This is a genomic window from Pantoea rodasii (assembly GCF_002095465.1).
GTDB classification, from domain to species: Bacteria; Pseudomonadota; Gammaproteobacteria; order Enterobacterales; family Enterobacteriaceae; genus Pantoea; species Pantoea rodasii.
The window spans coordinates 1-54,641 of sequence record NZ_MLFP01000022.1 but is presented as its reverse complement, the minus strand read 5'-3'; the positions used below and the strand labels follow the sequence as shown (position 1 = coordinate 54,641).

At 53.8% G+C, this 54,641-nt stretch carries 36 protein-coding genes and 11 pseudogenes; 18 read left to right on the top strand and 29 right to left on the bottom strand.

The genetic code is table 11. The features are described from left to right. Positions 1-102: 102 nt before the first annotated feature. The 8 genes and pseudogenes from HA45_RS29175 to HA45_RS20715 form a co-directional block, all read right to left on the bottom strand. Positions 103-2,224, bottom strand: a pseudogene (locus tag HA45_RS29175) (tyrosine-type recombinase/integrase). A gap of 80 nt (positions 2,225-2,304) precedes the next feature. Continuing rightward, complete coding sequence (locus tag HA45_RS20745) at positions 2,305-3,000, bottom strand: tyrosine-type recombinase/integrase (protein ID WP_244563490.1); 696 nt, start codon at positions 2,998-3,000, stop codon at positions 2,305-2,307. Positions 3,001-3,280: 280 nt separating this feature from the next. After that, positions 3,281-3,507: pseudogene (locus tag HA45_RS20740) on the bottom strand (Y-family DNA polymerase); the annotation flags it as partial. Between the two features lie 8 nt (positions 3,508-3,515). Beyond that, positions 3,516-3,962 carry a translesion error-prone DNA polymerase V autoproteolytic subunit gene (umuD, locus tag HA45_RS20735; RefSeq protein ID WP_100704215.1) on the bottom strand — a complete coding sequence of 149 codons (447 nt, stop codon included), beginning with the start codon at positions 3,960-3,962 and terminating at the stop codon, positions 3,516-3,518. Between the two features lie 67 nt (positions 3,963-4,029). Then, positions 4,030-4,503: a transcriptional regulator ArgR gene (gene argR, locus HA45_RS20730; protein ID WP_100704209.1), complete on the bottom strand. Its 474-nt coding sequence runs from the start codon at positions 4,501-4,503 to the stop codon at positions 4,030-4,032. A gap of 39 nt (positions 4,504-4,542) precedes the next feature. Then, positions 4,543-6,272: pseudogene (argS, locus tag HA45_RS20725) on the bottom strand (arginine--tRNA ligase). A gap of 100 nt (positions 6,273-6,372) precedes the next feature. Beyond that, positions 6,373-8,600, bottom strand: a pseudogene (gene adiA / locus HA45_RS20720) (arginine decarboxylase). Positions 8,601-9,046: 446 nt separating this feature from the next. Then, positions 9,047-9,328 carry a transposase gene (locus HA45_RS20715; protein ID WP_128599027.1) on the bottom strand — a complete coding sequence of 94 codons (282 nt, stop codon included), beginning with the start codon at positions 9,326-9,328 and terminating at the stop codon, positions 9,047-9,049. Positions 9,329-9,918: 590 nt separating this feature from the next. Here HA45_RS20715 and potE point away from each other — a divergent pair. From potE to lysC, 9 genes and pseudogenes are all read left to right on the top strand, one after another. Continuing rightward, on the top strand, positions 9,919-11,247 hold the full coding sequence (gene potE / locus HA45_RS20710) for a putrescine-ornithine antiporter (RefSeq protein ID WP_100704205.1): 1,329 nt from the start codon (positions 9,919-9,921) through the stop codon (positions 11,245-11,247). A gap of 120 nt (positions 11,248-11,367) precedes the next feature. Next, positions 11,368-12,181: pseudogene (locus tag HA45_RS20705) on the top strand (IS66 family transposase); the annotation flags it as partial. Between the two features lie 467 nt (positions 12,182-12,648). Then, the gene (locus tag HA45_RS28345; RefSeq protein WP_244563489.1) at positions 12,649-12,843 is read left to right on the top strand and encodes a hypothetical protein; all 195 of its coding nucleotides are present in this window, start codon (positions 12,649-12,651) and stop codon (positions 12,841-12,843) included. A gap of 14 nt (positions 12,844-12,857) precedes the next feature. After that, positions 12,858-13,919, top strand: a complete 1,062-nt coding sequence (gene ltrA, locus HA45_RS20700; protein WP_240629309.1) for a group II intron reverse transcriptase/maturase — start codon at positions 12,858-12,860, stop codon at positions 13,917-13,919. 90 nt (positions 13,920-14,009) lie between these two features. Beyond that, positions 14,010-14,813: pseudogene (gene tnpC / locus HA45_RS20695) on the top strand (IS66 family transposase); the annotation flags it as partial. Between the two features lie 383 nt (positions 14,814-15,196). Beyond that, the gene (locus tag HA45_RS20690; protein WP_240629308.1) at positions 15,197-15,547 is read left to right on the top strand and encodes a phage holin family protein; all 351 of its coding nucleotides are present in this window, start codon (positions 15,197-15,199) and stop codon (positions 15,545-15,547) included. Then, positions 15,534-15,983, top strand: coding sequence for a lysozyme (locus HA45_RS20685; protein WP_100704204.1), 450 nt, complete (start codon positions 15,534-15,536; stop codon positions 15,981-15,983). The genes HA45_RS20690 and HA45_RS20685 overlap by 14 nt, the downstream gene beginning before the upstream one ends. A gap of 86 nt (positions 15,984-16,069) precedes the next feature. Further along, complete coding sequence (locus HA45_RS20680; protein WP_240629307.1) at positions 16,070-16,525, top strand: Rz lytic protein; 456 nt, start codon at positions 16,070-16,072, stop codon at positions 16,523-16,525. After that, complete coding sequence (lysC, locus tag HA45_RS29375; protein WP_128599028.1) at positions 16,410-16,673, top strand: Rz1-like lysis system protein LysC; 264 nt, start codon at positions 16,410-16,412, stop codon at positions 16,671-16,673. Before HA45_RS20680 ends, lysC begins: the two co-directional genes overlap by 116 nt. A gap of 613 nt (positions 16,674-17,286) precedes the next feature. On the opposite strand, the gene HA45_RS20670 is transcribed toward lysC, so the two are convergent. Then, a protein-coding gene (locus tag HA45_RS20670; protein WP_100704202.1) for an IS1 family transposase occupies positions 17,287-17,981 on the bottom strand; the annotation gives its coding sequence in 2 pieces (ribosomal slippage) (positions 17,287-17,735 and positions 17,735-17,981; 696 coding nt in all). Between the two features lie 149 nt (positions 17,982-18,130). On the opposite strand from HA45_RS20670, the gene HA45_RS20660 reads away from it, so the two are divergent. The 7 genes and pseudogenes from HA45_RS20660 to HA45_RS20635 all read left to right on the top strand — a co-directional run. Beyond that, positions 18,131-20,287 carry a Tc toxin subunit A gene (locus tag HA45_RS20660; RefSeq protein WP_128599026.1) on the top strand — a complete coding sequence of 719 codons (2,157 nt, stop codon included), beginning with the start codon at positions 18,131-18,133 and terminating at the stop codon, positions 20,285-20,287. A 104-nt stretch (positions 20,288-20,391) separates the two neighbouring features. Further along, positions 20,392-21,942 carry a neuraminidase-like domain-containing protein gene (locus HA45_RS20655; protein WP_128599025.1) on the top strand — a complete coding sequence of 517 codons (1,551 nt, stop codon included), beginning with the start codon at positions 20,392-20,394 and terminating at the stop codon, positions 21,940-21,942. Then, complete coding sequence (locus HA45_RS20650) at positions 21,861-25,727, top strand: Tc toxin subunit A-related protein (protein WP_128599024.1); 3,867 nt, start codon at positions 21,861-21,863, stop codon at positions 25,725-25,727. The genes HA45_RS20655 and HA45_RS20650 overlap by 82 nt, the downstream gene beginning before the upstream one ends. Positions 25,728-25,776: 49 nt before the next feature. After that, positions 25,777-30,066 (top strand): SpvB/TcaC N-terminal domain-containing protein, encoded by a 4,290-nt coding sequence (locus HA45_RS20645; protein ID WP_100704200.1) that lies wholly within the window; start codon positions 25,777-25,779, stop codon positions 30,064-30,066. Positions 30,067-30,137: 71 nt separating this feature from the next. Further along, positions 30,138-32,167: pseudogene (locus HA45_RS20640) on the top strand (RHS repeat-associated core domain-containing protein); the annotation flags it as partial. A gap of 282 nt (positions 32,168-32,449) precedes the next feature. Beyond that, the gene (locus tag HA45_RS28340; RefSeq protein WP_244563492.1) at positions 32,450-33,127 is read left to right on the top strand and encodes a YwqJ-related putative deaminase; all 678 of its coding nucleotides are present in this window, start codon (positions 32,450-32,452) and stop codon (positions 33,125-33,127) included. Between the two features lie 144 nt (positions 33,128-33,271). Beyond that, positions 33,272-33,447, top strand: a pseudogene (locus HA45_RS20635) (IS6 family transposase); the annotation flags it as partial. Between the two features lie 121 nt (positions 33,448-33,568). Here the strand turns inward: HA45_RS20635 and HA45_RS20630 are convergent. After that, positions 33,569-33,670: pseudogene (locus HA45_RS20630) on the bottom strand (IS6 family transposase); the annotation flags it as partial. Positions 33,671-33,766: 96 nt separating this feature from the next. Beyond that, the gene (locus tag HA45_RS20625) at positions 33,767-34,702 is read right to left on the bottom strand and encodes a LysR family transcriptional regulator (protein WP_100704198.1); all 936 of its coding nucleotides are present in this window, start codon (positions 34,700-34,702) and stop codon (positions 33,767-33,769) included. A gap of 70 nt (positions 34,703-34,772) precedes the next feature. Here HA45_RS20625 and HA45_RS20620 point away from each other — a divergent pair, with 70 nt between their 5' ends. Next, positions 34,773-35,696 (top strand): alpha/beta hydrolase fold domain-containing protein, encoded by a 924-nt coding sequence (locus HA45_RS20620; protein ID WP_100704197.1) that lies wholly within the window; start codon positions 34,773-34,775, stop codon positions 35,694-35,696. A gap of 78 nt (positions 35,697-35,774) precedes the next feature. Here the strand turns inward: HA45_RS20620 and HA45_RS20615 are convergent, their stop codons facing one another. After that, positions 35,775-36,353, bottom strand: coding sequence for a recombinase family protein (locus HA45_RS20615; RefSeq protein WP_100704196.1), 579 nt, complete (start codon positions 36,351-36,353; stop codon positions 35,775-35,777). Positions 36,354-36,513: 160 nt separating this feature from the next. Here HA45_RS20615 and HA45_RS20605 point away from each other — a divergent pair, with 160 nt between their 5' ends. Continuing rightward, complete coding sequence (locus tag HA45_RS20605; RefSeq protein ID WP_244563488.1) at positions 36,514-39,555, top strand: Tn3 family transposase; 3,042 nt, start codon at positions 36,514-36,516, stop codon at positions 39,553-39,555. Here the strand turns inward: HA45_RS20605 and HA45_RS20600 are convergent. The 17 genes and pseudogenes from HA45_RS20600 to HA45_RS20520 form a co-directional block, all read right to left on the bottom strand. Beyond that, a pseudogene (locus HA45_RS20600) lies at positions 39,531-39,941 on the bottom strand (IS6 family transposase); the annotation flags it as partial. The gene HA45_RS20605 and the pseudogene HA45_RS20600 overlap by 25 nt on opposite strands. A gap of 48 nt (positions 39,942-39,989) precedes the next feature. Next, positions 39,990-40,131: pseudogene (locus HA45_RS28335) on the bottom strand (IS3 family transposase); the annotation flags it as partial. 97 nt (positions 40,132-40,228) lie between these two features. Then, complete coding sequence (locus HA45_RS20595; RefSeq protein ID WP_100704194.1) at positions 40,229-41,182, bottom strand: Rpn family recombination-promoting nuclease/putative transposase; 954 nt, start codon at positions 41,180-41,182, stop codon at positions 40,229-40,231. Positions 41,183-41,234: 52 nt separating this feature from the next. Then, a complete protein-coding gene (locus HA45_RS28725) occupies positions 41,235-41,399 on the bottom strand; it encodes a helix-turn-helix domain-containing protein (protein ID WP_128599023.1) in 165 nt (54 codons plus the stop codon). Next, a complete protein-coding gene (locus HA45_RS20585; RefSeq protein ID WP_205960986.1) occupies positions 41,386-41,784 on the bottom strand; it encodes a hypothetical protein in 399 nt (132 codons plus the stop codon). The genes HA45_RS28725 and HA45_RS20585 overlap by 14 nt, the downstream gene beginning before the upstream one ends. Positions 41,785-42,683: 899 nt before the next feature. Then, entirely contained in the window at positions 42,684-44,417 is a 1,734-nt protein-coding gene (locus HA45_RS20575; RefSeq protein ID WP_100704193.1) for a polyurethane esterase, read from the bottom strand. Positions 44,418-44,444: 27 nt separating this feature from the next. Beyond that, positions 44,445-44,609, bottom strand: a complete 165-nt coding sequence (locus tag HA45_RS28325) for a hypothetical protein (protein WP_244563487.1) — start codon at positions 44,607-44,609, stop codon at positions 44,445-44,447. Further along, the gene (locus tag HA45_RS20570) at positions 44,606-45,709 is read right to left on the bottom strand and encodes a TolC family outer membrane protein (protein WP_244563486.1); all 1,104 of its coding nucleotides are present in this window, start codon (positions 45,707-45,709) and stop codon (positions 44,606-44,608) included. The genes HA45_RS28325 and HA45_RS20570 overlap by 4 nt, the downstream gene beginning before the upstream one ends. 95 nt (positions 45,710-45,804) lie before the next feature. After that, complete coding sequence (locus HA45_RS29170) at positions 45,805-48,834, bottom strand: type I secretion system permease/ATPase (RefSeq protein ID WP_366557361.1); 3,030 nt, start codon at positions 48,832-48,834, stop codon at positions 45,805-45,807. Between the two features lie 1,058 nt (positions 48,835-49,892). Beyond that, complete coding sequence (gene repA, locus HA45_RS20555) at positions 49,893-50,735, bottom strand: plasmid replication initiator RepA (RefSeq protein WP_436405013.1); 843 nt, start codon at positions 50,733-50,735, stop codon at positions 49,893-49,895. Positions 50,736-50,750: 15 nt separating this feature from the next. Beyond that, positions 50,751-50,822: a RepA leader peptide Tap gene (gene tap / locus HA45_RS29165; RefSeq protein ID WP_100704211.1), complete on the bottom strand. Its 72-nt coding sequence runs from the start codon at positions 50,820-50,822 to the stop codon at positions 50,751-50,753. Positions 50,823-51,051: 229 nt separating this feature from the next. Then, positions 51,052-51,312, bottom strand: a complete 261-nt coding sequence (repA, locus tag HA45_RS20545) for a replication regulatory protein RepA (RefSeq protein WP_100704188.1) — start codon at positions 51,310-51,312, stop codon at positions 51,052-51,054. A 141-nt stretch (positions 51,313-51,453) separates the two neighbouring features. Then, positions 51,454-51,966, bottom strand: coding sequence for a phospholipase D family nuclease (locus HA45_RS20540; RefSeq protein WP_244563485.1), 513 nt, complete (start codon positions 51,964-51,966; stop codon positions 51,454-51,456). Between the two features lie 59 nt (positions 51,967-52,025). After that, positions 52,026-52,472 (bottom strand): hypothetical protein, encoded by a 447-nt coding sequence (locus HA45_RS20535; protein WP_100704186.1) that lies wholly within the window; start codon positions 52,470-52,472, stop codon positions 52,026-52,028. Further along, entirely contained in the window at positions 52,469-52,936 is a 468-nt protein-coding gene (locus HA45_RS20530) for a macro domain-containing protein (RefSeq protein ID WP_100704185.1), read from the bottom strand. Before HA45_RS20530 ends, HA45_RS20535 begins: the two co-directional genes overlap by 4 nt. A 184-nt stretch (positions 52,937-53,120) precedes the next feature. Beyond that, positions 53,121-53,303: a hypothetical protein gene (locus HA45_RS20525; RefSeq protein ID WP_100704184.1), complete on the bottom strand. Its 183-nt coding sequence runs from the start codon at positions 53,301-53,303 to the stop codon at positions 53,121-53,123. A 17-nt stretch (positions 53,304-53,320) separates the two neighbouring features. Next, on the bottom strand, positions 53,321-54,478 hold the full coding sequence (locus HA45_RS20520; protein WP_240629305.1) for a type IV secretory system conjugative DNA transfer family protein: 1,158 nt from the start codon (positions 54,476-54,478) through the stop codon (positions 53,321-53,323). Positions 54,479-54,641: the final 163 nt, after the last annotated feature.

Here is a 54,641-nt window from a genome sequence, read left to right as displayed (position 1 = left end):
TTAAATATACAGGGCCAATATGTAATCTCAAATGTTTTGTCGTATAGGGTTTGAGTTTAAGCTGCATCATAAACTTCCGCTCTTGGCACAATGCGGCCCGTTTTACCGTTCTGGTTTAAGGGGCAATCTTTTAAGTGCCTGTTCAATTTTATCTGCGTCCTGTTCCACGATGGCTCTCTCATCGGGTGTGAGCGGAACCTCCTCAAGGTAACGTCGAACAGAGGCTTTGCTTTCCAGTATCAGTCCGCGTGCACTCTGTTTTAGCAGATTAAAGTCGCAGCCAATGCAGGCCATCCGGTGCTGACAACTGCTCCAGAAGGGATTCGTGCAGTATGAATCGCCCAAATCATAGTATGTCGCAGGTCCGGTCAGGCTGGCGGCTTCCGGATCATGGTCAATCAGCACGCTTATCATGTGAGCGACACGGTCTGCTTTGACGAACGAGGCGGCCAGCTGAGTCGGGCGAATACGCAGATAATGCATGGTGGACTGAGGCGTTGAGTGCCCCGTCCACTGCATCAGTTCATACAATGACATGCCCTGCGGCACGCTGGCCAGCGCGGTCACTGCTGAGGCCCGCCCCCTGTGGCTGGTTATCGTTCCGCCGCTGTCTTCTAAAGGTACCCCTGCTCGTGCGCACAGCATCGGTATCACCGTGCGGTTGAGGATGGTGCCGCCGGCAGGCTTACCACGGTACTGGAACAGAAGCCTGACTTTCTCACCGGTTCGTTCGTCGGCGAGCATCGCCTGTTCTGACGGGCGTTCATCCAGCCAGATGTCGACGTATTTTTTCACCACGCCGCCACCGGTTTCACAAAGGCTTTTGAGGTTTTCCCAGCAGGGATATGCAGGTAGCACAGGGTACCGGCCGGGATGATACTGCCGTCGTCCTTCACGATATCGTCCGCCTGCGCCGCGATGCACCCGGTGATGAGGCGGAGCAGCTCACTCTTCCTCACCCCCGCATGGGTCCAGATGACAGCCATCGCCTGCAGCATGGCAAGCGGGTAATGTATTTCAGTGAGGAGATCTTCCTGACGCAGATTCAGGCTGGCCCAGATGAGCTTCAGCCAGACCGGATCGTCGATTACCCGGGGATTGACGCCGCGACGGAAAAGGGGCGTATCCGGCGTGGAAAGATGGCGGGCAGGGCTGAAGCGCAGGCGCCCCCAGCCCCAGTTTTCGTAATCAATCATAAACCGGCGCAGTGAATAGATAAAATGCGCCCTGGAATGCGGCATCATGGGCTCGCCAGAGCGCACCGATTTCCGCGTGCCCCTTTCCGTGCCCAGCTGAAGCTCATCCACGTTCATCCGGCCTACCGTAGCGATAAAGCTGGCGCAGGTTTCTATGGTCCAGTCTGCCGGTTCCCGCACCTGCGAATGTTCCTTTGTCAGCCAGAGGCCGCAGCGCAGAATAAAGCTGTACTGGTTTTCACGGGTGCGCGGCCTGAGCACCGATGTTTCCCGCCAGCGCCGGCACCAGTGTACCCAGGCCGGATCGATCCCTTCTACCGGCTTCTCGTACCACTTCGTGTAGTTTCGCATCCTCATCGGGGCGCTGATAATACCCAGCGCAGCGAGTGCGTGCGAAACCGCCCGACATAACGGGAAGTCCCAGCCTCCATGCCGGACTGGACCTGCCACAGCAATTCCGGCGTAAACGTCTCCAGCCGGGGATCCCGGTTCATAATCATCAGCGTGGCCAGTATGCCGGATATGTGATTTTTCTGGCTGGCCGGGGCATAACCCAGCGACAGCAGCGTATCCGTCAGGCGGTGCAGCTCCTGGTGATAAAAAGCCTGGCCGAAGATGGCAGAAGCGTAGAGGGCAGGTTTGCGTATATTGGGGAGGCTGAGAGGGTCATGAAAACCGGCAAGATGCCAGGCAAAGGCGGCCATTAAGGGGCGGCCCTCCCTGACTTCCCGGCAGAGCGTCCGCCAGCGTTCCTGTGTCCATCGCCAGCACGGCATGCCTGAGGAATGCATCTCGCGCAGCAGTCCGGCTATCACCAGCCCGGCGATTTTTTTGCTGCATCCGCTGGCGGCGGCAAGATCTTTCAGCGGCCTGATGAGGTCTAGCGCAGGCTTCACCAGCAGCATACCGGAGCGGCTGTGAGCGCTTTCGAGCGCGACGCACTCAGCAGGCGTCAGCGACGCCTCAAGCCGGTATTCAGTGATGTCGAAGGGACGCCAGCTGCTTTCAGTCGGTTTGTGCGGGCTCATGTTATTTCTCCGGGCTGAAAATAAGGTTCGCCATCCTGATATCTGCCGTTTCAATCGCTCCGGCCATCCTGGCGGCAAGGTCACGGGCCGACAGGTGGATAAATCTGTGTTGTGCTCAGGTCGCGGTGTCCTGCATAGGTGGCAAGCTCGTGCAGCTTACAGCCCGCGCGAGCCAGATGCGTCAGCCGCAGGTGCCGGAAGGTATGAGTTGAGATGTCCGGCATCCCGGACTCCAGCGCCCATTTCCGGACCGTTTTGCTCCAGGTCCAGAATGAAAGCGGCGAGCCCTGATTACGATCGGACGCGGAACGGAACAGGGCCCCTCTGACCATTCCGGTCCGCTTCATCTGCATGAGGTGGGTCGCCAGCGCGGGCACGACTGCCGGGCTGTAACAGACAATACGCTCACGCCGGCTCTTGGTAGTTTCTGCCCGGATGCGGATAAGACGGTGCGCGAAATCGAAGTCTTCGATGCTCAGCGAAGTGACTTCAGACCGCCGCAGCGCACCGTAGTAGGTTAATGCCAGCATCAGGCGATCACACAGCGGGGAAGCGGCGGCATGAAAGAGAAAAGCCTGCCACTGCGCACCGTCAGGAATACGCGGCAGTTTTACAACGCGGGGAACCAGTCCACGGCCGGAACTGAGCATGTCAGGCTTACCGGACCGGGGCAGCGGATTGACCGTGCAGAGGTCCAGATACATGAGAAAGTCATACCAGAGGCGGATTGCCGACAGGCGAAGCTGGAGCGTGGCGCTGGCCGAGGGAAAAGGCATGCCGGGCAGCTGAGGGCTGATGTACGCGGCCAGGTCTTCAAACCGGGCCTTTTCAGGTTCAATCCTGTGCTGGCTGCAGAACGCAAAAAATGGCGGAGGGCACTGCGGTAGGCCGCGAGCGTGGCCTGCGCCCGGCCCAGATTTGATAACAGCTTCAGCTCGCGCTCTGCAAGTACAGAGCATGTTCATCCGGTGGAATCAGCATCGTGTTCTCCTCTGACCAGCAATATCGCTGCACAAAGTTTACTCACTCAATGTTGCATTCCACTTAACTTACTTATAGCATATAATTACTGCTGAAGACGTGCACGCGCTCTGCGAAATCCTGCGTCTTTATCTGAAACCACGGCGCGCCCATTTTAATGTCGAGCTTTTGGCGCCGGCGCTGCGAGCGATCACGCAGCCGTCGTTATTGGACAGCACCACAACGGGCTTACCGCGCAGGTCCGGACGAAACAGCGCCTCACAGCTTGCGTAAAACGAGTTAACGTCCGCCAAGCCAAACATCGGCATCGTTACCTCCGGCGCGCGCGCGTGCTGTTGAACCACCAGGTGACCACGCCGAGCAGCTGCAGCTCTTCCGGATAGATAACCGGGTAGGCCGGATTCATGGGCAGCAGCGCGAGCCGGGGCTGCTGCAGGCGTTTAACCGAAAATTCACCTTCCACCTCAGCGATGACAATGTCACCGTGCGACGCCTCCTCGGTCCGGTCAACCACCATGACGTCGCCGTCATAAAGCCCAAGGCCCTCCATGCTGCTGCCGCTGGCGCGCACGAAGAACGTGGAGGCGCGCCGGCGGATGCAGAGCTCGTTCAGGTCCAGCTCTTTTTCGACATAATCGGCAGCGGTTGAGGGGAATCCCGCCGCACACGGTTCGGCATAGAGTGGTACGCGCACGCGCGGTGTGAAAACGGGGAGCCAGAGCAGCGTCAGGCCGGGTGCGTATTCCGCGGGTTTCACGGCTGCGGCCCTCTGCAGAGCGCTGCCGGAACAACTGAAATCAGCATGATGTAACACATAAACGTGGTTAACGCACCTCAATATCCAGCAGATTATTGATATTCATAAACAGGGCATTAACGGTAATATCCAGGCATGGGGCGATAAAAATCGTATCGTCTCCAGCAATGGTTCCCATGATCCCTTCCGCTTTACCAAACGAATCAAGCATCCTGGCCACCAGTGGCGCGGCACCCGGCGAGGTATTAACCACCACTAAAATATTATTATAATTAACACTCTGTATAAAATTATTAATGTTGCTCGAAATTTTCAGTACATTCAGCTCCGTAGGGATAGAGTACACCAGATCCCCTTTTGCATTACGGCGACGAATCGCACCAAATTTCGTTAACATCCGTGACACTTTAGACTGATTGACCTTCTCATATCCTTGTTCAATCAGATAGTTAACGATTTCATTTTGTGATGTAAAGTTCGCCGCCTGCAACAGCTCTCTGAACTTCAGTTTGAGTGTGGATTTTTCCATTTTATGTACCATAAACCATCAATTCCTTATCGACCGCTACACCCGCGTTCATCACATCCGCTCGACAGTCTTAATTCCCAGCATGGTCAGCCCCGTTTGCAAAGTACGGGCTGTCAGCAATGCCAGCTTTAAACGGCTTTGTTGTAGCGCAGGAGAGGCGGCATTCAGGATCGGGCAGCGCTCATAAAAACGAGAGAAAATACTGGCAAGTTCATACAGATAGCTGGTCAACAAATGTGGATAACCATCCTGGGCAACCGTATGGACAACTTCTTCAAAACGCAGCAACTGCTTACATAGCGCGGCTTCATCTTCGGCAATCAGTTGAATATCCGCATCAAGCGCATCGGTTGCCAGTGGGATACGTTTAAGCAGCGACGCAATGCGCGACCAGGCATACTGAAGATAAGGCGCGGTGTTACCTTCAAAAGAGAGCATGCTGTCCCAGTCAAACACGTAGTCGGTCGTCCGTTTTTTGATAGGTCGGCATACTTCACGGCACCAATACCGATAACTTCAGCCAGAGCATCCAGCGCGCTATCATCAAGATCCGGTTGTTTCTCAGCCACCAGAGCACGGGCACGGGTAAAAGCTTCATCCAGCAGCTCCGACAGTTTAATCGTACCACCCTCACGGGTTTTGAACGGTTTACCGTCTTTACCCATCATCATGCCGAACATGTGATGTTCCATCGGCACCGATTCAGGGACATAACCGGCTCTACGCACAATGCGCCAGGCCTGCATCAAGTGCAGATGCTGGCGAGAGTCGATGTAATACAGCATGCGATCAGCATGTAAGACATCGTAGCGATATTTGGCACAGGCAATATCGGTGGTGGAATAAAGGTATCCACCGTCTTTCTTACGAATAATGACGCCCATCGGCTCGCCATTTTTATTTTTATACTCGTCCAGATAAACGACCGTCGCCCCTTCACTCTCGGTGGCAAGACCACGCGCCAACAGATCATTTACTATCTCTGGCAGCATTGGATTATAGGTACTTTCCCCCATCACACTATCTTCGTTCAGGGTTACATTCAGGCGGTCATAATTACGCTGATTTTGCACCATCGTAATGTCCACCAGGCAGCGCCACATTTCCAGACACCAAATATCACCCTGCTGTAACATCACCACGTAGCGGCGTGCACGCTCAGAAAACGCAGGATCTATCTCATACCGTTTCTTCGCTTCACGGTAGAATGCTTCCAGATCGGATAACTCAAGCGGCTGGGTAGCATTTTGTTGGCTATGTTCCAGCCAGGCAATCAACATGCCGAACTGTGTGCCCCAGTCGCCAATATGGTTTGCACGAATGACCTCGTGCCCCAAAAATTCCAGAGTACGCACAACAGCATCACCAATAATGGTCGAACGCAGATGCCCAACGTGCATCTCTTTTGCCACGTTGGGAGCTGAATAATCCACGACGATGCGTTGCGGCGTCACCTTTCCAATGCCAAGACGCGGATCGCGATAAGCCTGTTCAAGCTGCTGCGTGATCCACTCCGGGTTAAGAAAGATATTGATAAACCCCGGTCCAGCAATATCGACGTTGTTAGCAATAGCTTCCAGTTCAAGCGCCCCAACAATTCGCTCTGCCAACTGGCGTGGCGGGCAGCCGACTATTTTTGCCAGTGCCATGACGCCATCGATTTGATAGTCGCCAAATTGGGGCCGTTCAGCATAACGAACCTGTAATTTACCGGCGCCATCCAGCCCCAATGTCGTTAACGCACTGTGCAGTGCCTGAGTAAGTTGCGCTTTGATATTCACGAATGACCTCTTGTTGTACAGTCGTAGAAACCATCTCCCCTTTGGGGTTGGCCATGAAACCTGTGATGTCACAAAGCCCAGGCACAGCCCGGGCTTTGTATTAACGTTTCAAACACATCACATGATAGGTGCCGTCTTCTTTTTCTGTACCCTCCGTTTCATGTTCAAATCCAGGGAAAGTATCGTCCCAACACTGCAACCCGCGCAGATAACCAATCAAAGGACTATTTTCGTCACCGAAATTCTCACCGGACAACACCATCGGAATACCCGGTGGGTAAGGGATAACGGAGTTGGCAGCGGTACGGCTTTCCAGCTCATAGATGGACACCAGCTCAACATTGTTGGCTACCAGCTGTTTAAACGCATCACGTGGCAACATATCGATTTGCGGTAACAACTCATAAGCCTGATTCAGTTTATGGCTAGGGTTATGCTCTTTCAGGAAGGCGATCATTTTGTCTCCCAGGTCGCGTATTCCCAGCTCGCCGTACAGCTCCGGAGCCGCACTGATCAGCTCTGGAATCACATCTTTTAACAGAGCATTCATGTCGTAATGCTTTTTAAATGCCATCAGGCTATTCATCAGCGTGACCCATTTCCCTTTGGTCACCCCCATTGAGAACAGGAACATGATTTGGAAATCGGTGGTACGGGTTGGCACAATTCCGAGGTTAGAGAGGTACGCTGTCACTAGCGCCGCAGGCACACCGCGATCCTTTAATGAACCGTCATCGTTCAGTCCCGGGGTTAACAGACTCACTTTCACCGGATCCAGCATCACCCAGTTTTCATCCAGATCGCTAAATCCATGCCAGCTATCTTTCGGATTGAGGATCCAGCAACTCTGTTCCTGCATCAAAATGGGCTTTGGCGCTTCCGGAAAGGGGTATCTTTCGCCGTTTTTCGGATCAGTAATCACTTCCGGGTTCCACGGCTTGAAGAACCAGTCATTCTCCTTGTATTGCTCATACTTACGAGCAATCGCCTGACGAAAATCAACGGCCTCTTCAATCACTTCATTGGTCAAATTGACGCCTTGTTTACCATCCATCATCGCCGCCGCCACATCATTCGACGCGGCAATAGAGTAAAGCGGTGAAGTAGTGGCATGCATCATGTAAGACTGGTTGAACTGCGCCGGTTCAATGTTGCCGCGCCCTTCACGCATATGAATGTAAGATGCCTGAGACAGCGCATTGAGCAATTTATGCGTAGAGTGAGTAGCGAAAATAGTCGGAGCATCTTTCGCATGCGCTTTTTATCATCTCGCATCGCGTGGAACCCTTTATAAATCGGGTTAAAACGTGAATACCCAAACCAAGCTTCGTCGTAGTGGATACGATCACAGCTTTCGCCCAGCATGTTCTGAATAATATCGCCATTATAAATCAGGCCATCGTAAGTACAGTTAGTGACAATACTGTAAGCTGGGCGTTTTTCTTCCAGCAGTGCGGCAAAGCGGCTTTCTGCAACTTGCCCACGGATATATTCCGCTGACATCTGCTTTTTCGGGATTGGGCCGATAATGCCGTAAGCATTACGAGTCGGCGTCATATACACCGGCGTCGCCCCGGTTAACATCAAACCTTGCTCAATAGATTTATGGCTATTGCGGTCACAAATCGCGATATTTTTATCTGTCAGACAGGCCTGCATAATGGTGCGGTTCGCCCCGGACGTCCCTACTACCAGAGAGTAAGAGCGGTGCGCGCCAAAAACACGAGCAATATATTTTTCGCTCTCACCGAATGCCCCGGTGTGATCCAGCATCGAACCCAGTGACGCACGCTCAATCCCCATATCGGTACGAAAAATATTCTCGCCGTAGAAGTCATAAAACTTACGTCCCACTGCGGTTTTACAAAAACCAACACCTCCCTGGTGACCTGGCGCTGACCAGGAGTACTCTTTTTCTTTGGCATATTCCATCATGGCGGCCATTAACGGCGGCATCATGATTTTTTCGTAGCGATTAACCGCAGCCTGTAAACGCCCAACGATAAAGTCAGTGGTATCGTCCAGCACCATGAAAGTTTCCGTCACACGGTTCATCACTTCCGCATCGACGCTGGCATTATCACCGGCAGATTTAACCATCAGGAAGACCGGCGTTTGATCGTGGCGCAGGCTCAGGCGTTCAACCAATGTACGAATTTGGGCAATATCGTGCGCATTCCACTCCAGCAAAATACAGTCAATCGCCACAGTAGAAACAACATAAGAGGCAGCGTTCTGATAAGAGTATGAATATTGAACTTTTTCGCCTTTGCTTTTTAAGGTTTCCACAATACGAGCAATCGCAGGATTCGGTTGGCGATGAGTCAACTCATTATTACTAACGATTAAATAGTTTTATCACACATAACCTTCTCTCTGATATTTAATATTTTGTAATCACAGACTTAAGATGATTCTTATATTAGAGAATCACTTAGCCAGATCTTTGCAGATTTGTTAGTTAATAACACTTAAAAACAAGGTTATTAACTTTCACTCATCGCAGGCAGTCAATGTGTCGGACAAAAAAGTTAATGATTCGTCGTCAATAACTTTATTGTGGGACGTGCGGTTTTGCTAAAAAATATAGTCGCTCCGATTCGTTTGGCGTTTAGCCACGCGCTCACTGTCGGGCTCATTGGCCGAAGCCTGCCAGCGCCTGTAGCTGCTGCGATGAACTTCAAAAGTCCGGCACAACGCGGAAACCGCGCTCTCAGCCTGTCGACTACCGTGAGCCGTTGAGTGAGTCCGACATTAAGAGAACCGTAGATTTTTTAGGATTTTATTCTCCATTTCAAGACGTTGGATTTTATTCTCCATTTCAAGACGTTGGATTTTTTCTTCATTTCACGCAACTCGAGCTGCTCTGGCGTCAGAGGAAGTTCGGCAGGAGTTTTACCCCGGCGTTCGAGTTTCAGCTTATTAATCCAGCGGGCAATAGCTGAATAGCTGAATAGCTGAATAGCTGAATAGCTGACATTAACCGTCTCAGCGGCCTTACGTAAGTATAGCTTTGCTGCTTCGAGCTTAAATTTTGCCGTGAAATGTTTGGCCATTTGATCACCTGTCGTATTGTTGATATGAACATTTCACCTTCGTTCAGGTGGCCAGTATCAGTGTGCCACTACAATATACCTAATTATTAAAAAGGGAGCCATTGGCTAGTGTGTACATATATTTCGCAACGCGAATAAATTCATAAAAAATCAACTCAACCACGAAATTTTAAATAAATAACTGCATAAAAAATGCAATTATTCATCGATGTATGATGCTACTACCACAGAACAAAACAAAAACGTAAGGTGCCGTTATAAAATGAATAAAAAACAATATATTGATATTGATCAAATTTAAACACCCATTTTATAGCGCGAGAAAAATATGCGCTTACAAACTACATGCGAATAAAAAACACCGTGCTTTTGACTTGCAGATCGAGGTTGTATATCTTTCTCATCGATTCGATATTCTTTTCAAAGCCGGTGTGGCGCGCGCACAAAAAAATGTTTCATTTCTGAATATAAATGCTGCGCTTTATCATTCTCATTGTGTCATACAAAAAAATGGATGTTTTCATAGGATAAAAACAACCCACACCAAGTTATTAAAAATGAATAATTACTTATCTATTAGGAGATGTACCATGGGTACTGAAACAAAAAAAATGGGAGTCCTCGGCCTCACCATTCTTGTTGCCGTGAATATGATGGGATCAGGTATCATTATGTTACCGGCAAGCCTTGCTCAGACTGGGACAATATCTATTTTATCCTGGTTTATTACCGCCATGGGTTCTATGTGTATTGCCTATGCCTTTGCTAAATGTGGTCGCTTTTGTAAGCGTGAAGGTGGCATGTCTGCTTATTCACAAGAAGCGCATGGTAAGTCATCTTTTTTTATCGCGTCTTACACCTATTATATTTGCCTGGTAATAAGCTGTGTTGCTATTGCCGTTTCAGCGGCGGGTTACATTGCGCCGTTCTCTCCCTGGGTAAAATCGACGCCGATCCACACGTTCATGACGGTCGTGGCCATCTTAATTTTAACCACCGTAGCCAATTTTAAAGGGGCCAAGATCACTGAACGAATATCCTCGTTTACCGTATGGGGCATTATTATCCCGGTGGCGGGTCTGTCGGTCATCGGCTGGTTCTGGTTTGACCCAAAAATGTTTATGGATGCCTGGAATCCACAGCATTTGTCCAACGCTAACGCCGTTTCTTCAGGTATTTCGTTAACCTTGTGGGCGTTTTTGGGGATTGAGTCTGCCGGGGCAAACTCCGCCGCGGTAGAGAACCCTGAGAAAAATGTCCCATTAGCTTGCCTGTTCGGTACTGCATTCGCAGCTATCGTTTATATTGCCTCAACCTCTGTCATCCAGGGGATTGTACCGAACGCAGAATTAATGCACTCCGATGCGCCATTCGGCTTGGTCTTCTCTATGATGTTTAACCCGCTGGTTGGTCAAATAATAACCACCCTTGCGGTGATCGCCTGTATTGGTTCGTTACTGGGTTGGCAGTTTACTAATGCCCAGGTTTCCAAATCAGCAGCCGATAGCGAACTGTTCCCTGCTGTCTTTGGCAAAGTGACCAAAGATCAGGCGCCGGTCATGGGTATGCTCATCATGTTAGCCCTTGAATTACTGCTGGCCTGTATGACAATTTCACCTAACTTGTTGAACCAGTTTAATGCCCTGCTTAACCTAGCGGTGTTCATCAACATGGTGCCTTATGTGTTATCGATGACCGGTCTACAGGTGATGCTGCGTAAAAACAAAGTGTCTGATCGCGAATACCGTTTCTCTTCGGTGGTGAGCACTATCGGCGTTATCTATAGCATTTATGGCGTATATGCCTGCGGCAGCAATGCTGTGTTCGGCGGATCCATCATCGTTATGTTCGGCTATATCTTCTATGGCTTCCTAGCCGGACGCGATGTCCAGGAACGTATGATGTCCGGTAAAATGTAACCGTAAACCATCTGCGCGATCTGCTGCCGTGGAAAGTCGATCTCACATCTGCATAAGCGTCAATACGGTCTGGATGTGACGCTTACGTAAAAAGAACATGACCGCATTATAAATGGGGTCATGAATCAGGATTATCTTGCCCGTATCGCCGCGCTGGAAGACGCGCTCCGCCATAAAGACAATCAACTCAGCCTCGTTGCAGAGACTGAGTCGTTCCTGCGTTCGGCGCTGGCCCGCGCCGAAGAGAAACTAGAGAACGAAGAGCGTGATATAGAGCATCTGCGTGCACAGATAGAAAAACTGCGGCGGATGCTGTTCGGTACCCGCTCCGAAAACTTCGCCGACAGGTTGAAGACGCCGAAGCCCTGCTGAAACAGCAGGAGCAGCAAAGCGACCGTTACAGCGGCCGGGATAACGATCAGCAGGTTCCGCGTCAGCTTCGCCAGTCCCGTCATCGTCGTCCTCTGCCTGACCATCTTCCACGCGAAATAAACAGGCTGTCGCCCGCCGAAACCTGCTGTCCGGACTGCGGCAGCGATATGGCATACCTCAGCGAAGTCAGCGCAGAGCAACTGAAGCTGGTCTCCAGTGCCCTGAAAGTGATCCGCACGGTCAGGGTGAAAAAGCCTGCACCCGATGATACTGCATCACTGAAGCGCCTGCGCCATCACGTCCCATCGATCGGGGTATCGCCGGTCCGGGCCTGCTGGCACGTGTGTTAACCGCGAAATACTGCGAACATCTGCCGTTGTATCGTCAGACTGAAATCTTTGCCCGTCAGGGTGTGGATCTGAGCCGGGCTCTGCTCTCCAACTGGGTGGATGCGTGTTGCCGGTTAATGGCCCCGCTGGAAGAGGCTCTTCACCGCTACGTGATGGACTGCCGCAAACTGCATACGGATGACAGTGTGACACGAAGGACGGATCCGGGAAGGTTCCGCCCATGCTGTGTCTGAGATGGAAGATGGCCTTCCGTATTCGCCTTACAGGAGGAGGATACAAACCACCTCAGACTGTTGTGGTAAAGAGCCACAACAGGAAGCGCTGAGGAAAAGGCGGCGAAAAGCCGTCAGGTAGGAGCAGGAAAGATGAACGCGAGTGAACCACTGGACAAGTGCCGTTATGTGTAAGCGTTGTCAGAACCGGGTTCTTGTCGTTCCCCCGGGATAAGGATGGCGGAAACCTGTTTACTGGCTATCCGGCAACCGGTATTGAGGTGGCATGATCTCTGCTCAGGCTCAGATACTGAACGTGTGAACCTGACACGCCGATGCTAAGGGAGAAACTGTGACAGAACACCGCGCAGAAAGAGTACCGATGCGGCGTACAGGGACGGAGTTCCCCGTAGTAGTGACGAAGGCGCTGTAATGGCGGTGGAGCGAAGGGGGAACGTTATTCGGCTTTGTTTAAAGCAACAACTGCTAAAAGGATGATTATTTTGAACAAAGCAAAACCTTATCTGATCGATAAAGCCATTATCTGGAGAGCCTGGCTGGCGGTCAAAGCTAACCGGGGTTCCGCCGGTGCGGATCGGGTGACGATAGAAGCGTTTGAGCATAATCTGGCTCGGAATCTTACAAGATCTGGAACCGGTTAAGTTCTGGCTGTTATATGCCACCGCCGGTGAAGCGGGTGGATATCCCAAAATCAGACGGGAAAACCCGTCCACTTGGTATCCCCACTGTCAGTGATCGGGTGGCGCAGATGGCAGTCAAGATGATACTGGAACCGCAATGGGACCTGTTGTTCAGCGACTCTTCATTAGGTTATCGACCGGGAAAATCGGCGCATGATGCCGTTGCACAGGCAAAAGCGAATTGCTGGAAATACGAATGGGTAATTGATCTGGATATCAAAGGCTTCTTTGATAATCTTGACCATGCCCTGCTGTTGAAGGCAGTGGATCATCTGCATCCGGCCCCATGGGTCAGACTATGCATTGTGCGATGGCTGAAAGCTGAGATCATTTTCCCTGACGGGCATCGTCATTCTCCAGAAAAGGGTACCCCGCAGGGTGGTGTCATCAGTCCTTTGCTGGCGAACCTTTTTCTGCACTACGCACAGGATAAATGGCTGGAGAAACACTATCCAAATAATTCATGGGAAAGGTATGCTGATGACAGCATCATTCACTGTCGAAGCAAAAGGGAAGCGGGTCTGCTTCTCAGCCAACTCAGGGAACGAATGAAAAGCTGCGGGCTAACGTTACATCCGGAGAAAACCCGGATCATGAACTGCCACCCGCTAACCAGACGCAAAAGCGATGGTCATTATTCATTCGATTTTCTGGGTTTTACCTTCCGACGCCGTGCAGCAAGGAAGATTGCAGGTGGTTTGTTCACCGGTTTTCTGCCGGCGATAAGCAAGAAGGCCCAGAAAACCATCGTCCTGACATTCCGGGCATGGAATATTCAGTGGCTGACGAGCCTGTCGGCAGAAGAAATCGCGGAAAGAATTAACCCGCAACTGCGTGGATGGATTAATTATTACGGGAAGTTTTATCCAAGTGAAATGAACAGGTTATGGCGAATACTGGACTGGCGGTTGGTCAAGTGGGTCCGATGCCGTTACAAGCAATACCGGTGGCACCGGAGCCGCGCCAGCGAAGTACTTGAGCGAATCAGGCAGCGTAATAAGTCACTGTTTGCACACTGGAAGTTCATGGTCAGATAAAGTTGAAAACAGGAGCCGTATGAGGTGAGAGCTTCACGTATGGTTCTGTGAGCGGCCGGAGGGGGAGGTTCCCTCTGGTCTACTTGACCGCCGGTGCCGGTACTGGCACCGGGCAGAAAGAAGACGAAAACCGGGCGCATCTGGACGTATGTGCGCGATGACCGGAGCGCGGGATCCCCAGACCCGCCAGCGGCGTGGTTCGCCTTCTCCCCGGATCGACAGGGGAAGCATCCTCAGCAGCATCTTCGCCATTATCATGGCGTACTGCAGGCAGATGCCTTCGCAGGGTACGACAGGTTGTTCAGCGCAGAGCGTGACGGTGACCCGTTAACAGAAGCGGCATGCTGGGCCCACGCTCACCGAAAAATCCAAGACGTCTATATAAGTACTCAGACGGCGACAGCCGGGGAAGCCCTGAAACGTATCGGTGAGCTGTATGCGGTAGAAGAGGAAATACGCGGCCGCCCGGCAACAGAGCGACTTGCAGCCAGGCAGTCCCGGAGTAAGCCGCTGCTGGCATCCCTGCATGACTGGTTGGTGGAGAAAAGCGCGACGCTCTCGAAAAAATCCCGGCTGGGCGAGGCGTTCGCTTATGCCCTTAACCAGTGGGATGCGCTGTGCTACTGCTGCGATGATGGCCTGGCAGAGCCTGATAACAACGTGGCAGAACGCGCGCTACGAGCGGTCTGTCTTGGCAAGAAAAATTATATCTTCTTCGGGAGCGATCACGGTGGTGAGCGTGGTGCACTACTGTACGGTCTGATCGGTACGTGCAGTCTGAACGGTATCGACCCTGAAGCTTATCTTCGCCATATCCTGAGTGTTCTGCCAGAACGGCCATCGAATAAAGTGGCTGAGCTTATGCCCTGGAACGTGAATCTCACCAATAAATAGCCGTCAATACGGCGCTCACTTAAAGTTTACCCATGGAACGTAGAACTCACCAATTAATAATCGTCAATACGGTGCTCACTTAAAGCTTACCTCCATGCCGCTGAAGCGGCATACAGGTTGTTTGAAAACTAACGAGACGACAACATCATGAAATCAAATGAATAAACGATCATTACGGTTCAATCAATTGCCTAAAACTATCATTCATGCCGAAACTGATCGGTAATAACCATTATAAATCAATGGTTATGTGGGGTAGTGTTGCCCTACGGGTAATTTGTGATGAGGCATCGCCATCCGGCCTGAAATCCGGAGCTTCATTCGCCGGTTTAACGATAATTTACTCACTTATCATGCCTGAGAACAGGCCAAGAGCAGGAACCGTGTCTCAGGATAACACCAGCCTCTGGACTACAGTTTTAATGTGGCTTTATGGCAACAGAACCGAATGGGGATATGCCGCAGTCGCGTGCATGTTTTCGCTCCTGCGCGGTGCTTATGCAAAGAACCCGTGGGGCAGGCGGATACTTGATGCCGTTTCCTGCAGTGCGCTGGCCTTCTTTTCCAGCCCTACCTTGGAGGTCACAGGCGCCCTGTTTAACTGGCATGTGCCGGATGCCGCCGCCCAGGTCGCAGCCGTCTTCATCGGCTACGTGGGCAATGACTATATCAGTGTGAAGCTGCACGGCTGGATAAACCGTAAAACAGGAGGTGACAGCAATGCAAATCAGTAATACCGGGCTGAATCTGATTAAAGCTTTTGAAGGGTGCTCACTGACGGCCTATAGGGATTCAGCGGGCGTCTGGACCATTGGCTACGGCTGGACTCAGGCCGTCAACGGCGTGCCAATACACGCAGGCATGACCATCACGCAGGGCAGGGCTGAGGCTCTTCTGCGGGTGGGGCTGGAACAGTATGAAGCTCCGGTTAACGCCAGCGTCACTGTCGGACTGACGCAGTGCCAGTTCGATGCGCTGGTCAGTCTGACCTACAACCTGGGCGCAGGAAGCTTTGAAAAGTCCACCCTACTGAAAAAACTGAATGCCGGGGATATCCAGGGGGCTGCAGACCAGTTTCTGACCTGGTACAAAGCCGGCGGACAGACACTACCAGGACTGGTTCGTAGGCGGGCGTATGAAAGGGACCTTTTCCTGGGTTATTCGTCCTGATGGACCGCCTGACTTACCAGATACTGAAGAGCATCGTTCCGCGAAGATGTGCCGGGTAACGGTCGGGCCGCAGAATGAGGGTTTTTGTGTTAAACATTTTGAACCTTTTCAGAAACGTCTTGCCTCTGTTTGTCATCGCCCTTATCTGCGTTGAGCTGGGCCTGATTATTGACAGTAATTCGCGGCTTAAAACAACCAACCAGCATCTCACCGAAATGCTGGGCAGCAAGGAGGCGCAGGTCAGCGCCCTGCGATCTAAAAATGACGCCCTGGCCAACGGCCTGAACGAACTGGTCACCGCCGTCAGGCAGCAGAATGCGGTGATGAAACAGGTCACCACTGAGCGTGTAGTAGCTTCGCAGGAGAACAGGACATTACGCGATGAAATCAGGAAAAACCTCGTGGGTGACAGGTGTGCGGCGTCTCCTGTTCCCGCTGCTGCTGCTGACCGGCTGCGCGACGCCGCCCGCGCAGCCGGTCGAGTACCGGACCGTCAGACTGCCGCAGCTGAGCCTTCCGGCAGAACTGACCGGCCCCGTTGACGCGCCGGTACCACCGGCGAACCTGACCTGGGGCGACACCCTGAGCCTGAATGCGGAACTTTACGGCCTGCTGGGCCGCTGCAACGCCGACCGCGCAGCCATCAGAAGCGTGGAGGCCGCGCAGAGGCAGGTATCAACGGATAACTGAAAAGTCTTTGCGACACGTTTTTATTCAGTTCCGTTTCATACCGTTGCTGAAAATATAAATGGCAGTAAGAACTGATTAATTCTTAGCGGATTGTATATAAGCTTCAGAAATACCAGTCCCGGAGTACTGCCTGTGTTAAAACACCCCCCGTTCAGCTATAGACAAGAGCGGCTGAACGTGAATAAGTGAAAAACCTGAAAACATCACACCATAATAAGCGACAGGAATCAGCAAGGGATGTTAGCGTGCTGAAAAACTCAATGCCGGTGATGATGACGTCTCATCCCGGGCATTTGGGCGTTATATCCATGCCGGCGGTAAAGCGCTGTTCTGCCTAGTTCGCAGAAAGAAGGCAGAACGCGCACTCTTTCTAACGCGCACTCTTTCTGAAGTAAGTAAGACAGTCGGGCGTATTTCTTTATTTATAAGTATGAAAAAACTGGTGTAAATCAGGAGCGGTAGCATGCTTTTCTCTCAGAGAGAAACCGCATTGACTCAATGTTCCTCATGCAAATAACTTAAAGAATTATTTGCGCCCACCATTCATTGTAATAAGAAGGATTAAACTCATGGCTACTACCGCAGACGTAAGCTTCACAGGTGATGCCTCCAATTAGTAGAACATATATTTTTCGATGAAGGCACCGATGACTTTTTCGTGGATCTCAGCTGAGCGTGAGAAGCAGATTGTTTTACGAGCCAACCGCTTAATGCGGGTGCAGAGCGTCAGGTTATTACGCTCAATAAGTTGGGTGAATATCTTGCCGGTTAGATGCTTATCCTTCGGCATCTCCCGGCTGTAGCTACCCCAGTCGTCGCTGATGATCATGCCGATGGCGAAGGGCTCCAGTAACGCCAGCAGTTCCCGGCAGGTTTCATCGGTTCGGGGACCAAAAGTGTAGTCCAGTACACCGCCTGTTTTGGTGTTGTACGCATACCATTGCCAGTGTTGCCGGGCTTTACTGCTAACGAAGCTCCATTGCTCATCAAGTTCATAGATAAGCGCCACATCAGTATGGGCAACGGGCGAAGACGTTATTCGCTCTGGCGCGAGTTTTTTAAAGTCCGGATGACGGTGTTAATACCAATTTTCAGTATTCTGGCAGTATCGCGAACCCCCGCACCATTGAAGGCCATTTCGGTGATCTGCTCTTTAACGCCCGACTTGAAGGCCTCATAAACGTAAGTGAGCTGAAACACGCGGTGGCAGTCACGGCAGCGAAATCTGTCATGGCCTTTAGGGCTCTGACCATGGCGGTAAACCTGAGAAGACTGACAACGGGGACAATGAACGTTAATGCAGGCCATGAGAGAACCTCAAAAGCCCGCATTTTAAATCAGATTCAACTAATTAGAGGCATCACCCGCAGGAGTTGTAACCTCAGCATTACATGCGTGCAGGAAAGAACGATAGTGCCCGCACTTATCCCCCTCCATTCAGTTAATGAGGATTTACCATGTATCTTACCGACGAAATACTTGACAAGCTGAACGCCAGCACTAATACAGGAAACAGCCTGAAGAAGGCCTCTCCGGATGAAAAGGTCACCCTGCCTGACATCATTGTCCGCTCATTTGCCGAAGTAAAAGAGCTCGCAGGTGACGCGCTCACCTGGGGTGAAAAGAACTTTCTGTACCAGCAGGCACAGCAAGAGCTGAAAGAAAACAAAATGGCAGAATCCCGCATTCTCAGCCGGGCCAATCCCCAGCTGGCGAATGCCGTCCGGCTGGGTATCCAGCAGTCGTCCATGCTGCGCAGCTATGACGACCTGTTTCCACAACGCGCCAGCAGCTTCGTGAAGCCCGGTTCCGTGGCATCGATGTTCTCACCGGCAGGGTACCTGACGGAACTGTACCGGGAAGCCCGGAGCCTGCACGAGGACGCATCACAGTATCACCTGGACACCCGTCGCCCGGACCTTGCCTCGCTTTCCCTGTCCCAGACCAATATGGACGACGAACTGTCCACGCTGTCCCTGTCGAACAAGCTGCTGCTGAATAATATCGAAGCGTCTGAAAAACTGGACTATAACGGCGTCATGGAAATGCTCGCGACGTACAGACAGACCGGTGCCACGCCATACAGTCAGCCTTATGAGGCGGTCCGTCAGTGTATTATATTGCAGGACCCTGAGTTTGCGGCGTTCCGCAACAACCCCACCGTCGCGGCGAAAATGGATACCGCCTCACTGCTCAGTATTCAGTCGGACATTTCATCTGAACTGCGGAAAATCCTGATCGAGGAAATCACTGATGACAATGCGGATGAGCTGTTTAAGAAAAATTTCGGGGAGATTGACGTAACCCTTTTCCAGAACGTCGCCTATCTTGCCAGCTGGTACGGGCTTACCTATGATGAGATCGCATTATTTTTAGATACCATGACAGGTAACAATATATGGACCGGGAATGTGCTGGGTTCTTTTTATAAGACAACATATGGAACACTTGAACCTTACAGTATCACCCGGACGCCGGGGTTAAAGTATGATTCCGAGCTGGAATATATGGATTTATTCCGCGTAGAAAACAATCGGTTTTATGTCAATGTGAGATTTAAAAATGACTATGGCCGTGCATCATTAAAACGGATAGCCACTTCCGGAAGTGATTTTTATATTACTCAGATATGTAATGAGGACAAACTTACTTTGGCAGGTGTAACCTATCAGTCTGCCACATTTACTCTTGATGATGACGCTCTGGCTGGTGAGTTTGAGCTTTATCTGTATCGCTATGGCCCGGATGACTGCGATCCCAAAATATCCTCCTACGCTAATTTTAACGTCAGGGACTCAGGTACAGATAACAACCTTAATCTGACCACCATAACCGATTCGCTTTTACTCAAGCTCAACAAGCTTATCCGCCTTTACAAAGCCACCGGCATCTCTCCGTCTGATATCCGCAGCATTATCGAAAGCAGTAACAGCAATCTTGAGATTAATTCTGATGTTCTCAGCCAGTTGTTCCTGGTGAATTATTACATGCAGCACTACGGCATTGATGTGTCAGCCTCCCTGGTACTTGCAGGCGCGGCCGTCGGGCAGGTGACGCGCGGCAATCAGGCCAGCGCTTTTACCCGGCTGTTTAACACGCCCATGCTGAACGGTACCGAGTTTTCTGCCGACGGCACCACCATCAGGCTGGCTCCGGCCGAAGTCACTGACACCTTCCGCACCGGCGTGATAAAGCGCGCCCTTGGCGTCAGTGATACGGAACTGTACACGCTCTGGACGCTGGCGCAGGGAAACAGCGAGCCGGGAGACTTTATCTGTACGGTTGAAAATTTGTCAGCCCTGTACCGCGTCAGCCTGCTGGCCAGCGTCCACGACCTGAGCATCACCGAACTGGCCGCGCTGCTGTCCGTTTCGCCCTATGCTTCAACCGCTGTCGGCAGCCTGTCCGGCGCGGTGCTGTCAATGCTGGTTGGCTTCACTGACCGGTACACGCAGTGGCTGAGGGGGCAGAACTGGACGGTCAGCGACCTGTACCTGATGCTGACCGACCGCTTCAGCACCACACTGTCGCCGGACATTGAAAATCTGATAGCTACGCTGAAAAACGGCCTTGCCAGCCGGGACCTCAGCAGCGCCGGTGAGTCGGCACTATAACCGCTGCGGCGCCCTTTATTGCCGCAGCGGTCCAGCTTGACTCGGCCGAAACGGCCGCCGCTGTCCTTCAGTGGCTGGGCCAGCTGAAGCCGCAGGGGCTGACGGTGGCGGCCTTTCTGACGCTGGCAGACAAAGACGGCCGGACGGACAGTGAGACATCCACTCTGGTCTCATACTGTCAGGTGATGGGGCAGCTGGCGCTGATAGTACAGAATATCAGCCTGAGCGCCGCCGAGCTGTCCTGGGTGGTTGCGCACCCCACCATTATCACCGAAAACGCCACCGTGCTGAACCACGATATCAGCACGCTGTATGACCTGCTGCAGCTGCACGCGTTGCTTGGCCGCTGCGGCACCCTTGCCGCTGAAATACTTACCTCGCTCAGCGGCAAGGTCGGGTCTGAAAAAACCAATCTGGCGATAAAAACCGTGGCGACGGCGCTGAGTCTTGACGAGCAGGCGGTCACCCAGGCGCTGGCGCAGTGTTCTTCGTACGCATATTTTTACAGCTGGATACATCTGCGGGATGCCCTGCAGTGGCTGGACGTTGCCGGCATCTTCGGTATCACGCCGGCCAACGTGGCGACGCTGGTGAAACTCACGCCGGCCTCGCCGTATGCCGACTGGATTGCCGCCAGTCACGCCCTGCAGGCCGGACTGAACCCGCAGCAGACCGCACGGCTGAGCGCCACGCTGGACGGGGCGCTCAGCATGGCCGCCAGCGCGTACGTGATTAAAAATATTGCACCATCATGGGTGACGGACCGTGACAAACTGTACAGCTGGCTGCTGATTGACAACCAGGTGTCGGCGCAGATAAAAACCACCCGGATAGCAGAAGCGATTGCCAGCGTGCAGCTGTACGTCAACCGCGCCCTGAGCGGTCAGGAAGATGGCGTGGTCAGCGCGGTGAAATCGAAAACCTTCTTTGCCAGCGACTGGGACACTTACAACAAACGCTACAGCACCTGGGCGACGGTGTCACAGCTGGTTTACTACCCGGAGAACTACGTTGACCCGACGCTGCGTATCGGGCAGACCGGCATGATGGACGAAATGTTGCAGTCACTCAGCCTGAGCCAGATCACCAGCGACACGGTGGAAAGCGCCTTCAAGACTTACATGACCCGCTTTGAAGAAATTGCCAACCTCAACGTAATCAGCGGCTATCATGACAGCGTCAGCGACCAGAGCGGCATAACATACATTATTGGTCGCTCTGCCATCGGCGATTATTACTGGCGTTCGGCCGATATCGGAAAAATGTCTGACGGCAAACTTCCCTCCAACGCATGGAGCGAGTGGAAGAAGGTCACCGCCGCACTGACGCCCGTCAGCAACCTGGTTCGCCCGGTGATATTTCAGTCACGGCTTTATCTGGTCTGGGTGGAAAGCCAGGATACAGCCACCACGAGCGGGAGTACGACAACAAAAAGCACGGAATACTTGCTGAAGTATGCGCATATCCTGCATGACGGCACCTGGGGCTCTCCCGCATCCGTTATGCTCAATAGTGGGACACTGCCTCTTTCGGGGGGGGTATTGATGACGCAGGCATGCACTGCGCAAAGGATGTGGAGCAGGAAAAGCTTTACGTTTACTTCTATAAAAAAGCGGACAGCTATTCGGCGTTACCGTCAGGCCTGGCAGGGCTGAGCCTGTCCTCTGATGGTCAGGTTGAAAATATCTCCGTCGACACCGCCGCCCAAATGGCGCGCTATATCTATCTGCAGCTGGACACCACCTCTGCGGTCAGGCTGAGCACGCCCTATAACGCTGACAGCAGGAAGGTCAGCGTTATAGCACGTCAGGTTGAATCTCAGTGGGGTGATGGCTATTACACAGTCCTGTCCGGCGGCAGCGTAACAGGCACCTCTGCGTACGTTGATGGAGACGGTGTCGATTTATGTGTTAATGCCGTCGCCCGCGTGGTTTACAGTGGTTCCGCCGGAACGCGCAGCCGTACGCAGGTTGACATGATGAAGGCTGTCGGCGGCGCAGGCAATGTTTTTTACGTGCCAGAGTTAAAGGTGCGGAGCATTATCGCGGAAATTCATGGCAGGAATTTTGAGTGTGTATTTTATGGTGGTGCATCTTCCACCGGGAAGGATAGTATTGCCATTAAGGTTCTGGATAGCATCTCTCCTGTGGCTGGCGATAGAATTCATGCGTTTGAATCTGGCTCAATCAACTGTTTAGACCACTCAGATAAGGGGGGGCTGGGTACTCTTACCCTGAGAAATAACGATAGTAAACTATGGATTGGAAATTTCAATGGTATAAATGCAGAGAATTATATATGCGCCTTCATGTCGCCAGATGACAGAAAATGGAGCTTGCCGATCGAATTCGTGTTCGGCGATTTTAAAAGAATAGATACAACAATGGACCTGAAACAGGTCAATATTACCATCACCGGAGCGGAAGTTTATGAGACTGTGGCATCCAGAAGGTCAAAATATTCTCTGGATGAGTCCCTGTTTAATTTCAGCGATAGAGCTGTCTTCATCCCCTTTAGTGAATTTAACAATAATACCGCTCATCTAACCGTCAAAATGAGCGCCACTGCTCCCGCCGGCGATGATCGCTTTCTGGGTAGTGAAACATTCAGCCTGACCCTGACCCGGGTTGATGAAAGCTCCATGCCGGTTATTTCCCTTAAACGTACGAATGCCTATGCTCAGTATCTGCAGTATGGTGTCCACCGTATCCGCGTGAACACGCTGTTCGCAAAACAACTGGTTGCCCGGGCAAACACAGGACTGAATGCCGTGCTTTCTATGGATACCCAGCAGTTAAAGGAGCCAAAACTGGGTAAGGGGTTCTATGTTAGCTTCGTTCTGCCTCCTTATGATGTTGCGGTTCATGGTAGCAGTCGTAATTTTACGCTCAATCTTAAGCATGTGGTAGATAACAATACCCACGTGGTGCACTCCGGCGTGCTGACTGACTCAGAAATAAGCGTGAGGCTGTTTGTACCCCTTGATGAAAAACCGCTGAATTCTGACTATTGTGCCAGGATTTTCCTGAAAACAGGTAAAATGGGAGACGACACATGGAAGGGGGCACATTTTAAATACACTGGCAACTCTCAGACGCCAATTGAGATTAATACCAGTTCTGATACCAGCATGTTTGTCAGTGTAACCATTCTTGCTGATACCTCAGAGCTGATGGACTTCAGCGGCGCCAACGCCCTCTATTTCTGGGAAATGTTCTACTATGTCCCGATGATGGTCTTTAAGCGCCTGCTCAGCGAAAGTCGTTTTACCGAGGCCACGCAGTGGATTAAATACGTCTGGAGCCCGGGCGGCTATCTGGTAAATGACCAGCCCGCCACATACCAGTGGAACGTGCGCCCACTGGAAGATGAAACCACATGGCATGCAGATCCACTGGATTCGGTAGACCCGGATGCAGTCGCCCAGGCTGACCCGATGCACTACAAGGTCGCCACCTTTATGTCGTACCTTGACCTTCTGATTGCCCGCGGCGACGCGGCCTACCGCCAGCTTGAGCGCGACACCCTTAACGAAGCCAAAATGTGGTACGTGCAGGCGCTGGACATCCTTGGCGATGAGCCGTACCTGAGCCAGAGCACAGGCTGGCCGTCCCCGCAACTGAGAGACGCGGCGACCGGGACGACGAAGAAATCCGTGCAGCAGGCCTTGCTGCACGCACGCCAGCAGGTTGCCTCCGGCGAACTGCGAGCCGCCAACTCCCTGACGGACCTGTTCCTGCCACAGCAGAACGAGAAGCTGGCGGGTTACTGGCAGACGCTGGCCCAGCGCCTGTATAATCTACGCCACAACCTATCCATTGACGGCAGCCCGCTGTCACTGTCTGTTTATGCCACGCCGGCCGACCCGTCCGCGCTGCTCAGCGCGGCCGTGGTGGCTTCGCAGGGCGGCGGCGACCTGCAGGCGGCAGTTATGCCGGCGTACCGCTTCCCGATGATTCTGGAAAGTGCCCGGAGCATGGTGGCGCAGCTGAGTCAGTTCGGCAACACCCTGCTCAGCATCACCGAGCGCCAGGACGCGGAGGCGCTGTCGGAGCTGCTGCAGACTCAGGGAGCCGAGCTGGGTCTGCAGAGCATTGCCATGCAGACAAAAACCATCGGGGAAATCGATGCGGACAAGGTCGCGCTTGAAGCGGGCCTCAGCGGCGCGCAGTCCCGCCTTGACAGCTATACCTCGTTGTATGACGAAGATATTAATACCGGCGAAAGGCAGGCGATGGACCTTGGCCTTTCCGCCTCGGTGTTATATGCCACCGCCGGCGTGCCTTATGTCGTTGCGGCCGGAATGGATGTGGCACCCAATATTTTCGGTATGGCATTTGGCGGTAGTCGATATGGTGCAATTTCACAGGCGATTGGTATGGGCATAGAAATTGCTGCTGCTTCCACCCGCATGGCGGCGGAGCGCCTCAGCCAATCCGAGATATACCGCCGTCGCCGCCAGGAGTGGGAAATTCAGCGTAACGCTGCGCAGTCCGAGGTGGATCAAATCAACGCTCAGCTTGACGCGCTGGCGGTACGGCGCGAAGGCGCGGTGCTGCAGAAAACCAATCTGGAAACCCAGCAGGCCCAGGCGCAGGCGCAGATGACCTTCCTGCAAAACAAGTTCACCAGTAAAGCGCTTTACAACTGGCTGCGCGGTAAGCTGGCGGCCATCTACTACCAGTTCTATGACCTGACCGTTTCCCGCTGCCTGATGGCACAGAAAGCGTACCAGTGGGCGCTGAGTACGGAATCTGTCACTTTTATCCGCCCCGGTGCCTGGCAGGGGACTTACGCCGGCCTGATGGCGGGCGAGACCCTGATGCTGAACCTGGCGCAGATGGAGCAGAGTTACCTGGAGAAAGACCAGCGGGATAAAGAGATGACGCGTACGGTCTGCCTGTCGGAGGTGTATGCCGGGCTGACTGATAAGGACAGCAAAGGCAACAGCCTGTCCTTTAACCTTTCAGACCAGGTGGTCGCGCTGGTGACCGCCGGCAGCGGCAGCAGCGGTACGGGCGCTAACGGCCTCCGCATGACCAGTGACAAACAGCTGCAGGCCATGCTGAAACTTTCTGACCTGAACATCGGTGATGACTATCCGTCTTCACTGGGTAAAACGCGACGCATCAAGCAAATCAGCGTCACCCTGCCCGCGCTGATCGGACCATATCAGGACGTACGGGCGATACTCGCCTACGGCGGCAGCGTGGCGGTGCCACGCGGCTGTGAAGCGCTGGCTGTGTCGCACGGCATGAACGACAGCGGTCAGTTCCAGCTGGACTTTAATGATGCCCGCTGGCTGCCGTTTGAGGGCATCCCGGTGGGAGATACCGGCAGCCTGGTGCTGAGTTTCCCGGGCGCTGACGGTAAGCAGAAAGACCGGCTGCTGAGCCTGACGGACATCATCCTCCATATCCGCTACACCATCGCCAGCTGATTATCAACGGTATCAGGCTCCCCGCGTGGGAGCCTGTGGGGAATTTATTATGCAAAATTCAGACGGTTTAATCCTGGAAGCGCCGTCGCTGCCCAAAGGGGGTGGTGCAATCAACGGCCTGAAGGGCGATATCGCCGGAGCCGGGCCTGACGGGGCCGCCACGCTAAGCATCCCGCTGCCGGTCAGTGCCGGAAGAGGTTACGCCCCCTCCCAGGTGCTCAGCTATCACAGCCGCAGCGGCAACGGCCCATCAGGTATTGGCTGGGGCATTCAACTACCCGCCATCCGTCGCCGTACCCTTAAAGGAATACCATCTTATGATGAAACCGATGAGTTTACCGGCCCGGATGGTGAAGTGCTGGTACCGGTACTGACCGCCAGCGGCGGGCCGGAAACCCGTACAGCCACCACGCTGCTGGGCGTGGATTTAGCAGGGCGTTTTACCGTAGACGCTTATCGTTCCAGAACAGAAACCACCTTCAGCCGGATGGAGTTCTGGATGCCCGAAGGAGATGTCGGGGCGAACTTCTGGGTAATATATGAACCCGACGGTCAGGTACATCTGCTGGGGCGTAATGCACAGGCCCGCATCAGCAACCCGGATGATGCCACACAGACCTCAGTCTGGCTGATTGAATCGTCGGTGTCACTGACCGGCGAGCAGATTTACTGGCAGTATCGTGCTGAAGATGAGGCCGGCTGTGACGCGGTAGAGAAAACGGCACACCCGGATGCTGCGGCGCAGCGCTACCCCGTTGCAGCCTGGTACGGTAACAGAACGGCCGGTCGCGCGCTGCCCGGCCTTGCCGCTCAGCCGGCCGCCACGGACTGGCTGTTCATCCTGGCGATGGATTACGGTGAGCGCGGCACGGACCCGGCCACGGCTCCGTACTGGCTGGCGCCCGGCAGCGGGAGCTGGTTATGCCGGCAGGACTGCTTTTCCGGCTGGGAATATGGTTTTGAGGTGCGCACGCGGCGCCTCTGCCGTCAGGTGCTGATGTTTCACTGCATCACAGCCCTGTCAGGAGAGGAAAAAGAGAACGATGCCCCGCAACTCGTGTCGCGCCTCCTGCTGAATTACAACGAAAACCCTTCCGTCACTACGCTAAAAAGCGTGCAGCAGATGGCATATGAGCCGGATGGCACGGTACGCAGCCTGCCGCCAGTGACGTTTGACTGGCAGGACTTCACGCCACCTGAGTCCGGCACCGGAGACTGGGAGCAGCGTGATGACCTTGAAAAAATGAACATTCTGCAGCCGTACCAGCTGGCTGACCTGAACGGTGAAGGCATTGCGGGTATCCTGTATCAGGATGGCGGCGCATGGTGGTACCGTGCACCGGTGAGGCAGGTGGGGGGTGGCCCCGATGCGGTGACCTGGGGAAAAGCGACGCCCCTGCCCTCCATCCCCGCACTATGGGAGGGAGGCCTGCTGGCCGACCTGAACGGCGATGGCTATCTGGAATGGGTGGTTGCCGCGCCGGGCGTGGCGGGCCGTTATGAGCGCACCCCTGAGAGGGAGTGGCGGCACTTCACACCACTGTCTGCCCTGCCGGTAGAATACGCCCATCCGCGCGCGCAGCTGGCCGATATCACTGGCGCAGGCATGACAGACCTGGCGCTCATCGGCCCGAAAAGCGTACGACTCTACAGCGGGACCGGCGAAGGCTGGGAAAAGGCGCTGACCGTGATGCAGTCTGCCGGTATCACCCTGCCGGTTCCCGGCACGGATGCCCGCGTGATGGTGGCTTTCAGTGACATGGCGGGCAGCGGCCAGCAGCACCTGGTGGAGGTGCGTGCGGCGGGCGTACGCTACTGGCCGAACCTGGGGCACGGGCGCTTCGGTCAGCCGGTGGGCCTGTCCGGCTTCAGCCAGCCGGCCGCCTCGTTCAATCCTGAACAGCTTTATCTGGCCGATGTCGACGGGTCAGGGACCACTGACCTGATTTATGCCCTCAATGACCATCTTCTGGTTTACCGCAATCAGAGTGGTAACAGCTTTGCCGCCCCGTTCAGCGTGAACCTGCCGGACGGCGTGCGCTATGACCGTACCTGCAGCCTGCAGCTGGCGGATATCCAGGGACTGGGCGTGGCCAGTCTGGTGCTGACGGTACCCCATCCGGTGCCGCGCAGCTGGGTGTGCCATCTGTCAGGGAACAAGCCATGGCTGCTGAATGTGATGAACAACAGCATGGGGGCGAGCCATGCCCTGCATTACCGCAGCTCCGCACAGTTCTGGCTGGATGAGAAGGCGGAAGCAGTAGCGGCAGGCAAGTCCGCCCCTGATAGTTACCTGCCGTTCGCGCTGCACACGCTGTGCCGTACGGAAGTCACTGACGAAATCACCGGCAACCGGCTGGTCAGCACTGTACGCTACCGGCACGGTGCCTGGGACGGACGGGAGCGGGAATTCCGCGGGTTTGGTTTTGTGGAAGTGACTGATACTGACACCACGGCCGGCCCGGGGACGTCAGGGGACATCAGCTTCCCCGCGGTCAGCCGCAGCTGGTACGCTACCGGCTGGCCCGCGGTTGATGAATGCCTGCCGGATGAGTACTGGCAGGGAGATGCGGCTGCCTTTACAGGATTCACTCCCCACTTCACCAGGGGCAGCAGAGAGAGTGAGCAGGCATACACCCCGGATGACGCCACTGCTTTCTGGCTGAACCGGGGGCTGAAAGGTGCACTGCTGCGCAATGAGCTGTATGGTGCTGATGAAGGCAGTCAGTCAGGGGTACCTTACACCGTCACGGAAAGCCGGCCACAGGTACGGATGGTTGAGCGCGCAGGAACATATCCGGTCGTCTGGTCGTGCGCTGCAGAAAGCCGGGCGTACTCTTACGAGCGGGTCAGCAGTGACCCGCAGTGCAGCCAGCAGGTGCTTTTGTTCAGTGACGAATATGGCCAACCGCTGAAGCAGGTGAACATCAGCTACCCCCGGCGTAGTCAGGTACAGGACAATCCTTACCCGGACACGCTGCCGGACGGATTGTATGCCGCCAGCTTTGATGAACAGCAGCAGAGCCTGCGTCTGACGCTTCAGCAGAGCCGGTGGCATACCCTGGCGGATGTGGCTGCGGGAGTCTGGCTGCCGGGACTGGCGGATGCCTCGCGCAGCGATGCCATTACCCTTACGGAAAGCGCCGTACCGGCCGGAGGCCTGACGCTGGAATCCCTTCTGGATAACGACGGCCCCGTCGGGACCGGAAAGGCATATACCTTCGCCGGACAGCAGCAAATCCGGTACCTGGACGCTCAGAGCGACGTGACGGACGGGACGCCGGCTTTTCCGCCCCTGCAGGCTTTTACGGAAACCGCCGTGCTGGACAGTGATATCGTCAGCGCGCTGTCAGGTGACATCAGCGCTGACCATCTGGCAGAGGCCGGATATTCTCAGGCTGAATATCTGTTCCCGCGTGAAGGTGAAACGGATAAAAAGCTGTGGAGCGTTCGCCAGGGGTACACGACATATGGCACGGCTGAGCACTTCCTTCTGCCGGTGACGTTCCGTGAAACGCTGCTGACAGGCGCGGTGGCCGTCACCCGGGATGCACATGACTGCGTGATAACCCGACAGGAGGATGCCGCCGGACTGACCACCACCAGGCAGTATGACTGGCGCTTTCTGATCCCGGCCAGCGTGACTGATGCAAACGACAACGTACAGTCCGTCACCTTCGATGCGCTGGGCCGGGTTACGTCACTCCGTTTCAGCGGTATGGAGAGCGGCGAGGCGGCAGGCTACAGCGATACGGCTATTACCATACCGGAAACGACTGACACCGCGCTGGCGATTGTGGCACCGCTGCCCGTGGCGCAGTGTCTGGTGTACGTGGCCGGCAGCTGGATGCAGGAAGGCGTGGACAAAATGCCGCCGCACGTGGTCACGCTGACCACCGACCGATATGACAGCGACCCGCAGCAGCAGGTACGTCAGCAGGTGGCGTTCAGCGACGGTTTTGGCCGGTTGCTGCAGGCCGCGGCCCGCCAGACTGACGGAGAAGCGTGGCAGCGTGCGGAGGATGGTTCGCTGGTTACCGGGACGGACGGGTCACCGGCCGTTGTGGAAGCGACCTTCCGCTGGGCAGTCACCGGCCGAACCGAATATGACAACAAGGGGCAGGCTGTGCGAACGTACCAGCCGTACTTTCTGAACGACTGGAAGTACGTCAGCGACGACAGTGCCCGCCAGGATCTGTATGCCGACACTCACTTTTACGACCCGACCGGCCGTGAGTATCAGGTACAGACGGCCAGGGGCTGGCTGCGCCGCAGCCTGTTCACGCCATGGTTTGTGGTCAGCGAGGATGAGAACGACACGGCGACAGAAACTGACTGAGCGGTATAACACACATACCGGCAGCCTGACTGCCGGTACTTTCACCTGATACATCCTGAGGTAACCCACCCATGAGCTCATCACTTTACAGCAGGACCCCTTCGGTCACGGTCCTTGATAACCGCGGCCTGACCGTGTGCGACATCGCGTACCACCGCCACCCTGATAACCCTGAGGTGACCAGAGAACGCATCACCCGCCATCAGTATGATACCCGCGGCTTTCTGACGCAGAGCGCTGACCCGCGCCTGCACGAGGCCGGGCTGGCGAACTTCAGCTACCGAACCGACCTGACCGGCAACGTTCTGCGTTCACAGGGCGTGGATAACGGCACCACGGTGGCACTGAACGACGCCGCCGGACGTCCTTTTCGTGCGGTCAGCGCGACAGGGATTATCTGCACCTTTCAGTATGAAGGCACCGGGCTGCCGGGTCGCCCGGTGAGCATCACGGAGCAGAACACCGGTGAGGCCGCCCGCATCACGGAGCGTTTCGTCTGGGCCGGTAACTCTGCTGAAGAGAAGGCGCTGAACCTGGCGGGAGCATGCGTCAGCCACTACGACACGGCCGGCCTGACGGAGACCGGCAGCGTGGCGCTTACCGGCGTCCCGCTCTCCGTCACCCGCCGCCTGCTCAGGGACGCGGATAACCCCGATGTTGCAGCCGACTGGCAGGGGACAGACGCCTCTGCCTGGAACGACCTGCACGATGCTGAAACGTACACCACCCTGTCCACGGCTGACGCCACCGGGGCGGTGCTGACCACTACGGATGCGAAGGGAAACCTGCAGCGGGTGGCCTATGACGTGGCGGGTCTGCTGTCGGGCAGCTGGCTGACCCTGAAGGGCGGCACGGAACAGGTTATCGTGCAGTCCCTGACTTACTCTGCCGCCGGACAGAAGCTGCGCGAAGAGCACGGAAACGGTGTGGTGACCACGTACACCTATGAGGCAGAGACGCAGCTCCTCATAGGTCTTAAAACGGAACGTCCTGCAGGACACGCCTCGGGTGCGAAAGTGCTGCAGGACCTGCGATACGAGTATGACCCTGTGGGCAACGTGCTGAAAATCAGTAACGACGCCGAGGAGACCCGCTTCTGGCGCAACCAGAAAGTGGAGCCGGAGAACGCGTACGTTTACGACAGCCTGTACCAGCTGGTCAGCGCCACCGGGCGCGAGATGGCAGGTGCCGGCCAGCAGGGCAGCCGTTCACCGTCCGCCACCGTCCCCCTCCCCACCGACAGCTCTGCGTTTACAGGCTATACCTGTACTTACAGCTACGACAACGCCGGTAACCTGACGCAGATACGCCACAGCGCACCGGCCACAAACAACAGTTACACCACAAAAATAACCGTCTCTGACAAAAGCAACCGGGGCGTGCTGGGCATCCTGACGGAAAACCCCTCCGACGTGGACGCGCTGTTTACGGCGGGCGGACAGCAGAAACAGCTGCAGCCGGGGCAGAGTCTCGTCTGGACGGTGCGCAACGAGCTGCTGAAGGTGACGCCGGTGGTGCGTGACGGTGATATCGGAGACCGGGAGAGCTACCGCTACGACGCGGGCAGCCAGCGGCTTTTGAAGGTCAGCGTACAGAAAACGGGCAACAGCACGCAGGCGCAGCGGGCTCTGTACCTGCCTAACCTGGAGCTGCGGACGACAAAAGCCGGCGATACGCTAACGGAGAGCCTGCAGGTGATAACCGCGGGCGAGGCGGGCCGGGCGCAGGTGCGGGTGCTGCACTGGGAGAGTGAAGTACCGGAGGATATCAGCAACGACCAGCTACGCTACAGCTACGACAACCTCACCGGGAGCTGCGGGCTGGAGCTGGACGGCGACGGGAACGTTGTCAGCATGGAAGAGTACTACCCGTATGGCGGCACGGCGGTCTGGACGGCCCGCAGCGCGGTGGAGGCGAATTACAAAACCGTACGCTACTCGGGCAAGGAGCGCGACCCGACGGGGCTGTACTACTACGGGTACCGGTACTACCAGCCGTGGGCGGGAAGATGGCTGGGCGCGGACCTGCGGGCACGGTGGACGGGCTGAACCTGTTCAGGATGTGCAGGAATAATCCTGTCTCGTTACTGGATCCTGACGGAACCGCCCCCCTGGAATGGCTCAATTTGGCACCCAAAAAGAGCTCATCAGATGTTACCGCTGCAATATATAGTAATCGTAATACGGAATATGGATTGCCGGCTAACGTCGGAGCTTATTACGGAAAATTTAATGCAAAAACCCAAGGCATCCTTCAAATAACAGCAAACAATGAAAGTGAACTTGATAATATTAAACAGGAAGTGATAAGTAAATACTCTAAAGCATCATCAGCTGATGCTGAAAAAAAAGCGCAAACTGCTCATTCAAAAGCAGCGGATAAAATGAAGTTTACCAGATCTAAGTTAAAGAAATATGCGGCACACGCAGGTTATGCCGTCATAAATAATTCAACGAATGAAGAAAGCGGACAGGGGAGTGAAGGAGCACCTACGTATCGGGATTCGTTTTTAAATCTGGAGGGATCACTTGAAAAGAAAAAAACCTTCCCAGGGGTGACATTGATTAACGAAAACATAAAGTCAGGATTTGAAGAGTATTCACCAGATAAACTTAAAAAATTAACCGGCCCAAGAAGATGGAAACCCGAGGCAAGTCTTGGTTATTATGTTGTCACCAATATTGAATCTTTCATATCAGGCATCAGGAAACAATACAGCACAAAAGATTACCCGCTTCACCCAGTAGTTGAAAATAGAATCAGGGAACATGTTTCAGGTAATAATGGCATATTACCCAAAATGGCTGGCATTGCTGGACTGCATGCAGAGGTACAGGCTTTAAATGCTATTCTTTCCTCCTCAAAGGATGGCGCATATTCTCACTCTCTCAGTCACAGTTACATATTCACGCAAAGATTAGTTGGAGCAGGTCAGGAAAACCCGGCAGGAGCAGACTTTCCAGCATGTTTTAACTGTTCAGGAATTCTTTCTGGTCTTGAGCATGTGATGACAGGCAGGGTTGAACATCATTCACGACTGCGCCGCCGAAAGTCATTTTAAGCATGGGTACTTATGTGGCATTTTTGCAAAGGTCGTGGTGATTCAGATGCATCTTATGCTCCATGCCAATCATTGATTTATCTGGTTCTGTCGCATCAAGGCGTAGTCAGGTAACATGCTGTTTTTTTCTAATGTAGCCTGACCATGCCTCTGATCTGAAAGCTTTTGAACACCTGCATTATCCCGTTGATATTATTACTCAGTGCGTCCGCTGGTACTTGGCGTATTCACTCAGCCTGCGTAATCAGGAGGAGATGATGGCAGAGCGTGGCATCACTGTTGACCATTCCACGCTTCACCGCTGGAACATCCGCCTGATGCGTAAGCATCCTGTGAACTAATATTGACAAAACGCTGAGACCTGTATCAGGTTTCATGGGAGGCGTTAGGGTACTGTTGCAACGTTCGCGATAAGGTAGCCTGTAGCTTTATTGAAAGTCCTTATATTTCAAAAACTCTGATCACCAGACGCATTTCGCTCAGGGGATCTCCATAATAAAATGACGAGGTCTGGCCTTTGAGTAGTGCCCGCATCACTTCAAGGGGTCCGCTTGGAAAACGGAAAATATCCTACGTTAAGCCTGTTTTTAAGCAGGCATGACAGGTCAATCATATTCTTAATGCTAAGTATTTTACTTTTTAATGGTTACTCAGGAAATTTTTTAGGCCATCAATGAAAACTCGCACCCGAAGAGATAGGTGTCTGCGGTTGGGGTAAATAGCATGAATAGCAACTTCTTCACCTCGCGTATCTGCCAGCAGTTGCACCAGGCGGCCTGCCAAAATATCCCCGTCAATCATGAACGACGGCAAATAACCGATTCCCAATCCTGCTATGGCGGCTGTGCGTATGGCATCGCCACTGTCAAACCTGACATGATTCCTGCCGTTCAGCGTTATTTGCCTATGATCCTTATCAACTAAAGTCCATGCGGTAGAAGCCGATCCTAAACCAAAAACCAGACGGCGATGATCCTTAAGATCAGCAAGTGAGTCAGGCTTACCCCATTGTTTGTTATATTCCGGTGATACGCAAAGCCGTGTGCATGTTCGGTCGATCACCTGCGTGATATATTGATGACTCGTGGCCCCACTACCTACCCGAAAAGCAAGATCGAATCCTTCTTCAACAAGATCAACAACCCGATCGCTGAAGCTGACTTCGATGCTGATACCCGGTGAGCTCTGTAAAAATACCTGGATATAAGGAAGGATAACCATTTTGCCGTATCCCTCTGACACAGTAAGTCTGAGAATGCCTTTTGGCAGAGGTGAATTCTGCCTGATGCTGGCTTCGGCTTCTTCTAAGTCTTCCAGTAGCCTGCAGCAACGGTGATAGAATTCATGCCCCTCTGTGGTCAGAGATAACCGACGAGTGGTGCGCTGAAAAAGCCGTGTCTCCAGGTAATCTTCTAACCGCGTTAATGCTTTACCCGCAGCAGAACGCGTTAACCCCATTGCCTTACCGCCCGCAACAAAACTCCCTGCTTCTGCAACAGCGACGAAGATCCGCATTGCACTGATGTCCAGGACTGATGCTGCAAGTTTCGTCGAAGCGATTTTCCTACCCGTCATTAGGGAACCTTTTTCGTCAATATGTAATTTAAAGTGCCATTGTAGAATCTCACTTAATAAGGTTACAACGATGTTGTCGGAAAACGCTCAAAAGGTTTTGAATGGATGGATAGCTGCTGCTGGCCCGGTTGTTCAGAAGCTCTATGGTAAGTCTGAAGATGGCTGGCCTGAGGTTCGTAAACACTATATGCAAGGCCTTGAAGAAATCTTCCCTGCTATCGAGGGTGTTTCATATAAGACCCTCCCGTTAGGCAATGCGCCGGCAATGCTCAGCGAGATGCATGAACATGCTGGAAGCAGAGTGGTTCTTTACATTCATGGCGGCGGCTATGTGCATGGCGGTGTAGAAGCGTATCGGGGTTTAACGGGACGTATTGCCACGGCATTAAAAGCCAGAGTCTATACCCCGGACTATCGGCAGGCCCCAGATTTCGCTTTCCCGACGCCAATAGATGATGTCTTTTCAGCTTATCGGGCACTACTTAATAGTGGGATTAATGCCAACAATCTGGTTCTCGTAGGCGATTCTGCAGGTGGTGCAATGGTTGTTACGATGATGCGGAAGGCGCGTGACGTGGGTATCCCGCTGCCAGCAGCGGCAGTGGCTATTTCACCCTGGGCGGATCTCACCCATAGCGGTTTGTCAGCCACCACTCGTGAGGGAATTGATCCCATTTGTAGCGTCGATTTTCTCAACATATTAGCAAGAGAGTTTCTTGCTGGTGAGCTACCAACACATCCTGATGCCTCCCCTGTTTATGCGAATGTTCAGGGACTTGCCCCGACGCTGATACAGATCGGCGAAAATGAGGTCATGCTAAGTGGGGCGATTCAACTCGCTTCAAATTTAGGAGAAGCGCGTGTACGCACAACGCTTGAAGTCTGGCCAGGCATGTTCCATGTATGGCATCTGCTGGCAGGCACTCTGCCAGAAGCCGATCGGGCTTTACGCAACGCGATTCGTTTCATGGAGGATGCTTTAACAGAGGATTGACCTGCTCACCATAAATCAACGCAGCCACAAGAAACGTCCTCTTGTGGCTGTGAATTCAACGGACCGTTCAACTCAGGATTATTGCAGCCCTGCCTTTACCCGGAGTATGGTTTGCCGGGTAGTATTAAATTCCCGTGCAATGGCGCTGATACTGATCCCGGCGTTAATCCGTACAATAACCGTAATTTGCTGTTCTTCATTCAGTACTGAAGGACGTCCAAATCGCTTTCCGGCTGCTTTTGCTCGCGCAATACCAGAGTGCGTACGCTCAAGCAGCAAATCTCTTTCAAATTCCGCCACAGCAGAGATGACCTGCATGGTCATTTTTCCTGCCGGGCTGGTCAGATCAACTCCACCCAAAGCGAGACAGTGAACGCGAATATCTGAAGCAGCTAGTTGTTCCACCGTTTTTCTGATATCCATCGCATTACGCCCCAGTCGGTCTAGTTTGGTAACAATCAGCACATCGCCATTTTCCATACGGTCGAGCAGTTTTGAGAAACCTGGCCGCTCACTGGCGGCAACTGAGCCGCTGATGTGTTCTTCAATCAGTCGCTGAGATTTAACCGCGAAACCGGCCGTCTCAATTTCTCTTCGCTGATTTTCGGTTGTCTGCTCCAGGGTCGAGACACGACAGTAAGCAAAAACACGTGACATAGTGATATTTTATGTACGAAAAGGATGTACGAATTATAGCGTATGTACGATAGTGAATTCACTGACTTTCGGACAGTATTGAGAATAGGTGTACGAAACCGGTCGGTTTCGGTCAGTGTAAAGCAATAACTAAAATAAACTATATGCATAGGAAGCATTTATGCCACGGAGACGAATACTCAGCAGTGAAGAAAAAGAACGCTTGCTGGTTGTACCGGATGATGACGTTCTTCTGACTCGCATGTGTTTTTTGAGTGAACATGACCTCGCTCTCATTAATAAACACCGCAGACCCGCAAACCGTCTGGGTTTTGCTGTTTTACTCTGCTATTTGCGAGGGCCGGGATTTCCTCCCGACAAAAATATGTCCCCTCACGACGGGGTGGTTTCCCGGCTTGCGGCTCATTTGAAGCTTCAGCCTGATTTGTGGGGCGAGTATGCATCAAGAGAGGTCACCCGCTGGGAACATCTGGCTGAACTCTACCGCTATCTGGAATTATCCCCCTTCAACCAGGCACTGCAAAAAACCTGCATTCACCACCTTTACCCCCACGCCATGCGGACAGACAGAGGCTTTTTACTTGCGGAGGAAATGCTCTCCTGGCTCCACAATAATAAGGTCATTTTCCCCTCTGTTGATGTCATCGAGCGAACCCTGGCCGAAGCAACAACGCTTGCAGACAGGGCGGTATTTTCTGCGCTTACCGCGCAGCTTGAACCGGTACATAAAGCGGCTCTGGACAGCCTGCTGATCTCTGAGGGTGAACAACCTTCACGGCTGGCCTGGCTGCTCCAGCCTCCGGGTAAAATTAATGGTAAAAATGTCCTGCAACATATCGATCGGTTAAATGCCATCGAGTCGCTGACATTGCCTGAAGGTATTGCGCTTTCCGTTCACCAGAACCGGCTACTGAAACTGGCACGCGAAGGCAGGAAAATGAGTAGCCGGGACCTGGCTAAATTCACGAATGTCCGCCGTTATGCCTCGCTGGTTTGCATCATATCGGAAGCCAGGGCTACCCTGACTGACGAAGTTATTGATCTGCACGAGCGTATACTGGGTAGTCTGTTCAGCAGGGCAAAACGCACGCAGGCCGAACGGCTTCAGCAAACGGGAAAGCTGATTCAGAACAAGCTGAAGCAGTACGTTACCGTCGGGCAGGCATTACTTCACGCCAGAGAATCCGGTGAAGATCCCTGGGCCGCTATAGAAGACGTCCTTCCCTGGCAGGAATTCATCAACAGCCTGGAGGAAACGCGATTCCTGTCACGTAAGGACAACTTCGACCCACTTCATTTGATCACAGAAAAATACAGTACGCTGCGTAAATATGCCCCCCGGATGCTGTCCGCGTTGCAGTTCAGGGCTGCGCCCGCAGCAATACAGCTCAGTGATGCGCTGGATACCATCCGAGATATGTATCGAAAACAACTCCGAAAAGTCCCGCCTTCCGCGCCAACCGGGTTCATCCCGGAAAGCTGGAGAAAGGTTGTGATCACGCCCTCCGGCATTGATCGTAAATATTACGAATTTTGCGCGCTGAATGAGCTGAAGGGAGCCTTACGTTCTGGTGACATCTGGGTAAAGGGATCTCGCCGCTACAGGAATTTTGATGATTATCTGATCCCGTCTGGTGATTTTGAAAAATCACTCTGGAATAACCAGCTACCTCTTTCTATTCCGACCGATTGCCATGAATACATCGATAACCGTATGACGCTTCTGGCATCGCGTCTGGAAGAAGTGAATGCGATGGCGCTGGCCGGTGATTTGCCCGATGTTGATATATCAGATAAAGGCGTGAAAATTACCCCGCTGGATAACAGCGTCCCTTCAGCAGTATCCCCTTTTGCCGATCTGGTTTACGGCATGCTGCCTCACCCTAAAATTACAGAAATGCTGGATGAAGTGGACGGCTGGACAGGTTTTACCCGCCATTTCACGCATCTCAAAAATCATCACGTCAGACCGAAAGACCGAAAATTGTTACTGACCACCATCCTAGCCGATGGTATCAACTTGGGGCTGACAAAAATGGCCGAATCCTGTCCGGGAACAACAAAATCGTCACTCGAGGGCATTCAGGCCTGGTACATCAGGGATGAAACCTATTCATCAGCACTGGCTGAGCTGGTTAATGCTCAGAAACAGCGGCATCTGGCGGCATTCTGGGGCGATGGCACAACGTCTTCGTCCGACGGGCAGAATTTTCGGGTAGGTAGCCACGGGCGTTATGCGGGTCAGGTCAATCTGAAATACGGTCAGGAGCCAGGCGTGCAGATTTATACGCATATTTCGGATCAATACAGCCCGTTTTATACCAAAGTCATCAGCCGCGTGCGTGACTCCACTCATGTACTTGACGGATTGCTTTATCACGAAAGCGACCTGGAAATCACAGAGCACTACACTGATACTGCTGGTTTTACAGAGCACGTTTTCGCGCTGATGCATTTGCTTGGATTCGCTTTTGCGCCAAGGATCCGGGATCTTCATGACAAGCGGCTTTTTATTCATGGAAAGGCTGAACAGTATCCTGGGCTTCAGTCTGTTATATCCGCAACCCCACTGAATTTTAAAGACATTGAGATGCACTGGAATGAGGTACTGCGCCTCGCAAGCTCGATAAAACAGGGGACAGTTACCGCATCTCTGATGATGAAAAAACTGGCCAGTTACCCTAAACAGAATGGCCTTGCAAAGGCATTGAGGGAAATCGGGCGCATCGAACGGGCACTGTTTATGCTGGACTGGTTTCGCGATCCATCACTGCGCCGACGCGTACAGGCGGGGCTGAATAAAGGTGAGGCCCGCAATGCCCTTGCACGAGCGGTCTTCATGCACCGGCTGGGTGAAATTAGAGATCGTGGACTGGAGAATCAGAGCTATCGTGCCAGCGGTTTGACGTTGCTGACTGCGGCGATCTCACTGTGGAATACGGTATATATAGAAAGAGCCATCGATTCTCTCAGACGAAAAGGGATTCCAATTAATGAGCAACTGATATCTCATCTGTCCCCGCTGGGGTGGGAACACATCAATCTGAGCGGGGATTACGTCTGGCGAACAAACCTCAAGCTGGGACAGGGGAAATACCGTTCATTACGCTCAGTAGATAACAGTCTGTACAAAAACAGGCTTAGCGTAGGATATTTTCCGTTTTCCAAGCGGCCCCCTTCAATATCCTTTATTGTGGCGTAAGCGTCTTCATGGATTTAAATCCCAGCGTGGCACCGATTATCCTTTTCAGCTTGCCGTGATCGCATTCAATGACGTTATTGTGGTACTTAATCTGTCGGTGTTCAACGTCTGACGGACATCGGACATCGGCCTTCGCGTTTGAGCAGGGCAAGCGCACGGCCGTAGGTGGGCGCCTAATCCGTGTTAATAAATGGCGGGTTCTGCCACTTCTTCACGTTGTTGAGGATTTTCCCCAGGAACCGGTATGCAGCTTTACTGTTACGGCGCGGGGAGAGATAAAAATCGACGGTGTGCCCCCTGCTGTCGACGGCCCTGTAAAGATAAGCCCACCGGCCATTCACCTTCACGTACGTTTCGTCAATGTACCACGGGTTCAGATCGGAAGGTTTACAGACGGTCAAACTCCGCCTACGCAAAATACGCTGAGTCCTGAGCAGGGTGTCGGTGCTGCAGCCGGTTTTAGGGGAAAGAGTGGACAGCCGCGTGTTCGGGGCGGTACTCACCGCGCTGGTCCATCAACATTCTGACAGCGCGCTCACGCAATTCAGGGGAAAAACGGTTAGCTGATTTTGAAATCATTTCGGGTCTCCTTTCACTGAGAGTTTAGTCTCCCGAGAACCCGGTACGGTTCAACCTGGCAGCCCCAGGCGTAAGTCGGAGCCAGGAAATGAAATCAGTGGCGGATGTGCGCTAAGTCATCTTCGGTCAGACCGGTCATTTTCAATATGGTGTTGCGGTCAATGCCGTTCTGCAGCATGGTACGGGCAACTTCTAGCTTGCCTTCATTGCGGCCTGCATTGCGGCCTTTTTCAATACCACGCTCTTCACCGAGCTGGATTCCCTGCTGCAGGCCCTTCTCGATGCCCTTCTGTTCAAGCTGCTGTGCGATAGTCATAAGTGCGTCTCCGTGTTGCGGCACACGCTGTGCCAGTTCGCGTACAAAGGCTTCGGCGTCGGCTGTCTCGCCTGCCTGTACAATATAATGTACCAAAGATATCACAAGGGATGAAGACAGGTATTCGGCCAGCAGAATGGGGGCCAGACGGTCGACCAGTTCAGCAAGATCCCGCTGATGGATGTGCTTCTGCAGCAGGGTCAGGGCGGCCATGCTGCGGTGGCTGGCAATGTCATCATCCGGGATAACGGTCACGTCGGCCAGCGGGAATGCGCTGCTGTACAGTCTTCCGGCCAGCGCCGGGACGTCAAACTCATCCAGCCAGCGGGTGGAGTACGGATACGGGCTACGTTTACCGGTATAGAAGAGAACAGGTATCACCAGCGGCAGTTTTTTATGGCCCGCCTCAAGGTGGCGCTGCATGGCGGCCACAGCATAGCGCATCAGTCGAAAGGCCATGTGCCGGTCCGGAGAGGACTGATGCTCGATGAGGACGTGAACATACCCTTCCCCTGCGGTGGTCTTCAGGCTGTAGAGCACGTCGCTGAAATACTGGCGGAGATCATCCTCAACGAATGAGCCGGATTCCAGCTTCAGGGTACTGAGGTCGCAGATGGCTCGCAGCTCTGCTGGAAGGTGAAGCTCCATAAAGTCGCGGGCGACGTCGGGCTGCGTCAGAAACTGCCTGAAGATGGCATCATGGGGCGTCGGTGTACTGTTTTTCTTCTTCATTCGTGCTGACTCTCTAAGTGATCCCGTCATGATATCACAGATGTGGCCGTCTTCAGATGTCAGGGATCATGCCGTTCCGCAGACGCATAATGGTCTGGCGCGACGTACTGAATTCGCGTGCGAACGCGCTGACCGTCACGCCCTCTCCGAGTCGCCGGCGCGCTGCCTTCTGCTGTTCTGAGTTGTGTGACCGTAAGGATTCGTTAATTTGTGGCAAGAAGCCAGAAAGTTATATCTAAATATTTTATATAAGGTGTCTGAAGCCCGATCGTACACAAACGTACGCTGAATACGGATGTGTACGATCGGGCTTCAGACACCAACAAGGCTTCAATCAGCGAGGGCAGCAAAGTACGGCGCTTGTCGACCGCCAGCGATTTGGCGAGCGATACTTTCCGGGCTTTGGTTAGTTCGGCTTCGATTCGCCGCAGAAGGTGCGTTTTCGCCGCCCCCACCAGGCCGGAGACCACGACAAGCCTGCCGGTCTGAATAGCCGAGCAAACCTCGCGAATGAGAGTACGCTGATGTTCGGTCTCGAAGTTGCCCACCCCCTGGAAAGGTCGGTCGAGGTCATAACTGGACTGGACGTCTGAGAGTATCATTCTTCCCGCCTTCGCAACTGGAATCGTTCGCGGATACGGGCCGCGATCGTCTTTTTATCGAGTGTTTCCGCAAGCAGTTCATCAATGAAGGTGCGCTCAACAGTACTCATCGCGCCTATCGGCCGGCCGAGTTGGGCGACAATCGTCCCATGGGCTGCAAGAGCCGCTGGCCAGGCAGTTTCTCGCCCAGTCCAGCCGTGGTTGGGGACGGCGACGGCAATGGACGGTCCCCGCCGGTGACGGCGCCGCTGGGGAGCCCAAGCTGGTCCGCCAACCGCACCACTTTGTCGAGTCGTTCTTCGGTCCGGATCTTCTGATATTTGCGATAGCGAAAAAGAGTAACCGCACCGCGCGAAGGCTGGAACGGCCCGAAGCGTTTACCCGCATGCTCGATGAACAGCTCCTAGTCGAAAAGGACCCAGAGCAGCGTCAACGTCTCTCCTGCAAGCTCGGGCTCCACCTTATAGGCAGCTCCCTCAACTGATAAGGTAGCATCGCCTGCAACCGTTCGTCGTTCGGATTCGCGGGCAAAGGCGCAGAACCGCGCCCATGAGCACATGGCCCGGACGCCGTCATGGGGGCTGGTGTCGCAACCAGTCCTCAATGCGCGCATGAGATTCAGTACGGTGTTCTCCGTTGTTGTAGGTGACCAGTGCGCGTCTTAACCAAAGATTGGCTTCCTCTTCATATTTCGGTTTGTGAAAATGGTAAGGGTTTCATACACTTCCTTGATCGTGCGAAACGGCCGCTCGACCTTGCCTTTCGCCCGCGCCGCTCCATTGTCAGATAAGTCGGGCAGAAATTCCCTATGTTTGCGAGCAGAGGCCATTATGTTGGCAAGCCACGACACCTATTAGGGCCGAAAATTATCCCCACAGGCGATCCCGTGGGGATGGGACTTATGCCACAGCAATATGCATCTGTGAGAGCATATCGCTATTTACACCTACCAGCGTGACGCTGCTGTCAGCATACGTCAGCAGGGCACTATCGCCTTCAAACGAAAGGTGGTTAAGATAACTGTCATTATCGGCAATACTTTCGTTAGCCATGAAGACTAGGCTGTCGGTGGTTGAGAGGTTGTAGACAGTGTCGTGGCCAAAATCACCATAGAAAAGAAGCGTATTGTCGCTGCCGTTCAGGTGAATCGCGTCGTCGGCATAGCCTGAAACCACGTTGTTGTTGTTACCGATAACGCTGATATCGCTGTCATTGTACCCTGTATAGAACCAGCTATCATTGCTGGCGGTAGAAACGGTAAAGCTGTTCTGCATGTCAGCATAATAGCTGTTGGCATAGGCGAGGGAGCCGCTGGTGCCTTCGAACCCGTAATCCGTTACTTCCCATGTCGCGTTCTGATTGAAATCGATGTCAAACAGGCTGAATAAGGTGTAGTCAGCATTAACGTACTGGATATCTTCTGCTCGGGTAATATCCCCGGTAGAATACTTAAAGTACAGCGCTCCCTCAGCGTCGTGGCTGAAGGTAAAATCGGCGACATTACATTCTGTGACGTAGGAATTGCTGCCCGCTCCGCCATAAATGACGTTATATCCACTATGATCTTTAAAGCTATCATCTCCACCGCCACCGCAGAGATAGTCGTTACCTTTACCCCCTTGTAATAAATCGTTTGTTTCGGTGCCTACAATAAAGGTTGATCCAACATGGCTAGTAGATTTATTCAAATCGGACACCCAGGTTGTCGAGCGGTATTCCTCAGAAAGATTGGATACGATGATATTTGAATTCTGATGCGTAAAATCATAGATTTCAGAATTTATTATGCGTAAAGCGCCGTCGGTATACCCCTGGCCGGAATGTCCGGCCCATGCCGCCATATTTGCGATGGAGAAGAACTGTAAATCATCGGTCAGGCCTGCATAATAATCATTGAATGAAACTATATTATTGGTACAGGTCTCAAGCGGGGTGTCATGATTAAACAAGCTGTCCAGCGATAAACTATGGCCTGTTAAAACGCGAAACACCGGGTCGTTCTCGTAGCCGATATTCAGGACTTTATCATCGGCAAGGTTTTGGGTAGGAGAAGCGAAAGCGACGTAGCTCGACTGCTCATAAAAACCGCCCCATTGACCCTGGGCGGAAAGGGTTGCCATACTGTTAACCGCCAGTCCGCCAAGGCTATGACCGGTAATAATTACGTCGTTACCCGTCAGTCCATTCTCTGTCGCAAATGCGGCCACTGAACTCATAAGGTTTTTATAGGCGTTGAGCACATAGTTATCCGCATAGCCGTCGATAACCGCCGATAAGCCATCGCTTACGGTATCCATCACCGTGTTAATCGTATGCAGAATCGACGGGGCGCTTGCATAGGTGCCCGTCCCCCAGAAGCTGATACCAATATTGACAAGCTTACCGTAGGCATCATATTTCCCCACCACGTTGCATTCGGCGCTGGATTCCAGAAGACTTTCGCCATAAAACGCGCCATAGGGGTTAGCACAACCCGAATAGTTGAGCGTTTTACCGTCTAACACTTTCCAGCCATTCTCTACGCTATAGGTATAATCAGGGTACGTCGTCGCACCAAAATTAATACTCTCTATGGTCAGCGTATCCTTAATAAGTTGCGTGTTTTTCTCATCCTGATAACCAAATACAGGCATGGTCTGTCCCTCTTTTTTATTTTACAATTATTGAGCGAAATAGGTGTCAAGTAACATGACGTTGTCATTATTTATTTCGCCCGACTGCGCGAGCAAACTGACCCATGCTTTAATGACAGCATGTTTTTCAGCAGTAAGCTCAACGTTGGTTTTATAGAACGCGTGTTCGGCGTTAAGTAAATCGATATTCATGCGCTGGCCCGCCTGAATACTTTTTTAGTGGCGTCAATTTGCCGCCTCGCGGCCTCCACCGCCGAGGTATAAGCCGCAAAGCGTTCAGGCGCATGCAGGCATTTATTCAAGGATTTTTTAATTTCGCTGTAGGTTTTCAGGCGCTGCGCGTCGTGAAGGTATTTGGCCTGCTCATAGCGTGCAGCAGCCTGCCGGACAGACGCTGACACGCCTCCACCGGAAAACAGATTCACGCTAACGCGCAGACCAACGCTGTCGGTACGGTATTTTTGATTAATGGTGTTGTCATTGCTTGAGTCATTCTCCGAATGCATCGCGTAAAGCTGCACCCGGGGCAGGGCACCCGCTCGGCTACGCTCGATCTCATAGCGTTTTTCCTCAACACTCTGCCCGGCAGAGAGGATCTCGGGATTATGCATGGCAGCCTTTTGCTCCCAGTATTGATAGTGGGTGGATGCCAGAGGTAGCATCAGCGGCTTTTCGCTGAGGGTTGGCAGCGCGGTGGTGTCAGGCAGACTGATGCCCACGATCGCCGAAAGCGCAACGGTGGCTATATCCAGCGCATCGCGCGTTTCAACCTCATCAGCAACCGCCAGACTGAGCGCCGACCGGGTCTCGGTGACGTCGGTTATCGAACCTTGACCGGACTCAAACTGTTGCTGTGTCTGCTTTTGCTGCTCTTCGAGTACCTGACGATGCAACGCCGCAAGCTGCAACCGCTGGGACGCCTCGGCAACATCCAGCCAGGCCGTGATGTAACGGTTTTGCAGATCAACCAGACTGCTTCGGTAGCGTTCGTCAGACTGCATTTTTTTGATGATGCCGATGCGATAGCTGGCATAAGCGTCGTAATCAAATAGCGGCTGAACCAAGGTCAGCGATCCAGAATAGCTATCGTATTGTTGGTGTTGAACCACTTCGGTGCGCTCGCCCAAAAAATTTGACTGCTGATACTGCTGTCGTTGCCAGTTACGCGGCGCACGCTGGTAGCTGACGCTCAGTTTTGGCAGCAAACCGGCCCGGCCTATGGGGATGTATTCTTCCCCGGCAAGCTGATCCTTAACCGCTGCCAGATACTGGGGGTCGTTGTCCAGCGCCATAAACCAGCCCTGTGAAAGGGTTAATGCGCCTGTTGAAAACGGCGTAAGCAGGGCGATAAGCGCTAAAACTCGTTTTAATTTGCCAGTGAACACCATTATTCCTCTATAAATGACTGTGACGCACGATCCAGGATCGGTTTCATCAGATAGCTCAACAGCGAGCGCTCCCCGGCTTTGATAAACACCTCGACGGGCATGCCGGGTTTAACATCTTCTTTTTCCAGTTTTTTCATGCCGTCGGGTGAAACCGTAATCTGAATTTTGTAATAGGGTTTTTGTGTGGTGGGATCGGTCTGACGGTCCGCTGATACCAGCGACACTAGGGCCGGAATTTTGGGCGTTTTTTGCTGATTAAAGGCGGTGAACATCAGGGTGACGGGCATACCCTTGTAGACTTTATCGATAAGCGAGACATCGAGTTGTGAGTCGACAATCAGAGAAGAGGATTGCGGCACCAGCTCCATCAGTTGCTCCCCGGCGCTCACAACGGCGCTTTCGCTGGCAAGCGCGAGGTTCATGACAACCCCATTCTGCGGGGCAACGACCCGGGTCTGAGAGAGATCGACATCCGACAGCGTCAGCTGTTTTTTACTCTCGCTGATTTGCAGGCGCAACTGGTCAAGCTGGGTTTCTATCTCTTTTCGGTTGTCGGCCAGGCGCTGCTGCATGCTGCGTTGAAGCTGTGCGATCTGATTGACTGACTCCACGATGCGGCTGCGGGTTTCGCCCAGATCGCCCGCCAGCGATGCAAATTGCACCTGAATGTCGAGATAGCGGTTACGTGGGAAATAGCCCTCGGCCATCAGCGGCTTCAGGTCTTTCAGTTGACGATTAAGCAGCGCGAGCCCGCTTGCTTTGGTCTTGGCAGTTCGGACAAACGTATCGCGCTGGCGCTCTAGCCCGGCGATGGCCTGCACGTCGTTTTGCTGCGCGCTTTCCAGCGCCTCTTTCCTTGCCTCCATGAGCTGGCGTTGCTGAACAAGAATGGGATGGATAATCGCCTGAAGCGCCTCTTGTTGCGCTTCAGGCGGTAGTTGCAGCTCACCGCCTCCGGCCAGTTCTGCCCGGAGGCGGCTTTGCGTGATAAGAGCCGTCAGGTAATGCAGGCGGGCGGCGCTCAGTTGCGCAAGCGTCGATCGCTGGCTCAGCAGCACCAGAAGATCGCCCTTGTGTACCGTCTTGCCCTCTCTGACGGCGATGTGCTTCACTACGCCGCCAGTGGGGGCCTGAATGGCCTTACGGTATCCGTCGACCATCACCGTCCCGGAGGCAACCACGCCTTTGTCCAGTGGTGCCAAGGCAGCCCAGAGCAGGAAAGTGCCCAGACCGGCCAGTAATACTGTCCAGCCAAGGCGGACAAACGGGTGAACGTTAACGGCTGGCGTCAACAGCACCTCGCGGTTATGCATGGGCTTCTCCTTGTCCTGCAGGTGCTTTTTTCTGCTGATTCGCCGGTCGGGATACGTGCTGTAAGAGCTGTGATGTCGGGCCGCAAAGCTTTTGTTTTCCGCCTTCCAGAACCAGAAGGTGACTGGTGAGGGGGAGGATCCCCGGCCGATGCGAGATGACCACCACTGTTTTTTCTGCTGACTGAGCTGGCGGATGACCTGCTGCAAGGCCAGCTCACCCTGTTCATCAAGGCTGGCGTTAGGCTCATCCAGTATCACGAGTGCGGGATTGCCATAGAGCGCCCGCGCCAAGCCAATGCGCTGCTTTTGCCCGCCCGAAAGGATCGTACCCTGTTCGCCGATCAGGGTGTTGTAGCCTTCGGGCATGCGCAAAATCATCTCATGTACACCTGCCAGCTTTGCGGTGGCGATGAGCAGAGGCGAATCGATCTCGCCAAAACGCACGATATTCTCGGCGATGGTGCCGGTGAATAGCGACACGTCCTGCGGCAGATAGCCTATTCCCGGCCCGGCGTGTTGCTTCTGCCAGAGATAAATATCAGCGCCATCCAATCTGACATCGCCTTCGTGGGCAGGCCAAACGCCGCATAACACTTTGGCAAGACAGGATTTTCCCGATGCACTGGCCCCCACAATACCCAGCACTTCTCCAGGTTGTACCTGCAGATTGATAGCGTGCAGAATGGGGGGATACATGTTTCCGGGTGCGCTGACGGTCAGGTTCTCCACCGTAAGAACGCCCTGAGCCGCAGGCAGACATACACTCTCCTGAACCGGAGGATAGTCACGGATCAGACAAGACATGCGCTCCCAGGCCTGTCGGGCAGACCGATATCCCCGCGCCACGCCGATGAGTTGTTCAACCGGAGCCAGCGCTCTTCCCAGTAAAATGGAGCATGCAATCATCATGCCCGGTGAAATGTCACCCTGAATCGCCAGCCAGCAGCCAAGCCCAAGCATCAGGGACTGCAGCGCCATACGCACCGTTTTGGTGATGGCAGACATTAGCGCAGCCCGTTCGCTCGCTGCGCCTTGGCAATACAGAAACTGTTGATGCGTCCGCCACCAGCGAGATTTAACGTTGTCCGTCATCCCCAGCGCCAGCAGGATCTCGGCATTTTGTAGGGTGCTGTTCGCCTGATGGTTAGAAAATAGCGCATGGCTCCCCGCTTCGTTTAACAGCTTACGGGTCATTTTTTCGTTAATAAACGCCAGGCCCAACAGAAGAAAAGCCCCTGCAAGCGAAAACAGGCCAAACCAGATGTTAAACAGAAAAATGATGCCGATATAGACGGGAAACCAGACTGAATCGAAAATCGCAAATAGCGCCGGGCCGGTAATAAACTGACGTAAGGTCGTCAGATCGCTGATGGCCTGGCCGGCGTTCGGGCTGCGCTTAATCAGATTTTTTTCGCATGCAGCGGTATAGAGTGCTGGCGAAAGGACATTATCAAATTGATTACCTAACCTAATAATGACGATGCCCCGGACATAATCCATGAGTGCTATAAGGCCAAACATAAATATCACCAGCAGAGTCAGCATAAACAGGGTCGCCGTATTCCCTGAGGGCAATGCCCGATCGTATACCTGCAACATATAAATGGAAGGCGTAAGCATCAGAATATTTATTACTGATGAGAAAAAAGCAACGGTGATAAATATCCGCGTGCGTTGATGTGTAAAACTCTTAAATATCTCTAAGTCTTCATTCATTTTTTAATGACTCTAATTTTATTTCTTGATGCATGTAATCTGGGGATAGCTGTAAAGCGATATAAATCCATAAATAACCACACTTTTTTTAAGGATATTTAATTTATATCATATATAAACCAGACAAGCGAGCAGTGCGCAGCCTTCCTCTGAATGCCGCGTCAGCGGCATGGAGGCGCCAGAAGCTGTTAAGGACGGCTCTGAAGTCATCGGGCGCCGTTAACCCGGCAGAGCCGGTTACAGAGCGTTATGTTAGTGCAAGCCCAACCCCCCCCTGCCAGACGCCGTTTAAGCAGCGGCCTTTCAGGCTCGCATAAGCCTGATGGTCGCAGACGAAAGATACTAACCGCGGGCCTCAGACTTACTGCCACTCCTGACTTTAAGTACAACATCCATCGATAAAGCGACTCTGTTCCGGCCCTTTGGGCCGGGGCGGCGGCGCTTTTCAGGTGGGTTTCGCTCGATGCTGAGTGGATTTCGGATCTGATAGTTGTACGCTCTGTGAAAAGGGCAGAAGTATTTAAAACACTGCGGATCTTGCCCGCCGTTTCTGGCGGGAGCTACCCCTGACGCGAAGCGGCTGAACCGAACCGGCGCGGACGCAGTCCGCTGCAAGGGCGGACATTATTCACCTGTCCACAGGACGGGTGGCGAATAGGTTTTATTTTTAAAGGTAAGTCATACCAGTTATTTAAAAGAATAAAGATCGGGTGTTTAAAAGGAACAGCGCGGTTTGGAAAAAGTCCGGACAGCAGTTAACTGACTATCCGGTCAGGAGTTATGAAACCAGACCTCTCGCGGTTAATGTGGATAACTTAAATACGTAATTACCGGCGCAGAATCTATGCGCCGGATCCCATTCGGGTGGCCGGAGCAAGGGGCTGATGTGGATGAATTTTATCTGAATGGCTTTCTGCAGACGTGCGAAGGCCTCCGGCGCTAACCGGATAGCTGAAAACGGAGCTGAGTAAGGGAAATAACGGCCGTTCTGGCCGGATGGCGGGCAGGGAAAAGCCGGCGCTGCTGCGCCAGTGAGTTGCGTGAGGTCTCTGCGGATGTCAGGTCGTGACCAGCAGATCGTCGTCCAGTCGGGCGTAGCGGCCGCGTGAAAGCTTCATGCGCTCGGTGACGCGCCGCTCAATCTCGGCTTTCACCGCGTCCAGACCGCCGAAGAAGCGCTCGTGACGGATTTCTTTCTGAAGCTGCAGGCGGACCAGCTGCTCAATGTCCTTACGGGTGCGCGGCGCGTCTTTACGCGCGCGGTGGCGCTTCATGCCGTGCTCGCGGCGGGATTTCTGGTACTCTCGGAAGCGCTCACGCACGAACGACCAGGCGGCATTGATGAGCTCGCCGGCATCGGCGCGCGGCAGGCCCTTCTTCTCGCGCTGGCTGTTTTCCCACTCGATGCGGCTGCGGCGCGCGGCCGCGACGGCTTCTTCCGACACGTCCAGCACCTGCCACATCAGGGGCGCGAAGGTGATGTCCGTGGGAATGTTGCAGCCGATGTCTTTGTCGTATTCGGTGGTGTAGGTGAGGAGCTTCAGCTGCGCCAGGAACTGCACGGCGCCGGTGAAACGGGTGATCGAGAGGCGTTTTTTCTCCGTGGCCAGTCCGCAGCGGATGCTCATGGTCGTGAGCGAGGCCCCTACGCGGTTGGCCAGCGGATTGTAATAGTGGCAGAGCGCCTGCAGCGCAGCTTCCAGCGCGCGGATGCGGAGCTCAGGCGGACGCCGCTTGCGTGCCCCGTGGGCGATTTCCATGGCCACCAGTGCCTGAAACTCGATGCGACGGGTAAAGCCCGCCGCCTTCTCACGGATCTTTTCGCAGAACGGCAGGGTTTTCTTTCCTTTTTCCGGGACAAATTCCGGATTCGGATTTTTACCTGCCGGTAAAATGATGATTTATCAGGTACCTGTTCAGTCACGCCTTCCTGCGCTTATGTTGCACAGAAGGAGCAGGCACCGAAGGTATTGCAGTTTTTCGGGCATGAATCTATACTCCCCGCATAGAGCAACAGCTTCTATGCAGTTTCTAGGGCCCCGTTAGTCTTCGCCTCCGTCGCCAAACTGAGGAAGATTATCGGGGTTTTCTTTTTTCTGGCTGCCAGTATTTTTTACCTTGCCAGACTCCTGCCACCTTTCGGCGTGGCTAACCAATAAATCCTTGAACGTTCAGCAATCTATCACCCGAAAGAGAAAGGATCAAGAATGTAAATATTTACGTTCCTAATTTTCTGCGTTTGTACTCATTTTCAATGATGATTTCTAACATCTGAGCCTGTGTTAAACCCTCTTCAGAAGCCAAAGTTTCAAGCTTTTCTTTCTGAGAATTCAAAATAACCGCATGCAAAGCTTTATGCGTATCACTACGTCGCTCAAGAGAGGCTTTCTGCCTTTCACGTGGCGGTAAAGGGTTACCTTTACGGTATGTACGTTTACTTTTGGATGAGGAAGCTTCTGAACTAGCTGATTGCGACATCTCTTCACCCTCACAAATTCGGACTGAATTTTTGCTGAGAATACTACAGATCTCTTAAATCAGCGACTTAACTTTATACAGAGACGTGAGATCCGTTGGCGCGCGTATCACCGCGTGGGGAAGAAAGTCTGATTTCGGATATCAGTAAGTGGAGCGCCAGTCTGTGCCACCGTCCCAGCGGGACTGCCAGTGCGCCAGATAACTCTGCGCCAGCGACAGGACGCCGCGCACGACCACCGCGTTTTCCGAGTTGGACTCTGCGGCGCTGCGGGTGTAGTTAAATGAGCCCAGCTCCACGTTCTGCCCGTCCGTGATGATCACTTTGTCGTGCATGATTTTGTACTGGTCGTTGGTGCGCAGCGGTATGCCGGCATTCACCACGACGTTCATCGCCGCCTGGCTCGCTTTACTACGGTTGCCCTTGTCATCCACAACCACCCTGACGTCTGCGCCGCGGCGCTTTGCCGCGACCAGCGATTTGATGACCTCGGGTGAGGTAAAGCTGTAGCCCATCAGGCGGATGCTCTCCCGGGCATCGTCCAGCGTCCTGAGCACCAACTGCTGCGCCGTGCCCTCGGGCGAAAATCCGACGTCTATTGAAGGCGAGGCCACTGCCACACCGGTAGAGAAGCTCAGCCAAAATGCTGTGGCCACGATCGCGCGTTCACTCTCATTTCAGTTCCTTATTAATCCGGGCAGGCCGGACAATCAGTTCAAAAAAAACAGGATTCAAAGTCGTTGTGCGTTATTGCCGCTTCACAACGGTCGATACAGACGTCCCCGTAGCCGCCGTCGTGAGAGGCCGCGTACCGCGCAATGGCCCGCGCGTCCTGCAGCCCCGCACGGTCGGCGGCCTGACGGTCGTCCTTGCGGATTTGTGCGTGATGTTCGCATGACCACTGCAGCGCACTCAGCCAGGCAGACTCGCTGATGTCGCGAGCGATGAGGTCAATCGCAGCGAGCACCTCCGTGCTGTAAACGCTCAGCGGTACGCCTTCCACGTCATCGTCTGTCACCACGAGTGCGGCCATAAGCAGGGCATGCTCCGCGTCATCGCACAGCAATCCCTTCAGCCGCATTATGGCTCGTGAAACCATCAGGTTACCTTCGCGCCAGGAAAGCAGACGCAGCGTTTTCCAGGATAAACGGGTTGCGTTCACGGGCAGTCACTCCCGTCCCACAGGACGACATGGAGATTGCAGGCGCTTCCGGTTGACGCGGCGGCGGCCCTGATGGCGCGCAGGCTTTGCTCTGCTGACAGGCCGCCGGTGCCGGCACCAATAAGAGGCATGGCCATCGAGGCAAAACCCTGGCTGTCGGCCAGCGCCAGTGCTGCCGCCGTACAGCGGAAAACAATCGCTTCCGTACTGCGCCACAGAAGATTCAGCCCGGCCACGTGAATAAGGGGTTTATTCAGCCGCCCGCCGGAGGTCAGGACGGCGCTTCCCGGACGCATCCGGCCGTGGCGGGCCAGCTCGCGGAACGGTGACGGACCCGCCGCTTTTTTCAGCTGTCGCGATACGCCCGCAGGCAGAAGCAGCCAGTGGGGAAAAACATTCATGTTCCAGGGGTTCACGATGCAGGCAGCGTCATGCGCCAGCAGATTGCCGGTGACAATATTCATATTGAGTCCTTGAAGGGAAAGGGCGGGGTCCGGCGGAACAGGCAAAAAAAGAGGGCCCCGGAGGGCCCCGCTAAACAGCTATCAGGGAAAAGTATGTTGTTATCGCGTTATATTTCCGGTTTCCCGGCTGGCACCTTGTATCGGCCAGCGCCGGCAAAACCTTAGCGGCAGACACATTGTAACGTCAGCCGTGCGCGTATTTTTCCTCCAGCCGTTCCGCATCGCGCTCTGCGTCCTCCACTTCCGTCAGCAGCGCGGCGAGGTCGTTGACGTTTGCCTGCGGGTTGCGGCAGGCGCGCCGGTAGCGCAGCCGCAGTGCAATCGCACGAATAAGGGATTCACGGTAAGGCGTTGCGCCGGTTCTCATCAACACGTCTCCTTTTGTCAGGCTTCCTGTGAAGCTGCCTTAAGAGGGGCCAGCGTCACATAGTTCTGTGCGGCTTTTTCAATCGCCTCGCGCCACGCGCCCATCAGGCGGGGTTCGCGCAGGCGAACCTTATAGCCCCTGCCCCGCGCCGGCAGGCTTTCCATGACCATGTGCCAGAGTACTGCCGAACGCACCGCGGCTGAAGGGGTTCGCTTCCAGCTGTACTTGCATTCGAGATCGAACTCACAGACTGCGGCCAGCGCCGGGTCGGTCAGCATCAGCCGGCGGGTATCCTGCCCGCCCGGAGGCGCGTCCAGCACCTGCAGAATGTGCTGTACCCGGTCGGCCCGCACGAAGCTGCGGCGCCGGCGGTAAGGCATCGTCGCCAGCAGGCGGGCTTCAGAAGGCGGGCTCACCTCCATAAAGCGGTTAATACGCAGCTTCTCCTTCGTAAACTTGTCGGCGTCCTTGATATAAAGTGAGCTGCCCCGGATAACATCCCCTTTGAAAAGGGTAATATTTTCCCCCTCCTGCAGCGCCTGTACCTCATGTACGTCGACCTTTTTCTTTTCGCTCACCTGCAGGCGGGGATCGTCGCTCAGGCCGCTGCCGAGGATGCTGCCCTGCTGTACCATGGCGCTCATGTGCGCCCGGTATTCGGTTCCGGCCATTGCCTGCAGAATCTCCAGCGTGTCTTTCGGGTCTTTTATGATGCCGGTGAAACGTATGCCCATGTTGGCGATAAGCGTCCACACCGCGTCGCCCGCCGCTGACTTGAGGCGCTGGACATCCTGCCCGGCCAGCAGCAGGCAGTAGCCCAGTGAGCGAACCTGGGTGGCCAGCTCACCGAGCTTCTCGCTGTAGCCGGCGCCCACCTCGTCGATTATCCAGAGAAAAGGAAAACGGTCCTTAAACTTCCGCACCGTCATATTATCCTCCGGCCGCCCTTCCAGCTTCTCGCCGAGGTCCTGACTTAAAATCATGGCCAGCTGAGACTGATAGAGGCGACCCAGCGTGCTGCTCTCCGTGGCGGACAGCTCCAGCGCGGGGACCAGCACGACCAGGATGCGGTCGTTGTGCACCACGTCATGGAGGTCGATGTCGCCCGCGTCGCGCGCAAACACGTGCCCGTAGGTGTCGTTAAACAGGCTCAGCATGCGCGTGTACTGCTGCATCAGGCAGCTGTGGTCTGCTGCAGTGGTAACGAAGATTGCGGTTGCGGGCCAGGGCGCCCGGATGGCGCCTCATTTGTCCGGTACGGCTTCCCGTCCGGTACGCCCGCCTCAGGAGCCGTGTGGCGGTCAGGTACGGCCACTGGGTGAAACACTGTACGGGTAT

Coding starts and splice junctions, on each gene's coding strand:
- HA45_RS20615 (WP_100704196.1), bottom strand. CDS start 36,353: ATGTCACGTGTTTTTGCTTACTGTCGTGTCTCGACCCTGGAGCAGACA.
- HA45_RS20620 (WP_100704197.1), top strand. CDS start 34,773: ATGTTGTCGGAAAACGCTCAAAAGGTTTTGAATGGATGGATAGCTGCT.
- HA45_RS20745 (WP_244563490.1), bottom strand. CDS start 3,000: ATGCCTTTTCCCTCGGCCAGCGCCACGCTCCAGCTTCGCCTGTCGGCA.
- HA45_RS20525 (WP_100704184.1), bottom strand. CDS start 53,303: ATGAGAACCGGCGCAACGCCTTACCGTGAATCCCTTATTCGTGCGATT.
- HA45_RS29170 (WP_366557361.1), bottom strand. CDS start 48,834: ATGAATGAAGACTTAGAGATATTTAAGAGTTTTACACATCAACGCACG.
- HA45_RS20570 (WP_244563486.1), bottom strand. CDS start 45,709: ATGGCGCTGGACAACGACCCCCAGTATCTGGCAGCGGTTAAGGATCAG.
- HA45_RS20625 (WP_100704198.1), bottom strand. CDS start 34,702: ATGACGGGTAGGAAAATCGCTTCGACGAAACTTGCAGCATCAGTCCTG.
- HA45_RS28340 (WP_244563492.1), top strand. CDS start 32,450: ATGAAGTTTACCAGATCTAAGTTAAAGAAATATGCGGCACACGCAGGT.
- HA45_RS20685 (WP_100704204.1), top strand. CDS start 15,534: ATGCAAATCAGTAATACCGGGCTGAATCTGATTAAAGCTTTTGAAGGG.
- HA45_RS20575 (WP_100704193.1), bottom strand. CDS start 44,417: ATGCCTGTATTTGGTTATCAGGATGAGAAAAACACGCAACTTATTAAG.
- repA (WP_100704188.1), bottom strand. CDS start 51,312: ATGTCGCAATCAGCTAGTTCAGAAGCTTCCTCATCCAAAAGTAAACGT.
- HA45_RS20595 (WP_100704194.1), bottom strand. CDS start 41,182: ATGAAGAAGAAAAACAGTACACCGACGCCCCATGATGCCATCTTCAGG.
- HA45_RS20530 (WP_100704185.1), bottom strand. CDS start 52,936: ATGAATATTGTCACCGGCAATCTGCTGGCGCATGACGCTGCCTGCATC.
- ltrA (WP_240629309.1), top strand. CDS start 12,858: ATGCCACCGCCGGTGAAGCGGGTGGATATCCCAAAATCAGACGGGAAA.
- HA45_RS20715 (WP_128599027.1), bottom strand. CDS start 9,328: ATGGCCAAACATTTCACGGCAAAATTTAAGCTCGAAGCAGCAAAGCTA.
- argR (WP_100704209.1), bottom strand. CDS start 4,503: ATGGTACATAAAATGGAAAAATCCACACTCAAACTGAAGTTCAGAGAG.
- HA45_RS20645 (WP_100704200.1), top strand. CDS start 25,777: ATGCAAAATTCAGACGGTTTAATCCTGGAAGCGCCGTCGCTGCCCAAA.
- HA45_RS20605 (WP_244563488.1), top strand. CDS start 36,514: ATGCCACGGAGACGAATACTCAGCAGTGAAGAAAAAGAACGCTTGCTG.
- HA45_RS20585 (WP_205960986.1), bottom strand. CDS start 41,784: ATGATACTCTCAGACGTCCAGTCCAGTTATGACCTCGACCGACCTTTC.
- potE (WP_100704205.1), top strand. CDS start 9,919: ATGGGTACTGAAACAAAAAAAATGGGAGTCCTCGGCCTCACCATTCTT.
- HA45_RS28325 (WP_244563487.1), bottom strand. CDS start 44,609: ATGAATATCGATTTACTTAACGCCGAACACGCGTTCTATAAAACCAAC.
- HA45_RS20520 (WP_240629305.1), bottom strand. CDS start 54,478: ATGCAGCAGTACACGCGCATGCTGAGCCTGTTTAACGACACCTACGGG.
- HA45_RS20660 (WP_128599026.1), top strand. CDS start 18,131: ATGTATCTTACCGACGAAATACTTGACAAGCTGAACGCCAGCACTAAT.